General features: G+C 36.5%; 54 protein-coding genes. 30 read left to right on the top strand and 24 right to left on the bottom strand.

What is annotated here, in order from left to right; genetic code table 11:
• Positions 1-878 precede the first annotated feature (878 nt).
• A complete protein-coding gene (locus tag C9E89_RS08660; protein ID WP_107007850.1) occupies positions 879-1,232 on the bottom strand; it encodes a hypothetical protein in 354 nt (117 codons plus the stop codon).
• Between the two features lie 257 nt (positions 1,233-1,489).
• On the bottom strand, positions 1,490-2,191 hold the full coding sequence (locus C9E89_RS08655) for a 3'-5' exonuclease (protein WP_107007849.1): 702 nt from the start codon (positions 2,189-2,191) through the stop codon (positions 1,490-1,492).
• 701 nt (positions 2,192-2,892) lie between these two features.
• Here C9E89_RS08655 and glyA point away from each other — a divergent pair.
• The 3 genes from glyA (at position 2,893) to C9E89_RS08640 (ending at position 5,144) form a co-directional block, all read left to right on the top strand.
• Positions 2,893-4,146, top strand: coding sequence for a serine hydroxymethyltransferase (gene glyA, locus C9E89_RS08650; RefSeq protein WP_107007848.1), 1,254 nt, complete (start codon positions 2,893-2,895; stop codon positions 4,144-4,146).
• Between the two features lie 166 nt (positions 4,147-4,312).
• Complete coding sequence (rnk, locus tag C9E89_RS08645) at positions 4,313-4,717, top strand: nucleoside diphosphate kinase regulator (RefSeq protein WP_107007847.1); 405 nt, start codon at positions 4,313-4,315, stop codon at positions 4,715-4,717.
• A 154-nt stretch (positions 4,718-4,871) separates the two neighbouring features.
• Positions 4,872-5,144: a hypothetical protein gene (locus tag C9E89_RS08640; RefSeq protein ID WP_107007846.1), complete on the top strand. Its 273-nt coding sequence runs from the start codon at positions 4,872-4,874 to the stop codon at positions 5,142-5,144.
• A gap of 4 nt (positions 5,145-5,148) precedes the next feature.
• Here the strand turns inward: C9E89_RS08640 and C9E89_RS08635 are convergent, their stop codons facing one another.
• A complete protein-coding gene (locus C9E89_RS08635; RefSeq protein ID WP_107007845.1) occupies positions 5,149-5,478 on the bottom strand; it encodes a thioredoxin family protein in 330 nt (109 codons plus the stop codon).
• A gap of 122 nt (positions 5,479-5,600) precedes the next feature.
• Between C9E89_RS08635 and C9E89_RS08630 the strand changes: the two genes are divergently transcribed.
• On the top strand, positions 5,601-6,593 hold the full coding sequence (locus C9E89_RS08630; RefSeq protein WP_107007844.1) for an NAD(P)H-quinone oxidoreductase: 993 nt from the start codon (positions 5,601-5,603) through the stop codon (positions 6,591-6,593).
• Between the two features lie 269 nt (positions 6,594-6,862).
• The gene (locus tag C9E89_RS08625) at positions 6,863-7,366 is read left to right on the top strand and encodes a hypothetical protein (RefSeq protein ID WP_107007843.1); all 504 of its coding nucleotides are present in this window, start codon (positions 6,863-6,865) and stop codon (positions 7,364-7,366) included.
• Between the two features lie 60 nt (positions 7,367-7,426).
• Here C9E89_RS08625 and C9E89_RS08620 read toward each other — a convergent pair whose 3' ends face one another.
• Together C9E89_RS08620 and C9E89_RS08615 are read right to left on the bottom strand one after the other, a co-directional pair.
• A complete protein-coding gene (locus tag C9E89_RS08620; protein WP_107007842.1) occupies positions 7,427-8,749 on the bottom strand; it encodes a hemolysin family protein in 1,323 nt (440 codons plus the stop codon).
• Between the two features lie 127 nt (positions 8,750-8,876).
• Positions 8,877-9,866 carry a LysR family transcriptional regulator gene (locus C9E89_RS08615; RefSeq protein ID WP_107007841.1) on the bottom strand — a complete coding sequence of 330 codons (990 nt, stop codon included), beginning with the start codon at positions 9,864-9,866 and terminating at the stop codon, positions 8,877-8,879.
• A gap of 633 nt (positions 9,867-10,499) precedes the next feature.
• Between C9E89_RS08615 and C9E89_RS08610 the strand changes: the two genes are divergently transcribed.
• A complete protein-coding gene (locus C9E89_RS08610; protein WP_107007840.1) occupies positions 10,500-12,104 on the top strand; it encodes an isocitrate lyase in 1,605 nt (534 codons plus the stop codon).
• A gap of 93 nt (positions 12,105-12,197) precedes the next feature.
• On the opposite strand, the gene C9E89_RS08605 is transcribed toward C9E89_RS08610, so the two are convergent.
• Positions 12,198-12,680 (bottom strand): copper resistance protein NlpE, encoded by a 483-nt coding sequence (locus tag C9E89_RS08605; protein WP_107007839.1) that lies wholly within the window; start codon positions 12,678-12,680, stop codon positions 12,198-12,200.
• A 402-nt stretch (positions 12,681-13,082) separates the two neighbouring features.
• Between C9E89_RS08605 and C9E89_RS08600 the strand changes: the two genes are divergently transcribed.
• Positions 13,083-13,670 carry a 1-acyl-sn-glycerol-3-phosphate acyltransferase gene (locus C9E89_RS08600; RefSeq protein ID WP_107007838.1) on the top strand — a complete coding sequence of 196 codons (588 nt, stop codon included), beginning with the start codon at positions 13,083-13,085 and terminating at the stop codon, positions 13,668-13,670.
• 50 nt (positions 13,671-13,720) lie between these two features.
• On the opposite strand, the gene C9E89_RS08595 is transcribed toward C9E89_RS08600, so the two are convergent.
• Together C9E89_RS08595 and C9E89_RS08590 are read right to left on the bottom strand one after the other, a co-directional pair.
• Complete coding sequence (locus tag C9E89_RS08595; protein ID WP_107007837.1) at positions 13,721-14,080, bottom strand: hypothetical protein; 360 nt, start codon at positions 14,078-14,080, stop codon at positions 13,721-13,723.
• A gap of 125 nt (positions 14,081-14,205) precedes the next feature.
• Entirely contained in the window at positions 14,206-14,937 is a 732-nt protein-coding gene (locus C9E89_RS08590) for a sulfite exporter TauE/SafE family protein (RefSeq protein ID WP_107007836.1), read from the bottom strand.
• A 325-nt stretch (positions 14,938-15,262) separates the two neighbouring features.
• On the opposite strand from C9E89_RS08590, the gene C9E89_RS23275 reads away from it, so the two are divergent.
• The 8 genes from C9E89_RS23275 (at position 15,263) to C9E89_RS08555 (ending at position 20,751) form a co-directional block, all read left to right on the top strand.
• A complete protein-coding gene (locus C9E89_RS23275; protein ID WP_171405104.1) occupies positions 15,263-15,400 on the top strand; it encodes a hypothetical protein in 138 nt (45 codons plus the stop codon).
• Complete coding sequence (locus tag C9E89_RS08585) at positions 15,393-15,827, top strand: CopG family ribbon-helix-helix protein (RefSeq protein WP_107007835.1); 435 nt, start codon at positions 15,393-15,395, stop codon at positions 15,825-15,827. Before C9E89_RS23275 ends, C9E89_RS08585 begins: the two co-directional genes overlap by 8 nt.
• 15 nt (positions 15,828-15,842) lie before the next feature.
• Positions 15,843-17,651: an allophanate hydrolase gene (gene atzF, locus C9E89_RS08580; RefSeq protein WP_107007834.1), complete on the top strand. Its 1,809-nt coding sequence runs from the start codon at positions 15,843-15,845 to the stop codon at positions 17,649-17,651.
• The gene (locus C9E89_RS08575) at positions 17,648-18,667 is read left to right on the top strand and encodes an ABC transporter substrate-binding protein (protein ID WP_107007833.1); all 1,020 of its coding nucleotides are present in this window, start codon (positions 17,648-17,650) and stop codon (positions 18,665-18,667) included. Before atzF ends, C9E89_RS08575 begins: the two co-directional genes overlap by 4 nt.
• A gap of 141 nt (positions 18,668-18,808) precedes the next feature.
• Positions 18,809-19,309 (top strand): tetratricopeptide repeat protein, encoded by a 501-nt coding sequence (locus tag C9E89_RS08570; RefSeq protein ID WP_171405103.1) that lies wholly within the window; start codon positions 18,809-18,811, stop codon positions 19,307-19,309.
• Positions 19,287-19,739, top strand: coding sequence for a DUF6985 domain-containing protein (locus C9E89_RS08565; protein ID WP_147305716.1), 453 nt, complete (start codon positions 19,287-19,289; stop codon positions 19,737-19,739). Before C9E89_RS08570 ends, C9E89_RS08565 begins: the two co-directional genes overlap by 23 nt.
• A gap of 104 nt (positions 19,740-19,843) precedes the next feature.
• A complete protein-coding gene (locus tag C9E89_RS08560; protein ID WP_107007830.1) occupies positions 19,844-20,368 on the top strand; it encodes a hypothetical protein in 525 nt (174 codons plus the stop codon).
• Entirely contained in the window at positions 20,368-20,751 is a 384-nt protein-coding gene (locus tag C9E89_RS08555; protein ID WP_228199000.1) for a lysozyme inhibitor LprI family protein, read from the top strand. The genes C9E89_RS08560 and C9E89_RS08555 overlap by 1 nt, the downstream gene beginning before the upstream one ends.
• A 61-nt stretch (positions 20,752-20,812) precedes the next feature.
• Here C9E89_RS08555 and C9E89_RS08550 read toward each other — a convergent pair whose 3' ends face one another.
• Positions 20,813-21,544 carry a carbonic anhydrase gene (locus C9E89_RS08550; protein WP_107007828.1) on the bottom strand — a complete coding sequence of 244 codons (732 nt, stop codon included), beginning with the start codon at positions 21,542-21,544 and terminating at the stop codon, positions 20,813-20,815.
• A gap of 414 nt (positions 21,545-21,958) precedes the next feature.
• Between C9E89_RS08550 and C9E89_RS08545 the strand changes: the two genes are divergently transcribed.
• Positions 21,959-23,260, top strand: a complete 1,302-nt coding sequence (locus C9E89_RS08545) for a hypothetical protein (RefSeq protein ID WP_147305715.1) — start codon at positions 21,959-21,961, stop codon at positions 23,258-23,260.
• 46 nt (positions 23,261-23,306) lie between these two features.
• On the opposite strand, the gene gatB is transcribed toward C9E89_RS08545, so the two are convergent.
• Genes gatB through gatC form a run of 3 tightly spaced genes read right to left on the bottom strand, consistent with a single transcriptional unit; the run spans position 23,307 to position 26,625 of the window.
• Positions 23,307-24,782 carry an Asp-tRNA(Asn)/Glu-tRNA(Gln) amidotransferase subunit GatB gene (gatB, locus tag C9E89_RS08540; RefSeq protein ID WP_107007826.1) on the bottom strand — a complete coding sequence of 492 codons (1,476 nt, stop codon included), beginning with the start codon at positions 24,780-24,782 and terminating at the stop codon, positions 23,307-23,309.
• A complete protein-coding gene (gatA, locus tag C9E89_RS08535; RefSeq protein ID WP_107007825.1) occupies positions 24,782-26,260 on the bottom strand; it encodes an Asp-tRNA(Asn)/Glu-tRNA(Gln) amidotransferase subunit GatA in 1,479 nt (492 codons plus the stop codon). The genes gatB and gatA overlap by 1 nt, the downstream gene beginning before the upstream one ends.
• Positions 26,261-26,310: 50 nt before the next feature.
• Positions 26,311-26,625, bottom strand: coding sequence for an Asp-tRNA(Asn)/Glu-tRNA(Gln) amidotransferase subunit GatC (gene gatC / locus C9E89_RS08530; RefSeq protein WP_107007824.1), 315 nt, complete (start codon positions 26,623-26,625; stop codon positions 26,311-26,313).
• A 134-nt stretch (positions 26,626-26,759) separates the two neighbouring features.
• Here gatC and C9E89_RS08525 point away from each other — a divergent pair, with 134 nt between their 5' ends.
• The 6 genes from C9E89_RS08525 to C9E89_RS23270 all read left to right on the top strand — a co-directional run bounded on the left by C9E89_RS08525 (position 26,760) and on the right by C9E89_RS23270 (position 31,524).
• On the top strand, positions 26,760-27,800 hold the full coding sequence (locus C9E89_RS08525) for a rod shape-determining protein (protein ID WP_107007823.1): 1,041 nt from the start codon (positions 26,760-26,762) through the stop codon (positions 27,798-27,800).
• A 31-nt stretch (positions 27,801-27,831) separates the two neighbouring features.
• Entirely contained in the window at positions 27,832-28,689 is an 858-nt protein-coding gene (gene mreC, locus C9E89_RS08520) for a rod shape-determining protein MreC (RefSeq protein WP_107007822.1), read from the top strand.
• Positions 28,676-29,173: a rod shape-determining protein MreD gene (gene mreD / locus C9E89_RS08515; RefSeq protein WP_107007821.1), complete on the top strand. Its 498-nt coding sequence runs from the start codon at positions 28,676-28,678 to the stop codon at positions 29,171-29,173. The genes mreC and mreD overlap by 14 nt, the downstream gene beginning before the upstream one ends.
• Entirely contained in the window at positions 29,161-29,727 is a 567-nt protein-coding gene (locus C9E89_RS08510; RefSeq protein WP_107007820.1) for a Maf family nucleotide pyrophosphatase, read from the top strand. Before mreD ends, C9E89_RS08510 begins: the two co-directional genes overlap by 13 nt.
• A 40-nt stretch (positions 29,728-29,767) precedes the next feature.
• Positions 29,768-31,222, top strand: coding sequence for a ribonuclease G (gene rng / locus C9E89_RS08505; RefSeq protein WP_107007819.1), 1,455 nt, complete (start codon positions 29,768-29,770; stop codon positions 31,220-31,222).
• A 128-nt stretch (positions 31,223-31,350) separates the two neighbouring features.
• Positions 31,351-31,524, top strand: a complete 174-nt coding sequence (locus C9E89_RS23270) for a PA1571 family protein (RefSeq protein WP_171405102.1) — start codon at positions 31,351-31,353, stop codon at positions 31,522-31,524.
• 66 nt (positions 31,525-31,590) lie between these two features.
• On the opposite strand, the gene C9E89_RS08495 is transcribed toward C9E89_RS23270, so the two are convergent.
• Complete coding sequence (locus C9E89_RS08495) at positions 31,591-32,982, bottom strand: WS/DGAT/MGAT family O-acyltransferase (RefSeq protein WP_107007817.1); 1,392 nt, start codon at positions 32,980-32,982, stop codon at positions 31,591-31,593.
• Positions 32,983-33,165: 183 nt separating this feature from the next.
• Entirely contained in the window at positions 33,166-33,897 is a 732-nt protein-coding gene (locus C9E89_RS08490; RefSeq protein WP_107007816.1) for a phosphoadenylyl-sulfate reductase, read from the bottom strand.
• A 198-nt stretch (positions 33,898-34,095) separates the two neighbouring features.
• Between C9E89_RS08490 and thrH the strand changes: the two genes are divergently transcribed.
• On the top strand, positions 34,096-34,713 hold the full coding sequence (thrH, locus tag C9E89_RS08485; RefSeq protein WP_107007815.1) for a bifunctional phosphoserine phosphatase/homoserine phosphotransferase ThrH: 618 nt from the start codon (positions 34,096-34,098) through the stop codon (positions 34,711-34,713).
• 69 nt (positions 34,714-34,782) lie between these two features.
• On the opposite strand, the gene C9E89_RS08480 is transcribed toward thrH, so the two are convergent.
• Positions 34,783-35,985, bottom strand: coding sequence for an MFS transporter (locus tag C9E89_RS08480; RefSeq protein WP_107007814.1), 1,203 nt, complete (start codon positions 35,983-35,985; stop codon positions 34,783-34,785).
• A 152-nt stretch (positions 35,986-36,137) separates the two neighbouring features.
• On the opposite strand from C9E89_RS08480, the gene C9E89_RS08475 reads away from it, so the two are divergent.
• Positions 36,138-36,725: a TetR/AcrR family transcriptional regulator gene (locus tag C9E89_RS08475; protein WP_107007813.1), complete on the top strand. Its 588-nt coding sequence runs from the start codon at positions 36,138-36,140 to the stop codon at positions 36,723-36,725.
• A 46-nt stretch (positions 36,726-36,771) separates the two neighbouring features.
• Here the strand turns inward: C9E89_RS08475 and C9E89_RS08470 are convergent, their stop codons facing one another.
• Positions 36,772-37,359, bottom strand: coding sequence for an arylesterase (locus tag C9E89_RS08470; protein ID WP_228199002.1), 588 nt, complete (start codon positions 37,357-37,359; stop codon positions 36,772-36,774).
• 72 nt (positions 37,360-37,431) lie between these two features.
• Between C9E89_RS08470 and C9E89_RS08465 the strand changes: the two genes are divergently transcribed.
• The gene (locus C9E89_RS08465; protein ID WP_107007811.1) at positions 37,432-38,184 is read left to right on the top strand and encodes an ABC transporter ATP-binding protein; all 753 of its coding nucleotides are present in this window, start codon (positions 37,432-37,434) and stop codon (positions 38,182-38,184) included.
• Positions 38,178-40,697 carry an ABC transporter permease gene (locus tag C9E89_RS08460; RefSeq protein ID WP_107007810.1) on the top strand — a complete coding sequence of 840 codons (2,520 nt, stop codon included), beginning with the start codon at positions 38,178-38,180 and terminating at the stop codon, positions 40,695-40,697. Before C9E89_RS08465 ends, C9E89_RS08460 begins: the two co-directional genes overlap by 7 nt.
• A 341-nt stretch (positions 40,698-41,038) precedes the next feature.
• On the opposite strand, the gene C9E89_RS08455 is transcribed toward C9E89_RS08460, so the two are convergent.
• On the bottom strand, positions 41,039-41,848 hold the full coding sequence (locus C9E89_RS08455) for a rhomboid family intramembrane serine protease (protein ID WP_107007809.1): 810 nt from the start codon (positions 41,846-41,848) through the stop codon (positions 41,039-41,041).
• A gap of 75 nt (positions 41,849-41,923) precedes the next feature.
• Here C9E89_RS08455 and mtgA point away from each other — a divergent pair, with 75 nt between their 5' ends.
• Positions 41,924-42,598 carry a monofunctional biosynthetic peptidoglycan transglycosylase gene (gene mtgA / locus C9E89_RS08450; RefSeq protein ID WP_107007808.1) on the top strand — a complete coding sequence of 225 codons (675 nt, stop codon included), beginning with the start codon at positions 41,924-41,926 and terminating at the stop codon, positions 42,596-42,598.
• 125 nt (positions 42,599-42,723) lie between these two features.
• Complete coding sequence (gene ppk1 / locus C9E89_RS08445) at positions 42,724-44,799, top strand: polyphosphate kinase 1 (protein WP_107007807.1); 2,076 nt, start codon at positions 42,724-42,726, stop codon at positions 44,797-44,799.
• An 82-nt stretch (positions 44,800-44,881) separates the two neighbouring features.
• On the opposite strand, the gene oxyR is transcribed toward ppk1, so the two are convergent.
• The 4 genes from oxyR to rubA form a co-directional block, all read right to left on the bottom strand.
• The gene (gene oxyR, locus C9E89_RS08440) at positions 44,882-45,790 is read right to left on the bottom strand and encodes a LysR family transcriptional regulator OxyR (protein ID WP_107007806.1); all 909 of its coding nucleotides are present in this window, start codon (positions 45,788-45,790) and stop codon (positions 44,882-44,884) included.
• Positions 45,791-45,803: 13 nt separating this feature from the next.
• A complete protein-coding gene (gene estB, locus C9E89_RS08435; protein ID WP_107007805.1) occupies positions 45,804-46,742 on the bottom strand; it encodes an esterase EstB in 939 nt (312 codons plus the stop codon).
• Between the two features lie 55 nt (positions 46,743-46,797).
• A complete protein-coding gene (locus C9E89_RS08430) occupies positions 46,798-47,988 on the bottom strand; it encodes an NAD(P)/FAD-dependent oxidoreductase (RefSeq protein ID WP_107007804.1) in 1,191 nt (396 codons plus the stop codon).
• A gap of 75 nt (positions 47,989-48,063) precedes the next feature.
• Entirely contained in the window at positions 48,064-48,228 is a 165-nt protein-coding gene (rubA, locus tag C9E89_RS08425; RefSeq protein WP_065994895.1) for a rubredoxin RubA, read from the bottom strand.
• Between the two features lie 589 nt (positions 48,229-48,817).
• On the opposite strand from rubA, the gene C9E89_RS08420 reads away from it, so the two are divergent.
• Positions 48,818-49,354, top strand: coding sequence for an adenine phosphoribosyltransferase (locus tag C9E89_RS08420; RefSeq protein ID WP_107007803.1), 537 nt, complete (start codon positions 48,818-48,820; stop codon positions 49,352-49,354).
• A 53-nt stretch (positions 49,355-49,407) separates the two neighbouring features.
• Here the strand turns inward: C9E89_RS08420 and C9E89_RS08415 are convergent, their stop codons facing one another.
• A complete protein-coding gene (locus C9E89_RS08415; RefSeq protein ID WP_107007802.1) occupies positions 49,408-49,899 on the bottom strand; it encodes a YqiA/YcfP family alpha/beta fold hydrolase in 492 nt (163 codons plus the stop codon).
• Positions 49,900-50,080: 181 nt separating this feature from the next.
• Positions 50,081-50,785, bottom strand: coding sequence for a hypothetical protein (locus C9E89_RS08410; RefSeq protein ID WP_107007801.1), 705 nt, complete (start codon positions 50,783-50,785; stop codon positions 50,081-50,083).
• A 119-nt stretch (positions 50,786-50,904) separates the two neighbouring features.
• On the opposite strand from C9E89_RS08410, the gene lysS reads away from it, so the two are divergent.
• The gene (gene lysS, locus C9E89_RS08405) at positions 50,905-52,431 is read left to right on the top strand and encodes a lysine--tRNA ligase (protein WP_107007800.1); all 1,527 of its coding nucleotides are present in this window, start codon (positions 50,905-50,907) and stop codon (positions 52,429-52,431) included.
• Between the two features lie 52 nt (positions 52,432-52,483).
• Here lysS and C9E89_RS08400 read toward each other — a convergent pair whose 3' ends face one another.
• Positions 52,484-53,014 (bottom strand): DUF2059 domain-containing protein, encoded by a 531-nt coding sequence (locus C9E89_RS08400; RefSeq protein WP_107007799.1) that lies wholly within the window; start codon positions 53,012-53,014, stop codon positions 52,484-52,486.
• Between the last annotated feature and the right edge of the window lie 91 nt (positions 53,015-53,105).

Genomic DNA, 53,105 nt, shown 5'->3' with positions numbered 1-53,105 from the left:
ATCATAAGAGTCTTGATGCTCTTCAATATATACGTCTTGATTGAAATCATCTTCAGGAAACTCTTGATTCTCTATTGGGATCGGCTTCTTACTCATTTTCTTCTCACTGATCAAAAGTACACTGTTAGTTTAGTTTGTGATCAGAAATAGAAAAGAGGGTAAAAATAGGAAAGCGTCAAAAGTTGTCGTGATATTTGAAAAACAGTTTGGCGAATTTAAGGTTAAATTTTAGATAGTGGTAGAGCCATGGTTCCATTTTTTTGTTTTTCTTTGATGTGTGATAAAATGATCATATCAAAAGAAGAAAAACGAAAGCACTTTTATTTTTTACGGTAGTTATTGCGGTATATTTTAAAATCAATATTATTTTAGTTATAACAAACAATTACTTATGTTATTTTTCTTGTGTCCGCTGGGCGCACCATATTTTTATTTCAGTTTTAGTCTATATCTTATTGTTTTTCTATTAAATATTATTTTTGAATGTTTACATTTCATCATTTTAATCTTGTATAAAATGAAATTTCATCGTGTTTATTTAAAATAAGTTAAAAATAGTCAATATAAGTTATAGCTCGTATTTTAAACAGACAATATTTTATAGCTGAAAAATGATGATTACAATGAGAATTTCTTTATGAACTTGTGCTGAAATGTTAAGCAATATTGCTCTGTTTGATTTCTTCATTTATATTTAAATCATAGTAGATCGTTAAGATGCTACAAAATAGTTGGACAGATCAATGACAGCTTATTGAATTTGCAACAGATGTTCAGATGAGAAATAAGCACTAGCTTTCCAACCTAAAGAGCTCACAGAAATGTGAGCTTTTTCATGTTTAAAAACAATATAAAACAAAGTTAATCTGAAACTAAAATCACTCTGAAAAATAAGATAATTCAACATCATATCGTTTAAATTCATGAATGAGTTGTTTGATGAAGTTTAATGTAAGTGATGAATTAAAATCACGAGTTATAATTTTTGCTTGGGTATTTTCGGTGTATTCTAATTGAGTCATTTGCCAATCTAAAGAATTTTGCATTTGTTGCAGATATAGACTGCGTAATTGTAAATGATCTGAAATTTGAGAAGGAATCACATGTGTGATTGCAAGTTGAATAGGCATACATTCAGCAATATCACGAAAAGTAATGACCCAATTGCCAATTTTATTCAGTTGCATTGGATTATCACAAGCTGAAAAACGTAAAAAATGTATTTGGTTCATATGGTATATCCCCTTGAATCAAAAAAGTTATACATGTTCAGCAGTAAAATGTAGATGCAGCTAAAGTGCTGAAATAATGAGTGAAAATATATTTGTAAATATTTAAGTATTGTAAATTATTGAATTTATAGATTAAATTAAAAATGGCTTAGCGTTAAAAACGCTAAATCAACATAAAAATACAATTATTTAGGGGCTATTTTAGTTATCAAAATGACATATAGCATGCCATTCTGATTTACATTAAGGTAAAGTTTTTAAAGGGTAATTATTGCACTATTTTCCAGTGCTTTACGTAAATAAGGGTCAAGGTCATCTTGTTTGAGTAACCATTTCGTATAATCAGGTGGTAAGTCAGCAATTGCTGTACCACGATGTTTACCAAAATTGATACTACGAGGAATACGTGCATCTTCAGACGCTGCAAATAATTCTTCAATATTTTGAATTTTAAGATGATGAATAATATGCATTAAAATATTTGCAGTTAAAATAATATCAGCATCTGCACGGTGAGCACCTTTTAACATGGTACGTGCTTTTTCACTGCCTTTACTGATCTGATAAATCAATGCTGAAATATTATGTGCTTCGGCATCAGGCCAAACTAGGCGAGCAAGAGCAAGTGTACAAATCGCTTTAATATGAGATGTATCTACACCGCATTGCTGAATAGCACGAATATCATAGTCAATATTATGACCAATCATATAGATCGTATCTGTAGGAAGCTTAAATGTAGAAAAATCGGGTTGACCTACTAAGTCAGATTCTAAAATATGATGAACAGCCATAGAGGCATAAGAAATTTTTTCCTCGCCAATACTATAAAGTTGATCAAAAATTTGTTCACGATCTAAACTTAATTTTCCTTGATCAAGTTGGATCGGTGCATAAGCAATTTCAATGGGCAAGCCATTTAAGGTATGTGTTTCTGTATCAAGAATAATAGCTTGCATGACATATTCCAAAAGAATCAGGAGAATATCCCTACTTTAGCACTGGATTTTTCGTTGTTACAAATATTATTGATCAATTTAATGGATATTTATTATTTTAAATGATTGAGTAAAATGATCATCACCATATCAAAGTAAACATGAAATATAGCCTAAGTATTCTTTTTGGTAGTGTTTTAAAATTATGCTGATGACATTTGATATTAAATTCTCATTCAATCTATAAAAGTAAACTTAACGGAGTGATGCTATCGCAGGCGACATGGATGTCGCCGTTGGGTAAGGGTGATAGGGACATCCTCTTTAGCCAACAAAGGATTTTTGTTACTTTTTATCCTTAAAAAGTAAGGCACTGCCTACGCAAATGAGTTTGAATTTTGCAATATAAATGGGGGTAGTACAAAATATATTTTACTGATTTATTCAATGGACAAATCAGCAAACATTTTAGAACACTACCAAATTGTTTATCAAAAAATAAACACAGTAAAGCGTTTGTTTTATTTATTTTAAGCATTAAAAACAGTTTACTTTGAATCCAATAAGTTAATTTGACCCTTATATAAGATATTTGTTTCAATCTGACGATATTTTTATGACAAACTGAGCAAAGTTCATTCTCTTTATTTAAAAACTTCATGCTACAATATGCGCCAATCTTAGCACGGCTTAAAAGCCCTACATTTCATAGGACCTCGCTAATGTTTGCCAATATCTCTATTGCTGAATTTGACCCAGAATTAGCTCAAGCTATCTCTAACGAAGATGTGCGTCAAGAAGCTCATATTGAGCTAATCGCTTCTGAAAACTATTGCTCACCAGCAGTTATGGAAGCTCAAGGTTCAAAGCTCACTAACAAATATGCAGAAGGCTACCCAGGCAAACGCTACTATGGCGGTTGTGAATATGTAGACGTGATTGAACAATTGGCAATTGATCGTGCTAAAGAATTATTTGGCGCTGACTATGCTAACGTTCAACCACATGCAGGTTCTCAAGCGAACTCAGCAGTTTACTTAGCGCTTCTTAATCCTGGTGATACAGTATTAGGTATGAGCTTAGCGCATGGTGGTCACTTGACACATGGTGCGAAAGTAAGCTTCTCTGGTAAAACGTATAATGCAATTCAATATGGTTTAAACCCAGAAACTGGTGAAATCGATTATGAAGAAGTTGAGCGTTTAGCTGTAGAACATAAACCACGTATGATTGTGGCTGGTTTCTCTGCTTATAGCCAAATCGTTGATTGGCAGCGTTTCCGTGAAATCGCAGATAAAGTAGGTGCTTACCTTTTTGTCGATATGGCTCACGTTGCTGGTTTAGTTGCTGCGGGTGTTTACCCAAGCCCAGTACAAATTGCTGATGTAACAACAACGACTACACATAAAACTTTACGTGGTCCACGTTCTGGTTTAATCCTTGCGAAAGCAAATGAAGAAATCGAGAAAAAATTACAATCAGCAGTATTCCCTGGTAACCAAGGTGGTCCATTGGTTCATGCTGTTGCAGCTAAAGCAATCTGCTTTAAAGAAGCAATGTTGCCAGAATATAAAGAATATCAAAAACAAGTTGTAGTTAATGCTAAAGCAATGGCTGAAGTGTTGATCGCACGTGGTTATGATGTTGTATCTGGTGGTACTGAAAACCATTTATTCTTATTATCTTTGATTAAACAAGATATTACAGGTAAAGAAGCTGATGCTTGGTTAGGTGCAGCTCACATTACTGTGAACAAAAACTCTGTACCAAATGATCCACGTTCACCATTTGTGACTTCTGGTATCCGTATTGGTACACCAGCAGTGACGACTCGTGGTTTTGGCGAAGCTGAAGTACGTGATCTTGCGGGTTGGATTGCAGACATTCTTGATGCAAAAGGTGATGAAGCTGTTATCAATACCGTGAAAGCGAAAGTTGAAGCGGTATGTGCTAAATTCCCAGTTTACGCAAAATAAGTTTCGACTTGAGAAAAGCCCCTCAAAGGGGCTTTTTTTATAGCTTTAAAAAAATCCAGTATTATTCAATTGCTCAATTTTCTGATATAACTTGATGAAGAGATTTTGAATATTTTTTGTTTTTATTGCTTTTAAAATAGCATCTAAATTAAAGGAAATTAGCTAGATGGCTCAGCCTAATATTATTATTTCAGAACAAGACTTACATCGTTTAGAAACGATGTTAGAGAATCAGGCTAAATTGACTCCAACTATGGAACATTTAGAAGAAGAACTGGCTCGTGCTGAAGTTGTTACTCCACAAGATATTCCAACGAACATTGTAACGATGAATGCAAAAGTATTAATCACCATTGCTCCTGCAAAAGAAGCAACGGAAATTACGTTGGTCTATCCACATGACTTTCGTGGTGAAAAAGGGCAAGTCAATGTTGTTGCTCCAATTGGTGCTGCGATTTTAGGTTTAGCTGAGGGACAAGAAATTGAATGGCCACAGCCCGATGGTCATACGATGAAGGTAAAAATTGAAAAAGTGATTTATCAACCTGAGCGTGAAGGTGACTTCTTATAAGTTTTAAAGCCATCATTTGATGGCTTTGTTTTTAATAGATCATCTAAAAATAAAATGATAAAAATCATAAATTAGTGAATAAAATAACATTTGATTATTTTTGTGATGTTTCATATAAATCTTTCTCTATATAATATTTAAAAGAGAGGGATTTATGAAAAAAATATTATTTTTAATGGGGTTGCTTTTAACATTTTCTGTGAATGCTAAACAAAATAATGAAAGTGTAGATGCGATTAAACAGAAAATTATTCAACAATCAATTGAGGCTTATTCTGGCAATTGTCCTTGCCCATATAACACAGCATCAAATGGAAGTCGTTGTGGTAAACGGAGTGCTTATCATCGAGCGGGTGGATATGCGCCATTATGTTATCCAGAAGATGTCACCACTAAAATGATACAAGCTTATAAAGCCAGAAAATAAAGTCTTAGGTGTGGGCTTGCAGAATTTTGCTATATTCCATTAAAGTTTTAACGCCAGCTATACGTTGTATAATTTGCCCTTGTTGAAAAATCAGGGTCGAAGGTAAACCATAGACATTATAACGTAAGGTTAAAATAGGGGATTGATCAATATTAATAATACCGAACTTAATTTCGGGATGTGATTTTGCAAAGTTTTGAGCGAGTTGCTCAAATACTGGAAAATTTTGTGTACATGGCGCACACCATTCTGCATAAAAGCGAATAACTGCCAGACCATCAAACCATTCAAACTCGTGATAGTTATCTTCATTATATTCAAACATATTATTCATAAGTGATGACGATCAAATTTTGAAATAGAAAGTTGATTATACATAAGTCCACAGTTCTTCATTCTCAACAAACTTTATGTTCAAATACAAATCATATGAAAATTCATGAATAAGGAAAGTGAATGTCACAAGCAATCATGCAACAGATCATTATTACTGAGCCAGGCGGTATTGAAAAATTAGCATACGAAACTGTTTCAACACCAACAGCAAGTACAAATGAAGTTTTAGTTAAAATACACGCATTTGGAATTAATCGACCAGATATTTTACAGCGTCAAGGTTTATATCCTATGCCAAAAGGAGTGACACCTGTACCAGGCTTAGAGGTTGCGGGAGAGGTCATTGAGGTTGGTGCTGATGTGACCAACTTTAAAGTGGGTGATCGTGTATGTGGTTTAACCAATGGTGGGGGATATGCACAGTATTGTGTGGTGCCTGATAGCCAAACTTTGCATATTCCACAAGGTGTAAGCTTTGTACAAGCAGCCGCGATTCCTGAAACATTCTTTACTGTTTGGGCAAATGTTTTTCAAATGGCAAGAGCCAAAGCAGGTGAAACGGTACTTGTTCATGGTGGAGCAAGTGGTATTGGAACAACAGCTTTGATGCTATGTCAGTCTTTAGGAATAAAAACTTTTGCCACTGTCGGCACAGATGAAAAAGTACAGGCATTGGCAAGTTTAACCGATGCAATTAATTATAAAACTCAAGATTTTGAACAGGTTATTCAAGATAAAACGGATAATGCGGGTGTGGATGTTATTTTAGATATGGTCGGTGCACCTTATTTAGATAAAAATTTAAATTTATTACGTCGTGATGGTCGTTTAGTTTATATCGCCTTTTTAGGTGGGGCAAAAGCCAAAGATGTGAAACTAGGTCAAATTATGATGAAGCGTTTGACGATTACAGGCTCAACAATGCGAGCAAGAAATAGCGCAGAAAAAGCTGAGATTGCTCAAGGTTTAGAGCAACATGTTGTTCCACTTTGGGAAAAAGGTGAATGTTTGCCAATGATTTATCGGACTTTTAAGTTTGATCAAATTCAAGATGCCCATGCGGTGATGGATACAGGTGAACATATTGGTAAGATTGTGGTAGAAGTTATTTAAATGATGAAAACCCTCTTTTTATTTTATAAGAAGAGGGCATCATTAAGATGCAGATAGGAATTTAGGCTTGCACGGATTTATTGAGCAAACTTGATGGTTTTTTAGAAGTTAGAATGAAGATTCATTTTGAACAATAAAATGCTTTAAAGACATTTTTAAGAGTCAATTTTCTATTTTTCTAAAGGTATTTTATATTTCGGTATTTTATCTCTGATTTAATTTTAAAATTATGCGAAAATATAACATTCTATTTTATATTTAGGACTCCCATGACAGATTCTTCTGCATCATTAAGTGATATTGAAATTTTAGATATTTTACAGTCAATGAAATCTGACGAATTAAATGTCGAAGCAAAAAAAATCATTCGTGATGGCGGAAAAGCAGGGCGTCAAGAAGCACATAAGCAAGCTTTGGTCGCTTTACATCATAGTTTTGAAGAAAAATTTGTTGAAGCTGTCACTTTGGCATTGCATTTAAATGAAGCTCAAGCAAAAAAAATTCGCTATAAAAAAGACCGTATTCGTATTTTAAAAGCAAAAGGAATTGAATATTTAGAGATTGATGGTGCAGAAACTGCACAAGTCTTATCACAAGTAGCTCAAGCTATTTTACGTGAAGATGCAACAGTAACTCATGATTTACATAATATCTTTTCTTTTTGGAAAGAAGGTTGGCCAATGGTGCAATTTGACAATGCGTTTAAATTGTTAGATGAAGATATTATGATTCACTATCAAGCTGTACTTGATCGTTTAATCGAAAAGAAATAATAAAAAACAGTCATATAAAAAGCACCATATATTGGTGCTTTTTAGTTGAAAATGATCGTTTTATTCTTCTGTTGGTGGCTCAGCTTCATTTCTTTCAAGTAAACGTGTCACAAGTAATTGGTCAATTTTAAAATGATCAACGTCTACAACTTCAAATTTATAACCATCAAAAATCACAGTATCAGCAGGGCGAGGAATTTTTCGTAATTTATACATCATAAATCCTGCAAGCGTTTCATAGTTTTCATCATCAGGCATTTCATCTAGCGCAAGCGCATGCTTGAGATCTTCAATAGGTGTACTACCATCGATCAGCCATGAATTATTATCACGTTTGATAATTTGTTGATCTGCTTCAATTGGGGTAACCCAGTCGCCCATGACCGTAATCATAATATCTGACAAAGTAATCACACCAACAACCAAAGCATATTCATTAATAACCACAGCGAATTTTTCTTTGGTTGAGCGAAAACGATCAAGTAGTTCTGATAAGGTTAAAGTGTCAGGAATCGTTAAAACATTACGAATCGTATTTTCATTGAGTTGCAGAAGAGATTGATTATTTAAAATTCGTACTAAAATATCTTTGGCATCTACATAACCAATGACATCATCAATATTATTATTACACACCAAAAACTTAGAGTATGGATATTCAGCGAGTTTTTGGCGAATGCTTTCTTCTGACTCTTTTAATGTGAAAAATACAACATTTTCACGAGTCGTCATACTTGAGGGAACATTACGTTCTTCAAGCTCAAATACATTTTCAATAAAATGATGTTCTTGTTTTTGTAAGACACCTGCTTGCGCACCTGCATCCATCACGGCAGAAATATCATCAAAAGTAATATTATCTTCACGTGTTGTATTGACCTTAAATAAGCGAAATAACAGGTTTGCAATGGCATTGATACACCAAGCCAAAGGTTTACATACCACAATAAATATTTGAATTGGATTAATAACAGAAACAGCAATTTTTTCAGGTGCAATCATTGCCATACGTTTTGGCATTAAGTCTGCAAATAAAATAAAGAGTGATGTAACTAATGTAAATGATAATGCAAAACTAATGGTTTCTGCCCAAGGACCTATATAAAAGCGTGAAACAAAATCAAGAAAATAAGGACGAAAAGCCCCTTCACCCAAAATACCACCTAAAATGGCAACAGCGTTCAGTCCAATTTGGGAAGCAGCAAAGAAATCAGCAGAATTTTCTTGCAAGTCTAGGACTTTCTGCGCACGTTCATCACCCGATTCTGCAAGGATTTTAAGTTTAACTTTACGTGCACCAGCAAGGGCAATTTCTGTTAAAGATAAAAAACCTGCACCTGCAATCAGCAAGATGATGATAATAATATTCTGAAGAAGGCTCACGAATCACCTGTGGATCGTCATTATTATGAATGTTTTTAACACAAAAACAGCTTAGGGAGTAGTAACCACCCTAAGCACTTTGAAAAGTATAATATTGATAAGCGAAGAATTTAAGAAATATTATGCTTTAATAGTGTGAAAATTGAGAATTGTTAATTAAAAATTCACGGTTTTCTTCTTCTATCATTTGTCGTGCTACATATAAAATCAGTTGGCGTAACCAGCGATGAGCAGGATGATGATGGAGTAAAGGACACCATGCCATTTTTAACTCAAATTCAGGAATATAAAAAGGTGGGTCTTTAATTAAAAGATTTTGGCTTTTGGCTTGTAAACGTGCAATACGTGTTGGCAATGTTGCAACCAAGTCAACATTAGAAGCTAAAAGTGCTGGCATTTGATAATGACGGGTAAAGACAGAAATTTTACGTTTTTGACCAATACGTTCTAAAGCTTGATCAATCCAACCTAATCCTGCTTGTTTCTCTGGATTTACACCGAAACCAACACCCATACCCGTTTTAGAAACCCAAATATGCTGTGCATCTAAATAACTTTTTAAATTTAAATTACTTGCAGCAGGGTGTTTACCATTTAGTAAGCAAGAAAAGCTGTCACGCCAAACAAGAACTTGATGAAAGCTTTGTGGAATTTCATTAAAACGATTGATGGCTAAATCAACTTTACCTTGTTCCATATCACGATAGGACACATCACTTGGCGTTAAAAAGTCTAAAACCACATTGGGTGCTTCAGAACGTAAGGCTTTGACTAAGCGAGGAACAAGGGTTGCCTCAGCATAGTCAGAAGTCATGATACGAAAAACACGATTTGAGGTATAAGGTCGAAACTCTGTGCGTGGTTCCAAAATCATTGACAAATCTGACAATGCATCTCGAATACGCGGTTGTAATTCTAAAGCACGTTCTGTGGGAGTCATCCCTTCAGAAGAACGAATCAAAAGCGGATCATTAAATAAATTACGCAAACGTCGTAAAATATTACTCATAGCAGGTTGGGTAACACCAAGCTGTTCTGCGGCACGGGTAACGTTCTTTTCACGCAAAAGTACATCAAGGTAAATTAATAGATTGAGGTCAACCCGCTCAAGATTCATATAAAAAATACCGAAAATAAATTTTTGAAATCACATTGAATTATGCCATAAGCAAATAGTTTTGTGTTAAATCATGATAAAAAAACATCATTCTAAGCCGCATCAAGAAAATTAAAAATTTGTTTTCATCTATTTTCAAATTGTTTTATCGAACAGGTTTGATATTGCAAATTGCCTTAAATCATAGAACTTAACGCATTGAGAAAGATTTATAATTTTTTAGCTTTCTTTTTAAGCATACAAAAAGACATTTACATTGTTTATTTAGACTAAAATATATGCGTTGAAAAATTAAATGAGCATGATATGACAAAAAAATAGTAAGGCTCGACTTAAGTCTAATAAGCTGTAAATTTTAAACTTGTATTATTTGTAAGCAAAAAAGTCAATATGGGTTTTAATTTAATTCATTTAAAATCAATGTATTAATAAATTGAAACATAATTATAATACGACTTTGATCTATATATTTTTTAAATAAATACTGAGAATTAACGCAAAATATTGGATTAATTTTAGGAGTCAATCTAAGCTAAGTCCATAACAACGAAGCGTACTAAATCTGAACAAATAGATAGTACTAGATTTAGCGATTCGATGGATGAAATCCTAATATTATTACAGGAACATATCATGTCTACATATTTATCAGCGATTGAAGCAATCCGCGAATTAAAAGCAAAATTCGGTGCAACTTGGCGCGATATTAGCCCAGAAGACGCTGCGCGTATGCAAATGCAAAACCAATTCAAAACTGGTTTAGACATCGCTAAATACACTGCTGCTATTATGCGTCGTGATATGGCTGCTTATGATGCAGATTCTAGCAAATACACTCAATCATTAGGTTGCTGGCACGGTTTCATCGCACAACAAAAAATGATTGCGAACAAAAAATACTTCGGTACAACTGAACGCCGTTATATCTACCTTTCAGGTTGGATGGTTGCTGCACTTCGTTCAGAATTCGGTCCACTTCCTGACCAATCTATGCACGAAAAAACTTCAGTACCTGCTTTGATCGAAGAAATCTATACTTTCCTTCGTCAAGCTGATGCAAAAGAATTAAACGATTTATTCCGTGCATTGAAAAAAGCACAAGAAGCTGGCGACACTGCTAAAGCTACTGAAATCACTGCTCAAATCGATGGTTTCCAAACTCACGTTGTGCCAATTATTGCGGACATCGATGCTGGTTTCGGTAACGAAGAAGCAACTTACTTACTTGCTCGTAAAATGATCGAAGCTGGTGCTTGTGCACTTCAAATCGAAAACCAAGTTTCTGACGCTAAACAATGTGGTCACCAAGCTGGTAAAGTAACTGTTCCACACGAAGACTTCATCGCTAAAATCCATGCATTACGTTATGCATTCTTAGAAATGGGTCTTGATGACGGTATCATCGTTGCGCGTACTGACTCTGAAGGCGCTGACTTGACTCAAAAAATCCCAGTGGTTAAAGAGCCAGGCGACATCGCTTCTCAATATATCAGCTACTTAGACACAACTGAAATCAGCATCGAAGAAGCTCAAGAAGATGAAATCTTGATCAAACGTGATGGTAAATTACACCGTCCTAAGCGTTTAGCTTCTGGTTTATATCAGTTCCGTGCTGACACTCAAATTGACCGTGTTGTACTTGACTGTGTATCTAGCCTTCAAAATGGTGCGGATCTTCTTTGGATCGAAACTGCGACTCCAAACGTTGAAGAAATCGCTCACATGGTTAACCGTGTTAAAGAAACAGTTCCAAATGCGAAACTTGTTTATAACAACTCTCCATCGTTCAACTGGACTTTAAATTTCCGTCAACAAGCGTATGACCGTTGGGTTGCTGAAGGTAAAGACGTTTCTGCTTACGACCGTGCTAAATTAATGAGCGCTGAGTACGATGCGACTGAATTAGCTGCTGATGCTGATGAAAAAGTACGTACATTCCAAGCGGATGCTTCTCGTGAAGCGGGTGTGTTCCATCACTTGATCACACTTCCTACTTACCACACAGCTGCTCTTTCTACGCATGAGCTTGCTCAAGGTTACTTCGGTTCTGAAGGTATGTTGGCTTATGTTGCTGGTGTACAACGTAAAGAAATCCGTGGCGGTATCGCTTGTGTTAAACACCAAGCAATGGCTGGTTCGGACATCGGTGATGATCACAAAGAAATCTTCTCTGGTGACAATGCTCTTAAAGCGCATGACGATGCTAAAAACACAATGAACCAATTCGCTGCTCACTAAGTCGCGATCTGATTCGAAAAACCCAGCGAAAGCTGGGTTTTTTATTGTGATCTCATCATTGTAAATAAGTGGTGATGATTCGACTATGATGGATTAGTTTAATTCTTTTGCTAATTTATAATGTTCAGCGATAGGACCTTCAATTTTTGTACCTGTTTCACGATTGCGTGCCTCAAGAAAATTTTCTCCTACAAAGAATTTTCGTTCATCTGCATTTTTATCTAAAGTAATGATTGAGCCTGTCGAATCAAAAGTGAATTTGCCTTTAGATTCAAATTTTTTCTCGTCACCTTTGCCGCCTTTATATTCTTCTTCTAATTCAAAAGTATGGTCAGCATTTAGTTTTAGCTCTGTCTCAATACCTTCGCAATCTGCACAAGGAAGTAGCCCTTTATATGTCCCATCCCAATCAAGACTATTTTGTGCGTTATGAGCTGTATCAGCAGGGGAAACAACTTGAGTATTGGTTGCTTGAGAAGCCACATTATTCGTATAGTTCGTGCTATCTTCATTAGGTTTATTACAGGCAGTTAATATAAAACTTGAAAGACTAAGGATAAGAAGAGTTTTTTTCATTGTACACCTGATATTGAGTATTAAGTTGGATTTGAATCATTTAAGCGTAAATCAAAAAACCATAAAACATGTTGTGAAAAGGATGAACTCCTGTAAAAAAGTGCAATATTTTTAATGTGATAGATATCTCTATTTTGATTTTTTTATTTAATTTATCGTAGTTTTAATGATTTATTACAAATCTATGAAAAGATATTTTTTATTACTAAATTATCTCTATATGAAAAAGTAAATATAAAATATTTGGATATTTTTTAATAAGCTTTCATAAATAATCATCTTTAAAAATAATAATTTACAGTTGTAGTTTAACTGCTTTTAATTTGAGCTAGGGCTAGTTTTTTCTACATAAACTGTTGCTACAATTCGCAAAATTTTTATATTTATAATTGTGGTGTATTTATGTTCGAGAAGTTGGCAGAACAAAGTCTTGGGGCAATGCGGTGGGAAATTGATAATCATTGGGACTTAACGATTGATCAATGTGTCATGATCGCAGCGCCGCATACCAGTAATTGGGATGCATTGTATGCACGTTTAGCATTGAAAGCATTGGGTGTTAATGTACGTCTGACCATTAAAGACAGTTATATGAAATTGCCTTTTGGACCTTTTGTCCGTGCAATGGGAGGGATCGGGATTGATCGTCGACCTAAAAAAGAAGGTGAGGCTCGTCCAAGTATGGTTGAGTTGATGACAGATTTATTTAAAACGCATCCAAAACTGGTAATGTTGGTAACACCAGAAGGTACTCGCGCAAAACAAGAAAAATGGAAAACGGGTTTTTATCATGTTGCTGTAAATGCAGGTGTACCGATAGCCTTGGCTTATATGGACTATGAAAAGAAAAAAACAGGTATTGGAAAAATTGTTTATCCATCAGGTGATTATGAGCGAGATATGGCAGAAATCATGGAATTTTATGCACAAATTAATCCTAAATTTCCTGAATTATTTAGTGTCGATACACGCTATTTTTCTAAAAAATAATAGAGCTTAGAAAGAAAAAGACAGCAAATATGCTGTCTTTTTTATGTCTTTTAAAGCGGGGTAGACTCAGGGTCAATCATACTCGAGCTTTCATTATTTTGTACGCCGCCTAAAGCTTCGCATGCAGATTTATAAACATCATATTGTTGCTGCACAACATGGTCTAAGGGAATTTTAAATAACACATCACCCGATTTGTAACTGTCGATATAAGCACTTGCTTTTTCACGACTTAATGCTAAAGCACGTTCATGATAAGATGTGATTGGACTATGTGCTAATTGTGTGCTTTCAATATTTTTACATTCAAATTGACTAAGTAACTTTTCTGCTGATTTTATTTCTTTAGATGTACCAAGTGCACAACCCGTGAGCAGAAGAAATAAACTTAATAAAAATGAGCGTTTCATCACAAAAACAGTATAAAAATGAGGATCAAAATTATATGCCTAATATATTGAATTAAATAGATGGATTTTTGAAATTATTAAAAATAATTGTATTTGTCTTGTCTTTTATTATTGAAAATCAGCGCTTAAAATAAGGATGAAATGGTTAAAAATAAACCAGAACAAAATAATAAACTCAGTACAATATGTTTAAACTGTTTTTCTGAGATTTTATAAAATAGTTGAGCACCTAAAATTGCAGGAATACTTACTGTTAAAATTAATATAAAGATATAGGGTAAATGACTGAAATTTATTGTTTCTTTCCAGATGTAAATCAAAATTGTAAACATTTGAATCGCAAAATTAAAATGACGCAAAATATAACGTTGTTGTTCTTTAGATAATTGTTTGAGCATGACCCATGCTGAAGGTAAGGCGCCACAAAAACCACCTAATCCACCTAAAATTCCACCAATAAAACCAATGAGACTGTCTGCTAATTTTCCCATTTTAATAATAGATGGAAAAGTCGGCGCAAAATAAATAATAGGGCACCAAATGATAAGAAATAAACCTAATACGATTTTGAAAATATCTTGATGAATATAATGTAATAAGGCTGTGCCTAGAGGTACGCCTATTATACCTGCAATAAGATAAGGCTTAACCAATGAAAATGGTAAATGTTGTTTGGGTTCTTTGGCAAAAGAAATAAAATGACTCCAAAGTGAAGCAAAAACGACTAAAGGTGCTGCAATTTGTGGAGGTAAAACCCAGATCCAAAAAGACATTGCGACTAAGGCAAAAGCAAAACCTGTTAGCCCTTGTACAAAACCTGCAACAATTGCACCTAAAGCAAAGATCAGCCAAGTCATATCAAGGAAAAGTCACGATGGAAAAAACAAACATATCCAAACATCATTATCATTAAAAGTTAATGCATTTATTTTAAAGTATTTTGTAGCGCTAAGTTAAAAACTTTATGCTGTATAAGTCATATCTAAACCCATAATTAAAATAAACCATTGATGACTTTTTTGCACTTCGATTACGCATTTTAGGACATAAAAATATTTTTGCCCAAAAAATAAGCATACTTTACTGAGTTTTCCGCTTTAAATTGTCTAAAAAATTGGCACACTTTCTGCATTTCTCTAGGTATTACTAAATCGTAAATTGGTAATACCTAAGGAGCAGCGCATGAGTACAACTGTCAGACAAAAGCATTTGCATCTATTTAAAAAATTTTTCATTGACTTATTCAGTGCACGTGCAGGTTTACATATTAAACAGAATCTTTCGTCTCATTCGATACAGGAAGAACAAAACAGTGCTTAAAACAAAGTTAGCTCGTATCAGTATTACTGTGCCAGAAGCGACACTGACTGCACTCGATCAAAAAATTGTTGATCAGCATTATGAAAGTCGGTCACAAGCGATCGTGGATATGATTCATCAACATCTTATTGCTGAACAAGAAAACTCTAATGCAGTCATGGTAGGAACATTAACACTTTTATACGATGTAGTTCAGTATTCATTAAGGAGTCAACTTATTGATTTACAGCAACAATTTTTAGATCAGGTGGTGAGTTCATTACATATTCAGCTTGATCAACAAAAAATTTTACAAGTGATGTTAATGCAAGGTGCAAGCATCGAACTTCAGCAGATCAGTCAGAAATTTATTGCATTAAAAGGCGTGATCAAAGGGCATCTTGAATTAATGGATGCGGTAATGCCGCCAATTCCACAGAATAGTTAACATAAGGGTGATAGTGTGAAAAATTTATGGACGATCCAAGATTGGAAAACAGCATACGCTCAACAACAGATTCAGCTTGATGACTTGATCAGTTACGTCGATCATCTCAAAAATGATGATCATGCTTGGATTGAAATCGCATCTCATGAACAGATACAGGCACAAATCGAAATTCTAAAAAATAAAGATATGAATGATTTAGCTTTGTATGGTGTGCCATTTGCAGTAAAAGATAATATTGATGTTGCTGATTTTCATACAACTGCTGCATGTCAATCTGCTCAGTATTTAGCGACTACAGATGCTGTGGTGATTGCTCAATTAAAACAAGCGGGTGCGGTTGTTGTGGGCAAAACGAATTTGGATCAATTTGCGACAGGTCTCGTTGGAGTGCGTTCACCTTATGGTGCTGTGAAAAATAGCTTTAATCCTGAATATATCAGTGGTGGTTCAAGTTCTGGTTCAGCAGTGCTCGTGGCAAATGGCATTGTTCCGTTTAGTTTAGGCACAGATACAGCAGGTTCGGGGCGAGTGCCTGCGGGGCATAATAATATTGTCGGTTTAAAGCCAACAAAAGGCTGGTTTTCAAATACAGGGTTGATCCCAGCATGTCGTACCTTAGATGTTATTTCTATTTTTGCATTAACTGTAGATGATGCATGGCAAGTCGCACAGCTTATGCAGGCTTATGATGAAACAGATATTTATTCACGGCAGCATCCTGAAAATGTTGCAACCCGATTTACAAAAGGGAAAATAGCCATACCAGAACAACTCGAATTTTATGGCGATATTGAAGCTGAAAAGGCATTTCAAAGCGCCATAAAACGTGCTGAAAAATTAGGTTATCAGATTGAATCAATAGATTTTTCTATTTTTAATTTATTGGCAAAAGCATTATATAACGATGCATGGGTAGCAGAACGTACGATTGCTGTAGAGAAAATGGTCAATCGTGCGCAAACTCATCCTGTGATTGCTGAAATTATTGCACAAGCAGATCAATTTACCGCAGTAGATGCTTTAAAAGCAGAGTATCAACGAGCGGAATTAGCACGAAAAATTAATCTTGTATTGGCAAAGTTTGATGCCTTAATGGTGCCTACAGCACCGACTATTTATAAAATTTCAGAAGTAGAAGCAGATCCATTCATTAAAAATAGTCATATGGGAGCGTATACCAACTTTGTGAATTTTGCTGATTTATCAGCGATTGCATTACCCAATGTCATACGTGTTGATGGTCTACCTAGTGGGGTGACATTCATTGCACAAGCATGGATGGATCAAGCCTTAGCTCACTTTGCACAAACTTGGCAAGAAAATACTGAAGTTTATTTGGGTACATCAACGCAAAGATATCAAAGAACCCAACAGATCGAATCACAGCATTCAGTTCAGTTGGCAGTCGTTGGCGCACATTTAACAGGGATGCCACTCAACTTCCAACTAACAACACGAGGTGGAACGCTACGGAAAAAAACCTTATCAGCAGCGCATTATCAGTTATTTGCTTTAAAAAATACCCATCCACCTAAACCAGCTTTGCAATATATCCAACAAGATGGGCAAAAAATTGAATTAGAAGTTTGGGATATTCCACTCGCAACATTTGGTGAAATCGTGGCAGAAGTACCAGCACCGTTAGGTATAGGTAATGTGTTATTACAAGATGGTACTTGGGTCAAAGGTTTTATTTGTGAGAATTACGCTTTAACAGAGGCAATCAATATTAGTCATTTTGGTGGATGGCGAGCCTATATTCAATCTTTACAAACAACACAGCATCGTGCTCAAGATCATTCTATGGGGGAAGTTTCATGATTAAAAAAAGTCATATCGTGATTTCAGTCATGACAGTATTATTAAGTGGGTGTGATAATACTGCAAAAACGCCAGAAAAGCAGACCAATTCAAGCCATCAAGTTGATACCCATCCAATTACGATTGGTTATAGTGATTGGCCGGGATGGGTGGCTTGGCAAGTAGCGATTGAAAAGGGCTGGTTCAAAGAAGCAGGACTTAATGTTGATTTTAAATGGTTTGATTATTCTGCCTCAATCAATGCATTTTCAGCCAATCAACTTGATGCAGTCTCTGTTTCAAATGGTGATAGTTTGGTGATTGCTTCTGGTGGGACGCAAGGTGTTGTTGTTATGGCAACAGACTATTCAGCAGGAAATGATGTCATTATTGTGAAAGCAGGAGTGAATACATTGCAGGATTTAAAAGGTAAATCGGTTGCTGTTGAAAAAGGTTTGGTCGACCATTTACTGTTATCAACTGCATTAAAAGATGCTCAATTTAAAACATACGATGTTAAATTGGTTAATTCAGTCACCAATGAATTACCTCAAGTTTTTGCGAGTCCAGAAGTGGCTGCGATCGCTGTTTGGCAACCTGTCGCCAATCAAGCATTAAAATCTGTGGCGGGTTCTAAAGTCATTTATAGTTCTAAAGATAAAGCAGGACTGATTTATGACACTTTGACGGTCAATATGAGTCATTTGTCTACACATCAAGAAGAATGGAAAAAAATTATTCAAGTGTGGGATAAAACAGTGAAATATATTAATGATCCTGCGACCCGTGATGATGCGATTCAAATTATGGCAAATAAAGTCGGTGTTGCTCCTGCGCAATATGCACAATTTCTTGAGGGTACACATTTACTGGACTTATCTGCCAATAAAAAAGTATTTATTAAAAATAATGGATTTGATTCAATTTATGGTTCGACCTACCATGTGAATAAATTTAATGTGGAAAATGGTATTTATAAAACCGAAGTTGCAGTTGATGGTTTGATTTATCCCAAGTTAATTGAAGAATTGAAATAAATTAAATATCTAAAAAAGTATGTGATGTAAAAAAGGAGTTTAAATCTAAGCTCCTTTTTTTTATAAAGCTCAGTTTTTATGATATACATATTTGTTGAGCATCTGAGTTGATAAAGTTAAAAAATGATGTGTGAGTCATTGATGAAAAAGAAAAAATTGATCTTTATGGCGGTTTTGTTATTTACCAGTTCATGGAGTAGTGCGAATAATATTGAAATTAATACATTAATTAAAGCTGCAAAACAGGGTGAAATTGAAGCTCAAGCAAATTTAGGCAGTGCTTATCTATTTGGTGATTATGATCAGGAAACCAATTATAAAAAGGCAGCATATTGGTCTGAACGTGCAGCACAACAAGGCGATGCCAGTTCTCAATATAATCTTGCCATTATGTATTTTAGAGGAATGGGCGTAAAACAAAATCTTGAAAAAGCGTTTCACTATTATCAACAAGCTGCCGAACAAGGACATACAGATGCACAAATTCAACTTGCATTACGTTATTTATATGCTGAGGGAACACCTCAAAATGTCGAGCTAGCGCATCAATGGTATATAAAAGTAAAACAATCAGATACAGCAGATTTAACCCAATTTATACAAGAGTTTGAAGAGTCTTATGAGCGTATTCGGACAAAATAATATAGAGACTTTTCCTATATTTGGAACAATGAAATATCGTGGGTATTGGTTAGGTGATCTTACTTTATCTAGTTTTTCTGAAAAAGCTGAAGTCATTGTTCGGGCAAAACGGACAGGAATCTTGCCAGAGCAGATTGATGCCATGCAATTGTTACTCGATATGCAAGATCAAATCAAACAACAAGCAACAGATGCGATGTTCACACTTCATGAAGACATCGAACTGATGTATGAAAATTTGCAGGCGACAGAGGATATTTGGAAATTTTTAAAACTTTTTCAAATCGAAATCACAGATCAACATTATTATGGTGAAAAAGATAATAATATTGCGATTCTTTTGATTTTTCAGTCTTTATGGGAAAGCGAGTTTTGTCCTGCGATTGAGATAAAAAATGGGCAATGTGTTGCAGTGCTGTCAGGTACTTAAGTTTTTGCTACTCAACATATTATTCACACTAGTTACATAGTTCTAACAGGTCTATTTTAATAAATTATGCTAAAAAGAAAGCATATTTTACTGGAATTTGATCTATGTCACAGTTTGTTTTTTCTCATTTAAACCAAACAATTTCACACTATGCAAAATCTGCATTATTGGTCTGTACTTTATTGGGAACGACTCAATTTGCAGTTGCAGGGCAGGCAGTAGATCAACTAAGTGAATGTTTGGTGAAATCGACCACCGCAGCCGATAAAACTACTGTGTTGCAATGGACATTTACCGCATTGGCACAGCATCCCGATTTAAAAACTTTTGCGCATGTAACAGATGAACAAAAAACAGCTCTAGATAAAAATTTGGCGCAGACGCTACAACGCATTTTAACGGAACAATGTTCTACGCAAGCACAAGCCGTGATTAAGGCTGAAGGTTTGCAAGCGGTGGGGGAGAGTTTTCAAGAGCTAGGGAGTATTACGGGTGAGGAAATTCTAAAAACCCCTGAAATTAAACAGCAGTTAAATGGTGTGTTGAAATATATTGATTTGAATAAGTTAGTAGTGACATTCTTAACCCCTGATATTTGGAATAAATTGGGTGTGGTGAGAGATAAATGATGAAAAAATTACTCATAGCAAGTTCATTATTCATGCTTGGCTTACAAGCAAGCTATGCAGATTCTAAAATCAGTCAGCAGTACACAGCGTGTATGAATAAAGCAAGCAGTACAGTTAGCATGGTGCAGTGTACTTCGGTTGAAACAGCTCGTCAGGATGCGCGTTTAAACAAAGCCTATAATGGTTTAATGTCAAAGCTAAGTAAAACCCGTAAGCAAGAGTTACAAACAGCGCAGCGTTTATGGATTAAATATCGTGATGCCAATTGTAAGTTTTATGTAGACCCGAATGGCGGCTCGATTGCTCAAGTTAAAGGTGCGAATTGTGTCATGAATGAAACTGTAAAACGGGCGACTGAGTTAGAGAATTTGGCTGCACTTTGATCGGCAATAAGCGTAAAAGACCTGAATTTATCAGGTCTTTTTGTTGAATCAGATTATATTTTTATTCTAAAACAAGTCGAGCATTTTGTGCTTGAACAGGTCGATTATTTGGATGTTCCATAAGTTGAGCAAATGCTTTGATTTGTTTTGCAGAAGCTTGCTGAACGTCTTTGAGTACAATCCAACGCACACCTTCAGAACATGGCGGTGTAGTGAGTGAGCCATTAAAACGATAATACGCTAAATTTTCAGGTAAAAATGCAGTGGCAATATCTTGATGTTTTAATGCTGTGACATCACCTGCTTTTTTCGGAAGTTCTTTCCAAAGTTGAGCAAGTTTTTTGTTTTCTTTACCTTCTTCAAACATCACTGCAACAACGGTCAATTCGCCTTCTTTAGTGGCATGTACGAGATGCATTTCCATTGGATAAGATTTGCCATGAATCGTATTTTCACTTGGGCTATGTAAATGGAATTGTTTAAGTTCAAATTGTTTATTGTCTAAAGATAAAAAATTGCCTTCGTTGAAATTAATTTGTACTGTGCGTGCATTATTGATAATGCTTTTAGCAGTGGTGACATAATTGAATTTCAATGGAGGCAATTCTGCATCTACAGTTTGATCAATATTAATCGGAGATTGGTTGACACCTGAACAAGCTGCGTATTTTGTATTGAGGCTTGCCCAATGTGCAGGAGCTTGTTGGTCTGCATAGCCCCAATCTAAGTTTGCACCAGCAAATATTGTTTGAGTCGCAAAGAGCGTCATAACCGCTAAAGTTTTAAATTTCATGTCTAGCTCGAAATTATAGTGAAAATAAGAATGTCTATGGTGCAAAATTTATGCAACGACTGCAAAAATAATTGTGGTTTAAATCGTCAGCTAGAACCGAGTTAAAAAACTTTCTTATTTATATGTTGGTATTTTAGGCATCATTTTAAAAGTGAGTATTTAGTCGAAAAATTTTGATGATTTATAACGTGATTTTTCTTTTATGAATAGTAATATCCAGATTCTCAGGGAAATTGGGTACACCGTACCAATTGGCGATTTCACTATAAAGAAAGTCACACATAAAGAATGATTCGAAGAGGCGTACACGCCCAAGTTCTTCAAGTTTGTCGATTGAGGCTACTTTTTGATTGTTATCTTATTTAAGAAATGATCCTTTGTGATAGATTACATCATAAATTTAAGGGGGAAGAAATGAGTTATTTTTCTATTGATGAATCTATTGAAAATATTAAAAACCTATATACAAAAGAGTTATTCAAAGAAGTCTACTCTTCTTATGCGATGGGGAATTATAGATCTGCGACAGTTATGTTATGGTCGGTTGTAGTAACAGATCTTGTTCATAAGTTGAAAGAACTTGATAGTGTTTATAGTGATCCAAAGGCAAAACAGATTCTTCAGTATATTCAAGCAGAGCAAAAAAAAGATCCTAAATCTTCTAAATGGGAGTCTGAGATTATTGATAAGTTTTATAAAGAAATAAATTTTTTTGAAACTTTTGAAGTTGCTAATTTAGAGCATTTACAGAAAATGAGACATGTATCAGCTCACCCAGTAATTACGTCAACAGATTTATTGCACTCTCCTACAAAAGAGACAGTTTACAGCTTGATAAGAAATGCTCTAGAAAGCGTACTAACTAAAGAAGCTTTGTTTTCATCTAAAATTATTGATGTTGTGCTTAAAGATTTGAATACTATTAGAGATACTTTAGTAAGTTATGATCAAAGAGATCGTTATTTTTCTCATAAATTCCTTTCAAAAATGCCTAATGCGGTATTGCTCAAGTTCTTAAAGACATTATGGAAGTTTCTTTTTAGAGTTAATAATCCAGAAACAATACTCAATAAAGATATTAATTTGGATATTTTAAATAGTATCATTAATAGAAAAGAGCAGATTTTTATAGATTTTTTAAATAAAGAAAAAGATTTTATTTCTGATATTCAATTAGAGGATAATTTAAAAGAAAATCTACTTCATTTCTTATTGAACAATAGATGGTGTTTTGAATATTTTAGTGAAAACTCTATTCAAACTATAACTACAATTATTGAGACAAGTGATAGTAAGTTTCAGTTAATTAAGTTCAAGCGTATTATTGATTATATTGATTTTTTAATTAGAAGCTCAAATAATTATTCATTATCAAACTTTAATATTATCGAAGATGAAGCTGAGGAGTATAGTTGTAAAGATAAATTCTATGACTACTGTATTGAAGGATACTCTTTTGCAAGATCATTTGATTCAGCTGATGACAGATTTGATAAGTTAATACGTCCTTATTTCCAAAACTTTAGTTTTCAACAATTAAAAAATTTAGCTAGTAAGGCTAATCAAAATTCACAATGTTATGATAGAGGGCGTGCAAAAAGAGATCATAAATTAATTATTGAAAAAATATTAGAAAATGATCCAACATATGATTTTACAGGTTTAGATGGCTTTATGGATGGGAATGAATCACTGATTCCATCTTTAACCGATTAATAAGAAAACCCGCTCTAAAGCGGGTTTTCTTTTAAAAAAAATCAGATCAACCAATCAATTTTTTCATCAACTCATTCACTTGCGCAGGGTTAGCTTTCCCTTTTGCTGCTTTCATCACCTGACCAACAAGACCGTTAAAGGCTTTCTCTTTACCAGACTTATACTCCTCAACCATTTTTTCATTGGCTGCAAGTACTTCTTGAATCATCGCTTCAATTGCACCTGTATCAGTTTCCTGTTTCAAGCCTTTTTCCGCAATAATTTCGTCCGCAGTTTTGCCTTCATCCCACATAAAGCCAAACACTTGCTTCGCAATCTTACCGTTAATGGTGTTATCGACTATACGAGCAACCATACCGCCCAATTTCTCAGCAGAAACAGGCGAGTCAGCAAGTTCTAAGCTCGCTTTGTTCAAAGCAGCAGAGAATTCACCCATCACCCAGTTTGCCGCCACTTTACCTTGTGCAGCACCACCAGCAGCGTTCACCACATCTTCATAAAATTCAGACATTTCACGAGTCAAAGTCAGAACGTGGGCATCATACTCAGTCACACCAAAGTCAGCGATAAAACGCGCACGACGCGCTTTAGGTAACTCAGGCAACTCAGCACGAGCCGCTTCAATTTGCGCATCTGCAATGATCACAGGCAACAAATCAGGATCAGGGAAATAGCGGTAGTCGTTCGCTTCCTCTTTCGAGCGCATAGAACGTGTTTCCATCTTCACAGGATCAAACAAACGAGTTTCTTGGTCGATCTTACCGCCATCTTCCAAAATATCCATTTGACGTTCAATTTCAACATTGATCGCTTGCTCAATGAAACGGAACGAGTTGAGGTTTTTCAACTCACAACGTGTACCAAACTCATCACCCGGTTGGCGTAAAGACACGTTACAGTCAGCACGGAACGAACCTTCTGCCATGTTACCATCAGAAATACCTAACCAACGTACAAGCGTATGAATCGCTTTAATGTAGGCAACAGCTTCTTCAACCGAACGCATATCAGGTTCAGACACGATTTCTAAAAGCGGTGTACCTGCACGGTTTAAGTCGATACCTGACATGCCTTCAAATTGGTCATGAACCGATTTACCTGCATCTTCCTCAAGGTGTGCACGTGTTACGCCTATGCGTTTTACAGTGCCATCTTCAAGCTGAATGTCGATATGACCTAAGCCCACAATCGGGTTATCCATTTGGCTGATTTGATAGCCTTTTGGAGAGTCAGGATAGAAATAGTTTTTACGTGCAAATACCGAAGCTTGGTCAATGTACGCATCGATTCCCAAACCAAAGCGAATGGCAAGATCAACCACTTCTTTGTTTAGAACTGGCAATACACCCGGCATTGCCAAATCAACAAGGCTCGCTTGAGTATTTGGGTCTTGACCGAAAGTGGTTGAAGAACCTGAAAAAATTTTAGAATTTGTTGCAAGTTGCGTATGGATTTCGATCCCAATAACGACTTCCCAACCATGAATCAAGAGTGATTTTGGTTTAGCTGCATTCTTTGACATTATGCATTCTCCTCCGCAATTGCCGCACGTTTGCTATGCCAATCGGTTGCTTGTTGATACTGATGCACAACAGAAAGCAGTTGAGATTCTGACCAATAATGACCAATCAATTGTAAGCCAACAGGAAGTTGGTTCGCATCAAAACCAACAGGTGCATTGATGGCAGGTAGACCTGCTAAGTTCACAGCAAGTGTATAAATGTCGCCCAAATACATTTCAGTTGGGCTTAAGTTTGCACCAATTTTATAGGCTGTGGTTGGCGCAGAAGGGGCAGCAATCACATCCACAGATTCAAATGCTTTTAAGAAGTCTTGTTGGATTAAACGACGAACTTTTTGTGCTTTGACATAGTACGCATCGTAATAACCTGCAGAAAGTGCATAAGTTCCAATTAAGATACGACGTTGAACTTCTGTACCAAAACCTTCAGAACGTGAGCGTTTATATAAATCCATCAAATCAACAGGATTTTCTGCACGGTAGCCATAACGCACACCATCAAAACGGGACAAGTTTGAAGATGCTTCCGCAGGTGCGATTAAGTAATACGTTGGAACATAAGCTTCTGTCATGTTGAGATCAATCTCAACTAGAACTGCGCCCATTTCTTCTAATTTTTTAAGAGATTCTTCAACACGTGCTTTTACGTCTGCATCCAAACCTGCAACATTGAAGTATTGCTTTGGAATACCAATACGTAGACCTTTAACTGCTGTAGCATTTAAATTAGCAACATAGTCATCAACATCTTTTTCAACTGAGGTTGAGTCTTTGGCATCATGACCTGCCATCACATTCATCAAATAAGCACAGTCTTCAGCAGAACGTGCCATTGGACCACCTTGATCCATAGATGATGCATAAGCGATCATACCAAAACGTGAAACACGACCATAGGTTGGTTTTAAACCGGTTAAACCACAGAATGACGCAGGCTGACGGATCGAACCGCCTGTATCTGTACCTGTAGAAAAAGGGGCAAGATCAGCAGCAACCACCGCAGCAGAACCACCAGAAGAACCACCCGGAACATGTTCTAGGTTCCAAGGGTTTTTGGTTGCGCCATAAAATGGGTTTTCAGAAGTTGAACCCATGGCAAACTCGTCCATATTCACTTTACCTAAAGTGATTAGACCTGCGGTTTTACCTTTGGCAACCACAGTTGCATCATAAGGTGAAATGAAGTTGTCGAGCATTTTAGAACCCGCAGAGGTTTTAATGCCTTGGGTACAAAAAATATCTTTGTGGGCAATCGGTACACCCGTTAAAACAGTTGCATTACCTGTTTTAATCGCAGTATCTGCTGCATCAGCTTGGGCTAAAGCTTGTTCAGCCGTTACCGTAATATACGATTTAACTTGTGTATCAATTTTTGCGATACGGTTTAAATAGTGTTGTGTCAATTCGCGTGATGAAAACTGAGCGGTTTTTAAGCCTTCAGCCATTTCACGAATAGATAAGCGGTGTAAATCAGTCATGGGAACAATTCTTTACGATTAATTTAAAAATAGATTGATCTGATTAAATATTATTCAATCACACGAGGAACAAGATACAAACCATCTTGAACAGCAGGCGCGACAGCTTGATATTCTTCACGATGATTACTTTCAGATACTTGGTCTTCGCGTAGTGGCTGAGGGTTGTCAAAAGGGCTTTTTAAAGGCTCAACACCTTCGGTATCAATACCTTTGAGCGTTTCCATCATTCCAAGAATTTTATTTAAACTTTGAGCATATTCAGCAGATTGCGCATCATTTAGCTCCAGTCGAGCCAGCTTGGCGATTGCTGAAACAGTTTGTGCATTTAACTCTGCAGATTGCTGTGCATCTGAAGTTGACATGATGTCTCACCTAATCAGTTTTAAAAAAAGTTAAAATATCGTGCGTTATAATAAGCGATTGACTTGTCCAAAGCATCACATTTAGTTAAAGTTGCCATCTTGCGTCCATACTAAAGTTTAACTGAGAACGACCCGTGATTCTAAAACGACTAATTGGCTTGTTTTCGCCAGATCTTGCCATTGATTTAGGTACTGCTAATACACTTATTTATGCACCAGGACGGGGCATTATATTAAATGAGCCGACAGTTGTGGCGATTCGCCACAGTGGCTCACAAAAAATTGTAGCGGCTGTAGGCTTAGATGCTAAGCAAATGCTTGGCCGTACCCCTGCAAATATTTCTGCGATTCGTCCAATGAAGGATGGTGTGATCGCAGATTTTGAAGTCACTGAAACTATGTTAAATCAATTTATTGGTAAAGTGCACGAAAAACGTTTATTTCCACCTGCACCACGTGTAGTTGTATGTGTTCCATGCAAATCTACACTTGTAGAGCGCCGTGCGATTCGTGAAGCTGTATTTAATGCAGGTGCGCGAGATGTACGTTTAATTGAAGAGCCTATGGCTGCGGCGATTGGCGCGGGGATGCCAGTTGAACAAGCCTGTGGTTCTATGGTTGTTGATGTCGGTGGTGGTACCACTGAAATTGCAATCATTTCTTTGCAAGGTTGTGTTTACGCAGATTCATTACGTATCGGTGGTGATGTCTTTGATGAACAAATCATTAACTATGTTCGTAAAGCACATGGCTGTGTGATTGGTGAAACCACTGCTGAAACGATTAAAAAAGAAGTAGGTATGGCAATTGCTGATGCTGCGACTTTAGAAATCGAAGTGCGTGGTCGTAATTTAGCTGAAGGTGTACCGCGTGCGATTACAGTGACTTCAGATGAAATTAGCCAAGCCATTGCAGATCCACTACAAAGTATTGTTTCAGCAGTAAAATCTGCATTAGAGCAAACACCACCTGAATTATCTTCAGATATTGCAGAGCGCGGTATCGTGTTGACGGGTGGTGGTGCATTATTACGTAATTTAGATAAGTTACTTGCGCAAGAAACAGGTTTACCTGTCGTTGTTGCAGAAGACCCTCTAACTTGCGTTACTCGTGGCGGCGGAAAAGTCTTAGAATTCTTTGATAATCCAAACCATGATATGCTTTTTGTAGGCTAAACTTTAGTAGACTCAGTTTAAGGACGAGGCGGTGCAACCGAATCTTTTTTCAAGACAACCGCCATCTTTTCGTTCATTTATCATTGCGGTGATTACATGTTTGGTTGTGCTATTTTTTAATTGGCGCATGCCTCATGTGATTCAACCTGCAAGAGATGTCTTGTATGCAGCATATAATCCTATTTATGCACTCGCAAGCTATCCCGTTTTGTCGAAAGAATGGCTGAATCAACAAACCAAGTCTGAAGCCCAATTGCGTCGAGAAAATACAGCGATGCAAGCGGAATTGCTTCAGGCTCAGGTGCGCCTACAGAAACTATCAGAACTTTCTGCGGAAAATACGCGTTTACGTGGCTTATTAGATACGCCTTTAATTATTGATGGACGAATGGAAATTGCTGAAGTGATTGGAACTGATGCTGATCCTTTACGTCATATCATTATTATTAATCGTGGTGCTTCAAGCCAACTGCGAGTTGGGCAAACTGTGCTAGATGATAAAGGGATTATGGGGCAGATTGTTAATGTCTATCCTCATAGTAGCCGTGTCATGCTGCTTTCAGATAAAGATCATTCATTATCTGTACGTTTAGAGCGCTCAGGTATGCGTGCAATTGTGACGGGTACAGGAGATTTAGGTCGCCTAAAAATGGAATATGTTCCAACCAGTGCCAATATCAAAGTTGGGGATAAAGTGTATAGTTCAGGTTTAGGACAACATTTTCCAGCAGGATATTTAGTGGGTTCTGTGACCAAAGTCATGCGTCATAATTCAGGTGAATTTGCCAGCATTGATGTTGCACCAGCGGCACAACTTGCGGGTGGTCATCATGTCGTGGTGTTATTTTCAGATTCTCTAGCGATGGAGCAGCCACATGTTGATCGCTAAAAGTTTCCCTTCAGATAAACAGCGTAAAGATCCATTTATGATTATTGTTGTTTCAATAATCATTGGATCGATTTTAGTGGTTTATCCGCTTTCCTATGCCTATGCTGGATGGCGACCATTATTTATGTTGCTGATTACACTGTTTTGGGTATTGTGTCAGCCAACATGGTGTGGAGTGTGGTTTGCCTTTTCAATGGGCTTATTCACAGATTTGCTATTAGATGCTCCTTTGGGAATGAATGCGCTCAGTTATGTCATACTCGCATTTCTGACTCGTTATTTTATTCGTGAACGGCGCGTACTTACTTTTAGTAATTTATGGGTGATTATTACATTATCCCTAGTGGCTCATTTGGTATTAACACTCATGGCGCAAACCATGCTTGGTGTACGTTTTTCTTTAACTCGACATTGGCAGCCTTTACTGGCGAGTATTTTTAGCTGGCCAATTCTTTACTATTTATTAAAAAGATGGCGAATCTAATACTGGCGTCTAGTTCCCCTAGACGTAAAGAACTATTGCAACAATTGGGCTTGGAATTTACGATTTTTAGCCCAGATATTGATGAGTCCGTATTAGAAAATGAAACCATTGAGGATTATGTGAGTCGTTTAGCAGCTTGCAAAGCACAAGCTGTTTTAATGCATGAGCCTCATGCAATCGTACTTGCAGCCGATACAAGTTTAGTATTCAATGGTCAAATTATTGGCAAGCCTGAATCTAAACAGCATGCATTTGAGATTTGGTCATTATTGTCCAATAATGAACATGAAGTGTTAACGGGTATTTCTGTTGCGATGGCTGGAAAGTCAGAAACGCAAGTGGTAAGAACACGTGTTAAATTACAAAAATTAAGCCTAGCAGATATGGAATATTATTGGGCAACAGGAGAGCCTTTAGGCAAAGCAGGTGCTTATGCAATTCAAGGAATCGCTGCACAATATGTTACTCGCATTGAGGGTAGTTATACCAATGTTGTTGGGCTTCCTTTACATGAGACGGTACAGTTATTAAAAGTAGTTAAGGCATTAAATTAGCTGCTTCAACAAGAATTTTTATAATGTTTTGAGTTGTGTTATGTCTGACGAGTTATTGATTAACGTCACCCCTATGGAATGTCGGGTGGCGCTAATCCAAAATGGTACAGTCAATGAGTTATTTGTTGAGCGTACAGTAAAACGTGGTCTTGTAGGCAATATTTATAAGGGAAAAGTGGTACGTGTTTTACCCGGAATGCAAGCCGCTTTTGTCGATATTGGACTGTCTCGTACAGCATTTTTACATATTAATGATATGGTTTGGCAACGCAACCAACCTACACCCAATGTCTTTGAGTTATTACACACAGGGCAAATTCTGACTGTTCAAGTAATGAAAGATATGTTGGGGACAAAAGGTGCACGGCTGAGCACTGATCTTTCAATTCCCTCACGTTACTTGGTTTTAATGCCGTATGGGCATCATATTGGTGTATCACAGCGCATTGAGTCAGAAGGTGAGCGTGATCGTTTACGTTCAATGATTGAGCGTATTCAAGCTGAGCATAAACTTCCTGGTTCCGTTATTGTGCGTACTGCAGCAGAAGGTGTGGATGAAGCAGAAATTGCACAAGATATGGCTTATTTAGCAAAGCTTTGGGAATATATTCAGAAAAAACAAAAAATTATTGCTGTACCTTCACTGATTTTTGAAGAGCTTCCATTACCGCAGCGTGTGATTCGTGATTTGGCAAATGAAAATACTGCAAAAATTTATGTAGATTCACGTGAAATTCATGGGAAGTTACAAGAATTTGTCAATGAATTTGTGCCTACCATGCAAAGTCGCTTATTGCATTATCCAGGTGAACGTCCATTATTTGATTTATATAATGTCGAAGAAGATATTCAAAAGGCATTGCAAACACGGGTTGCATTGAAGTCTGGTGGTTATCTGATGATAGATCAGACCGAGGCGATGACCACAATAGATATCAACACGGGTTCTTATGTGGGTGGGCGCACACTTGAGGACACTGTTTTTAAAACCAATATGGAAGCCACACAAGTTATTGCACGTCAGCTTAGACTGCGTAATTTGGGTGGTATTATTATTATTGATTTCATCGACATGCAAGAAGTACAGCACCGTGATGAGGTCATGACACAATTCGAGAAAATGCTTGAACGTGATCATGCTAAAACCAAAATTACCCAAGTATCAGAACTGGGTTTGGTTGAAATGACACGTAAACGTACACGTGAATCGCTTGAACATTTACTTTGTGAATCTTGCCCAACTTGTCAAGGTCGTGGTTATGTAAAAACAGCAGAGACAGTGTGTTACGAAATTTTTCGGGAAATTTTGAGATATGCACGTGCCTATGAGTCACAAAGTGGTTTTACTGTGATTGCACACCCATCGGTAATAGATCGTTTACTGACGGCGGAAGCACCAGCTGTGGCGGATTTAGAGCATTTTATTAGTCGTGTAATCAAGTTCCAAGTCGAAAATTTATACACGCAAGAGCAATACGATATCATTCTGAGCTAATTTTGTAACAGGATATCGTTAAACAGTTGTTACATCTAAAATTTTACTTTTTGCGCTGATTTTACAATACTAGATTTGAAGGTAGCCAAAGACTTTCTCCCTTTATGGTCTTAGCAAGTGAGGTTAAAATGAGCGCAACTGAACAAGTAATTACACGTAACATGAATCATGTATTAGAAAATCAACCGAAAAATACATGTGTGATGTTGGATGACAATGGTCAAGAAGTAAAAATCACCAAAGATATGGTGGTTAATATGTGTCATGAGCTGTTAAATCAGTGTCGAAATGTTAAAAATTAAGGGGCAGATTATCGCCCCTTAATTCTTTTCTTGGTATTTGTTAAAAAATATTGATCTCAAAATGATTTAAGCTAACTCAGAGTTGGCAATATCTTCCAAGTGATCTGTTCGATCAATCAAATGTTCAAACCTTTGAATTTCATCTTCTAAATGTGTCAATAAATTTTGCATTTTTGGCAAAGCTCTACGACAACCTGTTAAGCCAACCTCTAGTTTATCCAAATAACTGGTCATCGTAATATTTAAAGCCTGACCATCTAAGACAATAGAAGCAGGATACATGGCATCGAGTTTTGCACCATTCCAATAGAGTGGCTCTCGTGGTCCAGGGACATTTGAAATAATGACATTGAAGGCTTGATGTCGAGGTAAAATACCTGAAGCGATATTTAAACCTGCCGCACCATAAACAAAAGCACTATAATTTAAAATTTGATTTGCATTCATGCGTTTAAAACGATTTTTTGCATTTTGTACACTGCGTTTAATAATATCTAAGCGCTCTAAAGGATTTTCTTTATGTGTACCAAGATTTGCTAAAATCATCGTGATGCGATTGCTCATATCAGAATCATCATCACGTAGCGAAGCAGGTACCATCGCAATTAATGGTTTTCTAGGTAAAGCGTTTTGTGTAGTTAAATATTCACGTAATGCACCAGAACAGACAGCTAAAACCACATCATTAATGGTGACATTGAGTGCTTTAGAAATATCTCTAAAACGATTAAGCTCAAAAGATTGAGCAGCAAAACGGCGAGAAGAACTTACCCGTTGATTAAATAAACTACTTGGTGCTTGAAAGCTAGAAACATAATCTGGGTTTTTTCCCATTTCTTTAAAAATAGTTTGACACAGTTCTTGGGTAACTTTAGGCGTGACCTCAATTTGCCCTTTAATTGTTGATAAAATATTTTTAATTTTACTGACTTTAGGTGCTTTTAAGCGTTTGGCACGTTTTCCTTCAATACACCAAGGCGGTACAATCGTTTTAGAGTTTGGATCTTTAGAAAAAGATTTTTCTAATAAACGCATACCCGCAACGCCATCAATCATGGCGTGATGGATTTTAAAATACATCGCGAAACGATTGCCTTCAATACCTTCGATGATATGACACGTCCAAAGAGGCTTTGCACGATCAATTAAGGCACTATGTTCCTGTGAAATGTATACTAAAAGTTCACGGATACGTCCAGGATGTGGCAAGGCAATATGGCGAAAATGATGGTCAATATCAAACTCTTCGTCTTCATCCCAAAATAATCCACTTAAACGGTTATTAAAAGGGGGAACAGGAATAGATTTAGAATTACGAATATCTGCAACTAAATCTTGAATAAATGTAGAGGGTGCATGTTCTGGGATTTCAAATAAAAACAATCCACCCACATGCATAGGTTGTTGACGTTTTTCTAAATTTAAAAAAATAAAATCTATTGGATGTAAAGGACGCATGATTCTGGATTGCCTCACTGCAATTTTTACAACAACTCGCACATGAGTGTTGAGTTTTAGAATTATAACCTAGAAGTAAGTATAGAACGATTTAATGGATAAAATCCAAGCATTTTAATGAATGATTAGTGAATAAAAAAGCCACTAAATAGAGTGACTTTTTTTTACCAATATGCATGCGGCTTATTTTAAGTTACCTGCATGTAAACCACATTCCTTATGGGTTGCTTCTTCCCACCACCAACGACCTTCACGTTCATGTTGGTTGGGTAAAACTGCACGAGTACATGGCTCACAGCCAATTGAAGTAAAGCCTTTTTCATGCAATGGATTATATGGAATTTCCATCATGCGAATATAATTCCAAACATCTGCACTCGACCAATTTGCCAAAGGGTTGTATTTGATCAGTTGTTTACCTTCGCCAGAAAATCCTGCATCAGCTTGAATCACTGGAATTTCAGTACGTGTACCTGGACTTTGGTCTTTACGTTGTCCTGTGATCCAACCATCTAAAGTTGCAAGTTTTTTGCGCAATGGCTGAACTTTACGGATACCGCAACACTCTTTATGGTCATCTTGATAAAAGCTAAATAAGCCTTTTTCATTCACTAACTTTTGTACAACTTCAGCTTCAGGAAAACAGATTTCAATTTGAATACCATAATGCTTACGTACAGTTTCAAGGAATTGATAAGTTTCGGCGTGTAAACGTCCTGTATCTAAGCTAAAGACACGAAAAGGTTTACCTAGGTTATGTGCCATGTCAATCAATACGACATCTTCAGCACCTGAGAAGGAGATCGCGATTTCACCTTCTTGGGCAAGGGCAAGGGCAAGGATTTCAGAAGGTGATTTGTCTGCATATTCTGCGGCAAGTGCATCGACATGGTCAATGCTAGGAATAACGGTCATGATGTGCCTCTGGCTTTAGCTTGAAGCTATATATATAAATTTTTCAGAATGTTTTCATTTTAATGTAAATAGTTTAGCTCACTTAGCAATTTAATTCCTATGGTTATGAAGAAAATAGATTTATAAACTTTCAGCAAAATCGTCAAACTTTAATGCTATGATACTGCCAAAATTTTAAACTGAAATTAGGGAAAACTCATGGAAATCGTTTGTCTTGATCTTGAGGGTGTTTTGGTTCCAGAAATCTGGATCAATTTTGCTAAAAAAACGGGCATTAAAGAATTAGAAGCAACCACTCGTGATATTCCAGACTACGATGTGTTAATGACACAACGTTTAAATATTCTTAAACAACACGGTTTAGGTTTGAATGATATTCAAGCTGTGATCGCAGACATGGGACCATTTGAAGGTGCAAAAGAGTTTGTTGAATGGGTGCGTACACATTTTCAACTGATCATTTTGTCAGATACTTTCTATGAGTTCGCTCATCCATTAATGCAACAATTGGGTTGGCCAACAATTTTCTGTCATAAATTAGAAACTGACGAAAATGGCATGATTACAGCGTATAAACTACGTCAACCAGACCAAAAACGTGAAGCTGTAAAAGCATTACATGGTTTGAATTATCGTGTGATCGCAGCAGGTGATTCTTATAACGATACTACAATGCTCGGTGAAGCAGACAAAGGTTTCTTATTTGATGCGCCTGAAAATGTGATTCGTGAATTCCCACAATTCCCACCGATTCATGGTTATGCAGCTTTGAAAGAAGCGATTCGTAGTGCTTCAGTACGTGATATCCCTGCTTAAGTGATTTTAAAATTTAAGTAGTGAAAACGAAAAAAGGCGTTTCGGCGTCTTTTTTTATATCTCTGATTTTCATATATGTTTTTTATTTTTTACACTAAAAATGATACCAATACTCGATAAGAAAATAATCAGTGCAATATAAATACTCGCAGTAGACAACAAACCGATGTGGTTGGCAAAGTAGCCTGCAATGATTGCAGGAATGCTAAATGCCAAATAACTTTCGACAAAAAAAGTAGCCATTAGACCTGCACGCTGTTCAGGTTGAGCGAGTGGCATCACAGTACGGATTGCCCCCATAAAACCTGTACCAAAACCGATTCCTGTAATGCATGCACCTAAAAATAATAAACTGGCTTGAGTTTGATGAATACCGATGAGGATGATACTTGCACCCAAAATAAGGCTAAATGCACCTGTAAGAAGAATAGATAAATTTCTGGCTTGCCGTAAACATAAAATTCCAATGGCACCTGAAACAGTGAGCGTGATGAACATCATGCCATTTAACCAAACACTTGGATTTTGAAAAGAAAGTGCTAATAAAGAAGGCATTAAGGATAAGAAAAAGCCACTGACCATCCAAATTGCAATATTTACAGGGCTGACGATGAATAGCGCTTTTTTTGCTTGTGGTGGAAGCGTGAGTTTAGGTTTTAGTGATGCCAATGCACCAATGCGGCGTTCAACGGTTTCAGGGCTAAAATATGCGATACAAAGACTTGAAGTAAATAGCAAAATGAAAATTTCAAAAATCAGTAAAAGCGGATATGTTGAAAATTGAAGCATTAGACACGTGAGAAACATCCCTGCTGCCATACCAAGCATTGGTGAAATACTATTGATCAGAGCACCATGGATTTTACTTAAGTCGAGCAGAGCTGCTCCAAATGTTGAAGCTGCGAGAGCTGTCGCGATGCCTTGTATTGCACGTGCAAAGAATAGCATTTCAATATTAAAAGCTGAATAAAAAATCATCATTGCAATGATTTCTAAAATCAATGCAAGAAAAATAACAGGTTTACGTCCGATATAGTCTGAGAGTGAGCCTGCGATCAATAATGTAGCCAATAAAGTAAAAGCATAAGTGGCAAAAATTAAAGTAAGTAAAACAGGAGAAAAATGAAAATGTTGCTGATAAAGGCGATACAAAGGTGTCGGTGCACTTGATGCAGCCATAAAAATCATGAGCGTAAAAGTATGCGTATATAGTGCAGTTTGCGGTGAGAGCTGAAAGGAAGTCACTTGACGATTAAAATTAGAATTGTTCATAATCAAGCCACATGCAAAAGCAATTTAATTGCTTTTATAACGTATTTTGGCTTAAACGCAAATATTTAGCTTTAGTGTGTTTTTTAAAATAATTGCAAAAAACATCTAAGTATTTGATCTGGTTTTATTTATAAATTTGTAGTGATTTGCATATGACAAAAGTTGTTACAGGTTTACGTTCTGGTGGGCGAAGTGCTCGGATTCAAACAGCAGTACATGAGACTGTTCAGACTTTATTGAAGGAACATGATTCATCAGAATTGACCGTGCCAATGATTGCTGCTCGTGCAGGCGTGACACCTTCAACCATTTATCGGCGTTGGGGTGATTTATCCCAATTACTTGCTGACGTTGCTTTTAATCATTTACATCCAGACAGCATGCCTGAAGATTTGGGCAGTTTTAAACAAGATCTCTATGCTTGGGTTGAGCAATATATTGAAGAATATGCTTCTGCGGTTGGGCGTAGTATGTTGAGTGATATTTTAGCTTCAACTGATTCACCTTTGGCGAGAAAATGTTATAGCTTTTTAATTCAGCAATTGGATGTGATTCAAGTACGTGCGTTGCAACGTAATGAGTTAACCATTGATAATTCATTGATTGTTGAAATTGTGATTGCACCTTTGTTACATCGAATTTTATTTACAGAACAAGAAGTTGAATTAGCTTATGTTCATCATTTATTGGCACGTCTATTTGCATTTGCAACGTTGTTGCAAACTCAGGATCAAATGTGATTTCAATAAAGCCAATGGATAGCGAAGAATTATTCAAAAATAATAATCACAGCGCAGCTTTTATCAGTGGGTAGGCATTATCAAGTAAAATTTTCTGAGCAACTGCATTAGGATGAATCAAATCTTTTTGCATCAAACTTTTATTTCCTGCGATTCCATTCATAAAGAAAGGAAGCATTTTTACTTTGTATTGCTGACTTAATACTTTGTAATTATTTTCAAATGCGGTGCTATACGCAGTGCCATAATTTGGCGGGATTTTCATGCCCAATAAGATCACAGTGGCTTTGGTTTTTTGACTTTGTTGAATCATTTGTGCCAAGTTTTTCTGAATCATTTGTGGTGGTTGACCGCGTAAACCATCATTTCCACCCAGTTCAATCACTACAATATTCGGCTGATGTGTTTGCAATAATTTAGGTAGACGAGCCAAAGCACCACTGGTGGTTTCTCCACTGACACTGGCATTGATCACCTTATGTTGCTTTGGAAATTGTTGATTAAGACGCTGTTGCAATAAAGTGACCCAACCTTGTTGCGGGTTGATGCCATAGCCTGCACTCAAACTATCACCCAAAATCATGATGCTTTTTGCAAAACTACTAACAGGTAACAGACAGATCATGCTAAACATTAAACAATGAGTTAATTTTTTCATCATTTTCAAATTTAACAATTTTTTGATATGCATATAGGGTACTTTATGATGTCTAAGGTTCAAGATAATTCAACTTCTCCCATCATGCCACAAGGGATCATTTCTGCACAGCAACTTACACAAAAGATTGAACTTCCACATCAAACACTTACAATTTTTGAAAATTTAAATCTCAATATTCAAGCAGGCGAGCAAGTCGCAATTACTGGGCGTTCAGGTTCAGGTAAATCAACATTATTGGGAATCCTTGCCACTCTAGACCAAGCCAGTTCAGGGCAATTAACTGTGTGTGGTGAGTCTGTCACGCATTTAAATGAAGAACAACGCGCATTGGTACGTTTAAAACATATAGGTTTTGTTTTCCAGTCTTTTCAATTATTGCCACATTTATCTGCACTTGAAAATGTCATGTTGCCTTTGCGTTTACAGCCAGATTTTCACTATGCCGATGCTGAACAAAAAGCACTGAAACTATTGGTAAAAGTTGGTTTGGAACGACAAAGTCAGCAAACACCTAAAGTGTTGTCAGGTGGAGAACAGCAACGCGTTGCGATTGCACGAGCGTTGATTTCAGCACCTAAAATTATTTTTGCGGACGAACCGACAGGCAATTTAGATGCACATACTGCACAAGAAATTGAACAGTTATTGTTTGAGTTAAATCAAGAAATGGGAACAACTTTAGTTTTAGTCACGCATGATGCTGATTTAGCCAAGCAATGCCAACGTCACTTTGAACTTAAAGATGGGCAATTGATTGAGCATCAACAACATTCACACGTTGAGGCTGTCTCATGTTGAGTTTATTTAAGCCTTTATTACGACAGAGTTTTGCCAATTCAGGGATTTACTTATTAATTATCGCTTTGAGTTTGGCAATCAGTGCGACGACTGCTTTAAAGTTTAGCAATGATCAAGTACAACAGGCAGTGACCTTACAAGCGGCAAAAATGCAAGCCGCAGATTTGGTATTAAGTGATACAAATCCAATTGAGTCTAAGTGGCTTGAGTCGGCAAATGAATTAAAATTAAAGCAGTCACATGTCACGATGTTTGGTTCAATGGCTTCAACGCATGATCAATTTGTCATGGTCAATGTCAAGGCGATTGATGGTACATTTCCTTTGCGTGGTGATTTAAAAATTCAGCCTGCACAACAATTACAGAAAGGCGGGATCTGGCTCAGTAAACGCGCACAAGAATTACTTAAGGTCAATGTGGGCGATTCAGTCCAAATTGCTGATGGGCATTTTAAAGTCACAGGCATCATTGCGCATGACTCGAATCAAGAACTCGGTTTTTCTGCATTTTCACCGACAGTCATCATTCACCAAGCTGACATTGCACAAACTAATGCAGTTCAAATTGGCAGTCGAATTGAATATCGGCTTTTGCTCAGTGGTGATGAATCTGCAATTGCTCAATATCAACAGCATTTTAAACAATTTAAAGCTCAAGAAAAACAAGATACAAGTTCACAAAGTGATACACAAACCAACCAGTCTGCTCAAATGCTGCAAAATAATGCAAATGAGACTGAAGATCAAAGTAATTTAAGACTGCGCAGTGCAGAAGAGGGCAATACACGACTGCTTAAACCGATTGAAAATTTAGATACTTTTCTCCAACTTGCCAACATTTTAACAATTTTACTGTGTGGTTTAGCTATCGCTTTGACCAGTCAACGTTATGTGCAACAGAACCAAGATCATATTGCTTTGTTACGTTGTGTCGGTGCGAGTAAGGGTCAAATTTTCCGAACTTACTTGGCTTTGCTTGCAGTTGTGATTTTGATTGCAATGTTGATTGGTAGTGTTTTGGGGTTGGTTTTGGGCTATTCATTATTGCAATTAATGTTGCAGATGATCCCGAGTTTAGAGTTGCAATTTTCGTTGCTACAAATGTTAATTGGTCCATTGCCGATTGCGATTTTTACCAGTGCGATTGTTTTAATTGGTTTTATTTTGCCAAGTCTATGGCAGTTGCTCAATACACCACCGATTCGTGTGATTCGTCAACAAGAAAAATCCGCTCGCTCCATGGCTTTGATGATGTCATTTGGCATCATCAGTTTAATTATTTTCAGTCTAGTTCTAACAGAAAATATCATGCTGACTGGGCTGGTGATGGGAGCGGTAATTAGCTTGACTGCTGTTTTATATGCAGTGGTTTGGATGATCTTAAAAGCTATAAAATCAATGCGGAATCAACTGTCTGCTTATGTGCGTTCACCGTCGCAAACTGCATTACAAATTACTGCTTTAGCTTTAGGTTTAAGTCTGATTACCGTTTTGGCGGTACTTAGAACGGATTTGTTAGAGCGTTGGCAACAACAATTGCCAGAAGGTACACCCAATCAATTTATTTATGGTTTGCCACCTTTTGAACTTGATGCATTTAAGCAACAACTAGTACAACAGCACTGGAAAAGTACCCCTTTATATCCCAATGTAAAAGGACGTTTAGTTGCCAAAAATGATCAGGCTTTTTCTGAAGAATTGGTGAAAAAAAGTAATTCATTGCGACGAGAGTTAAACCTTACGCAGACAGATCAATATCCACAAGATAATGTGATTGTTTCAGGTGAGGCAAAACTGAGTCAAGTTGGACAAGTGTCTGTTGAAGCAAAATTGGCTGAAGAATTAGGTATTAAAATTGGTGATCGTCTGACTTTTACTTTGCCTGAAGGACGTTTACAAGCGCAGGTTGTTAACTTACGTACAGTTGAATGGCAAAGCTTTAGTCCAAATTTTTTCTTTATTTTTACACCAAAAACTTTGGATGAAAATGCAGGTAGTTATTTAGGAAGTTTTTATGTGCCGCCCACTGAAAAAACCAAAATGGTCAGTTTAATTCAACAATTTTCCAATACTGTTTTTATTGATGTTTCTTTGATTTTTGATGAAATTAAACGCTTAGTTTCAGTTTTGGTGCAAATTGTCACGGTACTGGCAGCTTTAGTCAGTCTTTCAGGTTTTTTAGTTTTGATCGCCTGTATCAATTTGTTGATGGATGAACGAAAAAGAGAAGTGGCTTTGTTACGTTCTTTTGGAAGTTCTAAACGACAACTGAAAAATATGATGAGTTTAGAGATCGGCTTGATTGGTTTATTGTCAGGACTTGTTGCTTGTATTTTTGCAGAAGTGATCAGTGCGATTGTGAGTTATCGTATGGAGATGGCTGTGCAGTTGCATTGGGAGATCTGGTTAATGCTACCGCTCGTCATGGCTGTGTTATGTGCTTTGATTGGACGTTATCGTTTGAGTTATTTATCAGAGATTCCGCCTTTACAAAGTTTGCGAGAATTAAGCTAATAAATTTTTTGGTAGTGTTTTCAAATGTATGCGAATTTGATTATTGAAGTAACTCGTAAAAGTATCATTTTGCAATGCCCCATTTATATTGCAAAATTCAAACTCATTTGCGTAGGCAACATCTTACTTTTTAAGGATAAAAAGTAACAAAAATCCTTTGTTGGGTAAAGGGGATGTCCCTATCACCCTTACCCAACGGCAACATCCATGTCGCCTGCGATAGTACCACTCCGTTAAGTTCAATTTTGTAGATTAATTAAAATCTAATATGAAATGTCTTGGTATACTTTTTGAAACTCAAGCAAATTTTTAAATAGGAATGCGTATTTTGTCTAATGAATTTAAAAATTTAACTGACTACGCATTTGTGCTACAGCTTCTTGCCAAAGAGGAGTCAGTGGCTCAACCAAGTGTTGACAATATAAATAGAAGCTATAAGTCATCACGAGTCCAATAATTAAAATGACGAAATTCAACATTGGCTTGGCTTGCTGACGCTGAGTGAAATACCATAACAATGCCAAAACAGCACCCATAATCATGCCACCAATATGTGCAGCATTATTGATGCCAGACGTAAAGAAACCAAAGGCAAGGTTGACAGCTAAAATTGTTAACAGCGATTTTTTATCTAAAATAAATCTTTGTGTTGCTGTAGGAGGGAAAAGAGACAGTAAGGTTAAAGCTCCTCCTAATCCCATGACTGCGCCAGATGCACCCGCAGAAACACGAGGAATTAAGCTTGGGTCAGCATGTTGCAACAAAGCATAACTATTGCGAATATCCAGATAGCCACTGAGCAAACTACCCATCAAGCCAGCAAGTAGATATAGCCCAAGAAAATAAAATTTGCCAAAGGTTTTTTCTGCGACATCGCCAAAAATATATAATGCCCACATATTAAAGCCTAAATGCATTAAGCCAAAATGAAAAAACATGCTGCTAAATAAACGGTAGGGTTCCTCTAAAAAGGTTAAAGGTGCATAATCCGCACCCCAACGTAAGGCATCTAAAGTTGTTGGGTCAGTAATACTCACACCTGAAAGAATTTGCCAAGCAAACAAGCTCACATTGATGATAATCAGGAATAAGGTGATTTTTCCGATCGGCTGACGGGGTTCAACTTGGAAAGGTTGTTGCATTTCTGACATAACATTATATTCTGTGCATTCTTATTTATTTAAGCTTAGCATGAATTTTAAAAAATTCAGGAGTAAGGTACTGACATGAAAGCCTTTATTGTTCGAACTTTGTTAATCATTGTCAGTATTCTTATTATGATTCAACTTTGGATTTTCTCGAGTTTGGTCTATTGGCGTACGCATGATGTTGAGACGACCATGTTTATGCGTTGGACTTATTTATCAGATTTTAAACCGATTCAACATCAGTGGCGAAATTATGATGAAATTAGTGATAATTTTAAACATGCCATTGTTGCTGCGGAAGATGCTAAGTTTGTGGATCATCATGGTTTTGACTGGGATGGTATTGAAAACGCACTAGAACGCAATATGAAAAAAGAAAAAGTTGTTGCAGGTGGCTCAACCATTTCACAACAACTCGCAAAAAACTTATTCTTTTATAATCGCCGTTCATATATTCGAAAAGGACAAGAAACCATTGCAACCATTATGATGGAGCGCATGTGGTCGAAACAACGGATTTTAGAAGTCTATATGAATTCGGTTGAATTTGGCGATCATATTTATGGGGTTGAAGCTGCAACGCGACATTATTATGGCAAAAGTGCAAAAAGCTTAACACGTGAACAAGCTGCATTTTTAGCTGCTATTTTGACGAACCCGAAGTATTATCAAGAACATCCTGAAGATCGTAAGCTCAATTATCGTAAAGGACTTATTTTGAAATATATGCGCGCAACACGGATTCCTGACTAAAGATAAAAATATGTAAATAAAGTATTTTTTATGAGAGGAAAGTGCATTTTTTGCGCTTTTTTTTATGAAATTGTCACAAAATTGAAGCATACTAATAGAAAGATTTTTAAATGCAGGCGAATTGCATGAATAGCGCAGTAAATAATACTCCAGCTGAATATACTTATAATGAACGCTATATTAACCGTGAATTATCTATTTTAGATTTTCATTTACGTGTATTAGAACAAGCGGTTGACCCTTTACATCCTCTATTAGATCGGATGAATTTTCTATTAATTTTTTCACGTAATATGGATGAGTTTTTTGAAATTCGTGTTGCTGGGGTGATGGAACAGTTAACATTAGGCAATGAAAGTCGTAGTCCTGATGGCTTAACACCAAAACAAGTTTTAGAATCTATTTCTAAAACTGCACATGCTGCGATTGAGCGTCAATATCGTATTTTAAATGAAGAAATTTTTCCAAAATTACGTGAAGAAGATATTTGTTTTCTACGCCGTGGCGAGTTAACACCAGCCCAATCAGCATGGATTAAAAAATACTTCCAAGAACAAGTAGCACCTGTTTTAACTCCAATTAGTCTCGATCCTGCGCATCCATTTCCACGCTTAGTCAATAAAAGTTTAAACTTTATTGTGACACTTGAAGGAAAAGATGCTTTCGGTCGTCAAATTGATCTTGCTGTTGTTCCTGCACCACGCTCTTTACCACGTGTAGTGCGTTTGCCTGATGAGTTAACAGGTGGAAAAGAACATTTTGTCATGTTGTCTGCCATTATTCATGAACATGTCTCTGACCTTTTCCCTGGGATGACGGCAACGGGTTGTTATCAATTCCGTGTCACACGAAATGCTGATTTGGCATTAAATGAGGATGTAGAAGACTTAGCAAAAGCATTAAAAGGTGAATTAAGCTCTCGTCGTTTTGGTCGTGCAGTGCGTCTGGAAGTCACTGAAAATTGCCCAAAACATATTTACGAATATTTGCTAGATGAGTTTGATTTAGAAGAAGAACAACTTTATAAAGTTGATGGACCTGTCAATTTGGCGCGTTTGGTTTCAAATTTTAAACGCCCACATATGCGCTATGATGCACATATTCCTGCGATTCCTAAAGTATTAAAAAAGACAGAAAATATTTTTGCAGCAATGCAAAAGCAAGACATTCTTTTGCATCATCCGTTTGAATCTTTTGCCCCAGTCATCAACCTATTGCGTGAAGCTGCACGTGATCCACAAGTGTTAGCGATCAAACAAACGTTATACCGTAGTGGTGCAGACTCTGAAATTGTACAAGTGCTTGCTGAAGCTGCTCGTAATGGTAAAGAAGTGACCGCTGTAATTGAGTTACGTGCACGTTTTGATGAAGAGTCAAATATTGCCGTTGCAAATGTTTTGCAAGAAGCTGGGGCAGTGGTGGTTTATGGTATTGTGGGTTATAAAACCCATGCCAAAATGATTTTGGTGGTACGCCGTGAAAATAATAAACTCGTTCGTTATGTGCATTTAGGCACAGGAAACTATCATGCGACCAATGCACGTATTTATACCGATTATGGCTTACTCACTACAGATAAAGAGCTGTGTGAAGATGTGCATCGTATTTTCCAAGAGTTAACTGGAATGGGTAAAATGGCAAAGTTGAAGAAACTTTTACATGCGCCGTTTACGTTACATGCGCAACTCGTTGCTTATATTGATGAAGAAATTGCCAATGCAAAAGCAGGAAAGCCTGCACAGATTATTGTCAAAGTGAATGCATTAACTGAAGTTCAGCTTATTAACAAACTTTATGAAGCATCGCAAGCTGGGGTACAAGTTGATTTAATTATTCGTTCAATTTGTTGTCTGCGTCCAGGCTTACCAAATTTATCTGAAAATATCCGTGTACGTTCAATTGTAGGGCGTTTTTTAGAGCATACGCGTGTTTATTGCTTTGGTAATAATGGCAACCCACGTATTTATTGTTCAAGTGCTGACTGGATGGATCGCAACTTATTTAATCGCGTTGAAGTTTGCTTCCCAATCGAAGATCCTGCTTTGAAAAAACGAATTTATCAACAGGGTTTACTGAACTATTTGCAAGACAATCAACAAGCATGGTTATTGCAAGGGGATGGGACATGGGTGCGCGCTGAACCGAAAGAAGGCGAAGCCTTACATAATGCACAACAAGTTTTGATTGATGCTTTTAAATAAAATTAAAGCATAAAAAATGGAGTCATAAGGCTCCATTTTTTATTACTGATATTCTATTTTTAACATAAAAATAAATTTAAAATCAGTGCAATTCAACAGCAATGATTTTCTGTAAAATTTGTACCAATACATCAAACTCACTTTGTAATGGCGTGCTTTTACGTGTGACTAAAGCAAGTGTACGAGCAGGGGCATTCTCAATAGGTCTAGTGACTAACTGATCATTGCTTTTTAACATATGCGTATGTACAGCAATTTCAGGCAATAATGTAAAACCTAAGTTTGAATTGACCATTTCTACGAGTGTAGGTAATGAGCTCGCTTTTAAACGATGATCATTTTTACGCTCGCCAATCGGGCAGGCACTTAAAGTATGGTCACGTAAACAATGACCTTCCTCTAAAAGCATCAAGTGAGAGAGATCTAAATCGTCTAATGAGCGTGCATTGAGAGCATTTTGATCTGCTTTGTTGCAAACTAAAAATAAACTCTCTTTTGCAATCTCTGCGACTTTTAAACCGCGAGTATCAAAAGGTAGAGCCAACATGATCATGTCCAAATTACCATGTTCAAGTTTTTCTACAATTTTTTCACTCTGAGCTTCATGCAAATGCAATTGAATTTTTGGTAGTTGCTTATGCACTTCCTCTAACAATTGTGAAAGAATAAAAGGCGCAATTGTTGGAATAATGCCAAGATGCAAATCACCTGTGAGAGGCTCACTCATTTCACGACTCAAACGCATTAAGTCTTGAGCATCGGCGAGTAGAACACGGGCTCGAGCGACAACTTGTTCACCTAGAGGGGTTAAACGTACATTTTGGCGATCACGTTCAACGAGTACGCCACCCAATAAACGCTCTAACTCCATGATTCCACCTGAAAGGGTAGATTGAGTTACAAACGAACGGCGCGCTGCTTCAGTAAAGTGCAACGTCTCAGACAGTGTTACTAGATATGACAGCTGTCTTAGGGATGGTAATGCAGCCATAGTGTCCTAATGTTTATGATTTAAAGTGATGCGCAAATAAACCACTAAGCTGGGGAATAAAGTGCGGTGGTATATCATGCCCCATTCCTTGAATTAATTCAAACTTAGCGCCTTCAATTGCTTTTGCTACTGCTCGTCCATGACTTGGAGGAAGTAAACGGTCACATGAACCATGTACAACGAGTGTTGGCTTTTGGATTTGTTTATCCAATTTAAGCAATGAACCTGTACATAATATTGCTAAAAACTGTTGAAGTACACCCGCAGGGTGATAACTACGTTGATATAATTTGCGAGCTGTCTGCATTGCTTCGACTTGATTTAAATAACCAGGTGAACCAATCGTCTTAAAAACTTTCAGAGAGTGATTAATAATACCTTCTTCATCATGTGATTCAGGTTTACCTATTAGACTAAAGAGTTGCTTTGGAAATGGTGGTGGAAGTAAAGGCTGATTATTGCTGGTAAATAATAAACCAATTTTTTCAATTTTTTCAGGATATTTTGCTGCTAAAATTTGTGCAATCATCCCGCCCATCGAAGCGCCAATAATGTTGATTTTTTCCAGTCCTAAGCGCTCAATGAGTAAAGCAGCATCATCTGCCATATCAAATAAATTATAGGGTGCTCCTTGATTTTGTAAACCAAAAGCAAAACGCCCCATCATTTTCATGGTATTTAAACGTGGACCTTTATGGCGAACTTTAGAGGATAAACCAATATCTCGATTATCAAAACGAATGACTTGATAACCTTGATCAATCAGTGATTTACAAAAAAAATCAGGCCAAAATAGCATTTGCGCACCCAAACCCATAATCAGCAAAATTGTGGGATGCTCTGGATTTCCCCCCATTTCGACATGCAACTGTATTCCATTGCCTAAGTCGACTTTGGTTTCTTGCATAAAGGATGTGTAAGGAGAGCTTTGTAGTTGGAGTGCGCTATTCATTTTTTATTTTCCTAAAAAGGATATTTGAAAAATATCCTTCTGTATTTAAGCGTTTTTAAACTGAAGCTGGGATCAGGTCAGGTACGAGTTTGGTTAATGCTAAACGTTGTTTACCCGCAGTTGCGCCTAAAAGCACAAAGCCACGTAAAGTACCCTCAGTATCTGTAGCTTTTGATAACATACCATCATCAAACTCTTCATTGTCCCAAGTGACTTCAACATCTACAGGTGCAGGCAAAACAGTAAGCGGCGCAGCAGGGGTTTTTACAGCCACAGGCATCGCTGGATAATGTACATTGGTTGTTTGACCGCTTAGGGTTTTTGCTAATGCACGTGCTTGTTGCATTAATGGCATGACATATGGAAGTAAGCTACCATTGACTTCTGCACAGTCACCAATTGCATAGATATCAGCTTGATTGGTTTCAAGAAGTGTGTTGGTAATCACGCCACGACTGGTTGCAATATTGGCAGTTTGAGCCAGATTTAGATTAGGTTGTAAGCCAATTGCAGATAACACGACATCAGCAGCAAGAGATTGACCATTTGCTAAAGAAATAACATAACCACGATCAGCTTTTGAAACTTTTTCAACCGTCGTGCCTAACGCAAATTTGATGCCTGATTCTTCAAGATTTTGTTTAAATGCGTTTGCTACATGACTTGGCAATAAACGACCTAAAGGTTGAGCAGCTAAGTCAATCACTGTAACTTGATGCCCTGTATTTTGTAAGTCATTGGCAAATTCACAGCCAATTAATCCCGCACCTAAAATAACGACACGTTTATCAGCACAGTCACCTGTTGCACAATTGTCTAAGCTTTCACGGAATGCACGATAATCAATCAAAGAGTTTACAACATGAATATCATCACTGCCATCACCTGCAATCGCAAGACGAATAGGATTTGCACCGACAGCTAAAATGAGCTTTGAGTACGCTTGAATAGAGGTTTCTCCATCTTTTTCAAGCGTGAGTTGGTGTTTTTCTGCATCAATTGATTTAACCCATGTTTCTTTTTCGATCCGCATATTGAGTTGTGTTGCCATTTTTTCAGCATCACCTAAACCAATTTGATCAGGTGCTTTTTTCCCAACAAGCGCATTGGAAAGGGTGGGTTTTGCATAATTCACCGCATCATCTGCGCAAATCATCACAAGCTCTTGTTCTGTGCTTAATTTACGGAATTCTCTTGCTAGGGTATAACCTGCCATTCCTGAACCTACGATGACGACTGGTTGCATATGATTCTCCATCCTATTTTAATATTATCAATAATGTAAAAAAGACCATGTGGACATGGTCTTTTCATGTAACGATTATACTTCTACCATTTCGAAGTCAGCTTTAGAAACACCACAGTCAGGGCATGTCCAATCATCAGGAATATCTTCCCATTTTGTACCTGCTGCGATGCCATCTTGCGGCCATCCTTCTGCTTCGTCATAAATCCAACCGCAAACGATGCATTGATATTTTTTCATCTAACTCTCCAAAATCTGACAGATGGCGTATGTATGCTGTCAGTCAAAAATCTTGCTACTACATTGACTCTAGTGATATGCATTGCAATAGGTACATATTCAAATAAATTTTTACGCAGTTCAATAACGAATGTAAAGTAAATATTGGAGTTTACCCAACTAATTGCAAAGCTGAATGGCAGAGTAGGACAAAAGCAATGTTGTTTGGGCAAATTTATAGCATGATTGTCTGACAAAATACTTATGAGCATTGGATTTTTAATATTTTTTTAATCATTTCTTGTTTTAATTTAATTTTTTTAAAGATAATAAATATCTATTTAAAAAATTGGATTTGTAAATAGCCTAAGTGTTGGTGTCTATAGAAAATTGGAAAATTCTCATTTTAGACCAAGGTCTAAGAGTGTTTCTCTAGGTTTTTTATTATAATAATATTCAACTAAAATATAGCTAATATTTATTAAATAAATGGTATGAGTAAATTCAATAACTTACAAAAATAGATTTTATTTTCATTGTGTTAGTTGCTTTTAAAAAAGTAGGGTTCAGGCTAGAATATCAGCATTATTTCATTTTACAGTCTCCCTTTATGAACAAGTCTACAGCTTTGTGGTCTCACATTCGTACTGTCCAAGATTTTCCAAAACCTGGAATTTGTTTTTATGATTTAACACCACTATTCATGAAAAATCTTGAAGCTTTGACTGATGCATTAGTTGCAAGTATTCCAGAAGCGCAATTGGCTGAAGTAGATAGCTTTGTTGCTGTAGAAGCACGTGGGTTTGTATTGGCAAGTTTATTGGCACAACGTACAGGCAAAGGTTTGTTGTTGGTACGTAAAGCTGGAAAATTACCACCTCCTGTAGTCGGAGTGGGCTATAGCTTAGAATATGGTTTAGATCGCTTGGAAATGTCAGCAGATATTCAGCCACAAAAAGTGATGATTGTTGATGACGTTTTAGCAACTGGCGGAACACTAAAAGCCGTAAAACAACTGATGACAAAATGTAATCATACGGTGTTAGGTGCCAGTATTTTCCTTGATCTAAAAGGTTTACATGGTGATTTAGGTTTAAATATTTGGTCTGTTTTAGATGAGCAATCTAAACCAGAAGTTGCTGCTTAAGTAAAAGAATCAAAAAATTAAAGCCTTGTAAAGATTGTTTTACAAGGCTTTTTTTATATAGAAAATGTTTTTTGCATATATTCAAGCATGCGATTTAAGTTTTCGGGTAGTGCCAAACGATGATGTCCACCTTGCATCATTTCAACGTGCATATAGGATTCAAGTATGCTTGATGTTTGATACATATCTAAAATTTCATCGCCTAATTCAATATAAGCTGTTTGTGGAATGTCATGTTCTAAATCATGTTCTGTAATTGGATGATAGTCTGTACGAAAGTCAGGTCGTAGACTTGGATTGGCAATAATCGCAGGAATACGAAATAACTGTGACATTTTCAAAGCCCAATAGCCACCTAAACTATGACCAATAATAATTTTAGGTTGAATTTTTTGAATAATATCTTGATATAAATGTGCCACGGTATCGTAATTTAAATTACGATAATCAATATCAATACAGTATTTTTGTGCTGCATCTAAAGCATGGAATTTGGTTGAATCTCGTGAAGAATCCAATCCATGCATAAATAATATTTTTGACATATACATATTCTTTTATCAGTTAAAACTGTCTTTATTCGCAAAGATAGGTGGATTATATAGATAGTTTACTTTTCAACTATTTCTTGAATTATTGTACGCATCATGTTTAAAAAAAATAGTTAGATTTTGGTCTAAGACAAATTTTCAAAACTTTCTATTTGGGAGAATGCTTGGTCGTTTATTAATCTGGGCATACTAATAATATAGGTTGTTCTGCTTTAAAGCTTGCTGGAACTCCATTTTCATTAAAAGGTTGAAATTGTGAAGAAATTAATTCTTTGTAAATCAGTTGATTTAGCTGTGGGTTAGAAGATGGATTGAGTAAATCAACATAATTTACTTGACCATTTGCATGCATATAAAGCTGTGTGTTAAAGGTATAACTACGATTTTTATGAATAACTGCACTTTCATAGTTTGCATCATTTGGCTGAAGTTTGCACAGTCTTGCTGAGGCATCGGCTAAGCGTTGAAAACGAGGTTGTTTTTTCCAAGCAATGCCTTGAGGAAAACGTATATTTAGGTGATAAACAGGCAAAGATTGAATTGTTGGGTCATTATTTGCATTTTTATTTTCGCTTTGATTTAAGTTTTCGAGTTTTTCATAAGTATAGTTTTGAGCAAGTTCGGAAGCTCGTTGATTTAAAACTGTCCATTTGGGGCTAGGGTTCAATAAAGTATAAGTAATCGTTTTTTCCTGAGAATTTAGCGTGAGTTCAAATTGCCAAATATAATTCTGTGTATCTAAATTAGTATGTTCAATGATTTTTAAAGTACGTATATTCGGCTCAGAAGAAAGTGTTTGAGTGTGGTTATCGTGTTCAGTAGCAAAACTAAATGGACAAAAAGAAAAGAGTAAAATAAGAATAAAATTGAATTTTAACATAGAGTTTTGATGCTTAATTTGGCTTTAATTAGAAATAGCTGTGATTGTATGCTGCTTATTATGTTGTAAATCTGCTATGCTATGCAACTTCCGTTTATTGATTAAAATTTGAGGCAGAGATGACGCAACATAACGCTCAATCGACTTCTGAACAACACATTTCCGAAAACGATTTAATTGCACAGCGTCATGCCAAGTTAAAGCAAATTCAAGATCACGCCAAGGAAACAGGTGTTAGCCCATGGCCAAATACCTTTAAGCGTGAGCATTACGCACAAGACTTACAAGATCAATTCGCTGATCAAACTAAAGAACAAATCGAAGCTGGCGAACATGTCTATGTAAAAGTTGCAGGACGTGTAATGTTGAATCGTGGGTCATTTATTGTGATCCAAGACATGACTGGGCGTATTCAACTTTATGTTGCACGTAAAGAGCTTGCACCAGAAGTATTAGAAACGATTAAGAGCTTAGACCTTGGCGATATTATTGCTGTAGAAGGGTATATTGGTCGTTCTGGTAAGGGTGACTTATATGTTCATATCGAACATTTTGAGTTATTAACTAAGTCTTTACGTCCTCTTCCAGACAAGTTTCATGGTTTATCTGACACAGAAGCAAAATATCGTAAACGTTATTTAGACTTAATTGTGAATGAAGAAACACGAAAAACCTTTGAAATCCGTGCTAAAGTGGTTGCAGGTATTCGTGCATTTTTGACCAATGAACGCTATATGGAAGTCGAAACGCCAATGATGCATGTGATTCCAGGTGGTGCGTCTGCACGTCCATTTGAAACACATCATAATGCATTGGACATGCCATTGTTTTTACGTATTGCACCTGAACTTTACTTAAAACGTTTGGTTGTTGGTGGTTTTGAGCGTGTATTTGAAATTAACCGTAACTTCCGTAATGAAGGGGTTTCAACACGTCATAATCCAGAATTTACCATGATCGAATTCTATCAAGCTTATGCAGATTATAAAGATTTGATGGAATTGACTGAAAATATGCTGGAAAAATTGGCAATCGATATTTTGGGTTCAACCGATGTTCCTTATGGCGAAGAAGTATATAGCTTCAAAGGTCCATTCAAGAAAATTTCAATGTTTGATGCCATTCTTGAGAACAACCCACAGTTTACTCCTGAAAATGTTGGTGATCGTGATTTCCTTGCAGACTTCGTTAAAAATGAACTGAAAGAGCAAGTGAAACCTGGTTTTGGTTTAGGTAAGTTGCAAACCATCGTATTTGAAGAAACTGTTGAAACTAAACTTCGTCAACCGACTTTCATTACTGAATATCCTGCGGAAACTTCACCATTAGCGCGTCGTAATGATGACAATCCACATATCACGGATCGTTTTGAATTCTTCATTGGTGGTCGTGAGTTGGCAAATGGTTTCTCTGAGTTAAATGACCCAATTGATCAAGCGGAACGTTTCCAAGCACAGGTTGCTGAAAAAGATGCAGGTGATGATGAAGCGATGCATTATGATGCAGACTTCGTTGAAGCACTTGAATATGGTTTACCACCTACAGCAGGTGAAGGCATCGGGATTGACCGTTTGGTGATGTTATTTGCTAATGCACCGAGTATTCGTGATGTGATTTTGTTCCCGCATATGCGTCACAAAAACTAATTTTTTGCTATGCAAGAAAAAGCCGCTGAACTCAGCGGCTTTTTTATGAGGTCTATTTTAGGTTTTTATCTAAATTATTCATAATTTTAGGCATTAATTGTTGTATTTTAACTTGCATGAGTTGCATTGATTTATTCATCACTAAAGGCATTTTCTCAATCGTTGATTGTCCCACAGGTGTTTTATAAAAAGCGATCAAGCCCTCCACTTCTTCTTGGTCAAATGTGTCTGCATAAATTTGAATAAAATCGCCTTTCAGCGTTTTCCAGTTCAGTTCATTTAAGATCAATGTATTACTTTCTTTTAAATACTGGTCTATTTTAGTTTTTTCCTTATCTGTTATTTTGACGCCTTGTGCTTCAAGAGATTGATTTATACTTTCTTGCATGACAGGGAGAACTTGGCTTTGAGTTTGCTCAATAAGTTGTTCCGTTTTTGTGATTTTTAAGAGTTCTTCAATAGACGCACGAGAAGCTGGTGCAGCGAAGCTTTGTTGCGTTGTTAGTAAAATTAAAAATAGTATCCAAAGGTGCATTTTCTTCATTTTAAATTTCTCGGTTAACATTATTTTTATACCTATCATTATATTTTACTCAATTAGATTTATAGATTGAGCGTAGAGAACTCAATATTAATTGAGCTTTTTATGATACTTGTTAAAATATTGTAATAAA

The sequence above is a fragment of the Acinetobacter sichuanensis genome (assembly GCF_003024515.2).
Classification (GTDB): Bacteria; Pseudomonadota; Gammaproteobacteria; order Pseudomonadales; family Moraxellaceae; genus Acinetobacter; species Acinetobacter sichuanensis.
The sequence above is the reverse complement of the archived record's forward strand: the minus strand, read 5'-3'. Positions and strand labels throughout refer to the sequence as shown.

What these genes read in the sequence shown, in the direction of transcription:
- C9E89_RS08660 (WP_107007850.1), bottom strand. Translation starts at nt 1,232, where the DNA reads ATGAACCAAATACATTTTTTACGTTTTTCAGCTTGTGATAATCCAATG.
- C9E89_RS08655 (WP_107007849.1), bottom strand. Translation starts at nt 2,191, where the DNA reads ATGCAAGCTATTATTCTTGATACAGAAACACATACCTTAAATGGCTTG.
- glyA (WP_107007848.1), top strand. Translation starts at nt 2,893, where the DNA reads ATGTTTGCCAATATCTCTATTGCTGAATTTGACCCAGAATTAGCTCAA.
- rnk (WP_107007847.1), top strand. Translation starts at nt 4,313, where the DNA reads ATGGCTCAGCCTAATATTATTATTTCAGAACAAGACTTACATCGTTTA.
- C9E89_RS08640 (WP_107007846.1), top strand. Translation starts at nt 4,872, where the DNA reads ATGAAAAAAATATTATTTTTAATGGGGTTGCTTTTAACATTTTCTGTG.
- C9E89_RS08635 (WP_107007845.1), bottom strand. Translation starts at nt 5,478, where the DNA reads ATGAATAATATGTTTGAATATAATGAAGATAACTATCACGAGTTTGAA.
- C9E89_RS08630 (WP_107007844.1), top strand. Translation starts at nt 5,601, where the DNA reads ATGTCACAAGCAATCATGCAACAGATCATTATTACTGAGCCAGGCGGT.
- C9E89_RS08625 (WP_107007843.1), top strand. Translation starts at nt 6,863, where the DNA reads ATGACAGATTCTTCTGCATCATTAAGTGATATTGAAATTTTAGATATT.
- C9E89_RS08615 (WP_107007841.1), bottom strand. Translation starts at nt 9,866, where the DNA reads ATGAATCTTGAGCGGGTTGACCTCAATCTATTAATTTACCTTGATGTA.
- C9E89_RS08610 (WP_107007840.1), top strand. Translation starts at nt 10,500, where the DNA reads ATGTCTACATATTTATCAGCGATTGAAGCAATCCGCGAATTAAAAGCA.
- C9E89_RS08605 (WP_107007839.1), bottom strand. Translation starts at nt 12,680, where the DNA reads ATGAAAAAAACTCTTCTTATCCTTAGTCTTTCAAGTTTTATATTAACT.
- C9E89_RS08600 (WP_107007838.1), top strand. Translation starts at nt 13,083, where the DNA reads ATGTTCGAGAAGTTGGCAGAACAAAGTCTTGGGGCAATGCGGTGGGAA.
- C9E89_RS08595 (WP_107007837.1), bottom strand. Translation starts at nt 14,080, where the DNA reads ATGAAACGCTCATTTTTATTAAGTTTATTTCTTCTGCTCACGGGTTGT.
- C9E89_RS08590 (WP_107007836.1), bottom strand. Translation starts at nt 14,937, where the DNA reads ATGACTTGGCTGATCTTTGCTTTAGGTGCAATTGTTGCAGGTTTTGTA.
- C9E89_RS23275 (WP_171405104.1), top strand. Translation starts at nt 15,263, where the DNA reads ATGAGTACAACTGTCAGACAAAAGCATTTGCATCTATTTAAAAAATTT.
- C9E89_RS08575 (WP_107007833.1), top strand. Translation starts at nt 17,648, where the DNA reads ATGATTAAAAAAAGTCATATCGTGATTTCAGTCATGACAGTATTATTA.
- C9E89_RS08570 (WP_171405103.1), top strand. Translation starts at nt 18,809, where the DNA reads ATGAAAAAGAAAAAATTGATCTTTATGGCGGTTTTGTTATTTACCAGT.
- C9E89_RS08565 (WP_147305716.1), top strand. Translation starts at nt 19,287, where the DNA reads ATGAGCGTATTCGGACAAAATAATATAGAGACTTTTCCTATATTTGGA.
- C9E89_RS08560 (WP_107007830.1), top strand. Translation starts at nt 19,844, where the DNA reads ATGTCACAGTTTGTTTTTTCTCATTTAAACCAAACAATTTCACACTAT.
- C9E89_RS08555 (WP_228199000.1), top strand. Translation starts at nt 20,368, where the DNA reads ATGAAAAAATTACTCATAGCAAGTTCATTATTCATGCTTGGCTTACAA.
- C9E89_RS08550 (WP_107007828.1), bottom strand. Translation starts at nt 21,544, where the DNA reads ATGAAATTTAAAACTTTAGCGGTTATGACGCTCTTTGCGACTCAAACA.
- C9E89_RS08545 (WP_147305715.1), top strand. Translation starts at nt 21,959, where the DNA reads ATGAGTTATTTTTCTATTGATGAATCTATTGAAAATATTAAAAACCTA.
- gatB (WP_107007826.1), bottom strand. Translation starts at nt 24,782, where the DNA reads ATGTCAAAGAATGCAGCTAAACCAAAATCACTCTTGATTCATGGTTGG.
- gatA (WP_107007825.1), bottom strand. Translation starts at nt 26,260, where the DNA reads ATGACTGATTTACACCGCTTATCTATTCGTGAAATGGCTGAAGGCTTA.
- gatC (WP_107007824.1), bottom strand. Translation starts at nt 26,625, where the DNA reads ATGTCAACTTCAGATGCACAGCAATCTGCAGAGTTAAATGCACAAACT.
- mreD (WP_107007821.1), top strand. Translation starts at nt 28,676, where the DNA reads ATGTTGATCGCTAAAAGTTTCCCTTCAGATAAACAGCGTAAAGATCCA.
- C9E89_RS08510 (WP_107007820.1), top strand. Translation starts at nt 29,161, where the DNA reads ATGGCGAATCTAATACTGGCGTCTAGTTCCCCTAGACGTAAAGAACTA.
- rng (WP_107007819.1), top strand. Translation starts at nt 29,768, where the DNA reads ATGTCTGACGAGTTATTGATTAACGTCACCCCTATGGAATGTCGGGTG.
- C9E89_RS23270 (WP_171405102.1), top strand. Translation starts at nt 31,351, where the DNA reads ATGAGCGCAACTGAACAAGTAATTACACGTAACATGAATCATGTATTA.
- C9E89_RS08495 (WP_107007817.1), bottom strand. Translation starts at nt 32,982, where the DNA reads ATGCGTCCTTTACATCCAATAGATTTTATTTTTTTAAATTTAGAAAAA.
- C9E89_RS08490 (WP_107007816.1), bottom strand. Translation starts at nt 33,897, where the DNA reads ATGACCGTTATTCCTAGCATTGACCATGTCGATGCACTTGCCGCAGAA.
- thrH (WP_107007815.1), top strand. Translation starts at nt 34,096, where the DNA reads ATGGAAATCGTTTGTCTTGATCTTGAGGGTGTTTTGGTTCCAGAAATC.
- C9E89_RS08480 (WP_107007814.1), bottom strand. Translation starts at nt 35,985, where the DNA reads ATGAACAATTCTAATTTTAATCGTCAAGTGACTTCCTTTCAGCTCTCA.
- C9E89_RS08475 (WP_107007813.1), top strand. Translation starts at nt 36,138, where the DNA reads ATGACAAAAGTTGTTACAGGTTTACGTTCTGGTGGGCGAAGTGCTCGG.
- C9E89_RS08470 (WP_228199002.1), bottom strand. Translation starts at nt 37,359, where the DNA reads ATGTTTAGCATGATCTGTCTGTTACCTGTTAGTAGTTTTGCAAAAAGC.
- C9E89_RS08465 (WP_107007811.1), top strand. Translation starts at nt 37,432, where the DNA reads ATGTCTAAGGTTCAAGATAATTCAACTTCTCCCATCATGCCACAAGGG.
- C9E89_RS08460 (WP_107007810.1), top strand. Translation starts at nt 38,178, where the DNA reads ATGTTGAGTTTATTTAAGCCTTTATTACGACAGAGTTTTGCCAATTCA.
- C9E89_RS08455 (WP_107007809.1), bottom strand. Translation starts at nt 41,848, where the DNA reads ATGTCAGAAATGCAACAACCTTTCCAAGTTGAACCCCGTCAGCCGATC.
- mtgA (WP_107007808.1), top strand. Translation starts at nt 41,924, where the DNA reads ATGAAAGCCTTTATTGTTCGAACTTTGTTAATCATTGTCAGTATTCTT.
- ppk1 (WP_107007807.1), top strand. Translation starts at nt 42,724, where the DNA reads ATGAATAGCGCAGTAAATAATACTCCAGCTGAATATACTTATAATGAA.
- oxyR (WP_107007806.1), bottom strand. Translation starts at nt 45,790, where the DNA reads ATGGCTGCATTACCATCCCTAAGACAGCTGTCATATCTAGTAACACTG.
- estB (WP_107007805.1), bottom strand. Translation starts at nt 46,742, where the DNA reads ATGAATAGCGCACTCCAACTACAAAGCTCTCCTTACACATCCTTTATG.
- C9E89_RS08430 (WP_107007804.1), bottom strand. Translation starts at nt 47,988, where the DNA reads ATGCAACCAGTCGTCATCGTAGGTTCAGGAATGGCAGGTTATACCCTA.
- rubA (WP_065994895.1), bottom strand. Translation starts at nt 48,228, where the DNA reads ATGAAAAAATATCAATGCATCGTTTGCGGTTGGATTTATGACGAAGCA.
- C9E89_RS08420 (WP_107007803.1), top strand. Translation starts at nt 48,818, where the DNA reads ATGAACAAGTCTACAGCTTTGTGGTCTCACATTCGTACTGTCCAAGAT.
- C9E89_RS08415 (WP_107007802.1), bottom strand. Translation starts at nt 49,899, where the DNA reads ATGTCAAAAATATTATTTATGCATGGATTGGATTCTTCACGAGATTCA.
- C9E89_RS08410 (WP_107007801.1), bottom strand. Translation starts at nt 50,785, where the DNA reads ATGTTAAAATTCAATTTTATTCTTATTTTACTCTTTTCTTTTTGTCCA.
- lysS (WP_107007800.1), top strand. Translation starts at nt 50,905, where the DNA reads ATGACGCAACATAACGCTCAATCGACTTCTGAACAACACATTTCCGAA.
- C9E89_RS08400 (WP_107007799.1), bottom strand. Translation starts at nt 53,014, where the DNA reads ATGATAGGTATAAAAATAATGTTAACCGAGAAATTTAAAATGAAGAAA.